This window comes from Nocardia sp. NPDC058114, from assembly GCF_042884695.1.
In the GTDB taxonomy this organism is placed as follows: domain Bacteria; phylum Actinomycetota; class Actinomycetes; order Mycobacteriales; family Mycobacteriaceae; genus Nocardia.
Genome location: NZ_JBHVTK010000001.1, coordinates 228467 through 285115 on the forward strand (window position 1 = coordinate 228467; position 56649 = coordinate 285115).

Consider the following 56649-nt stretch of genomic DNA (forward strand, 5'->3'; position numbering starts at 1 on the left):
ACCACTCGGAGCTTCTGGAGCGGCTCGATCACCTCGATCCGGTAGCCGCCGACGGCGGTGGTCAGATCGCGCGAGGTGAGCGCGTCGGAGAAGCGCACGCTGCGCTGGGCGTCACCGTGGCGCACCGTCGCGAACGCGTCGACCACCCCGAGGTTCGGGTACACGCCGAACCCGGTGATCAGCATCGCGTCGCCGGCCGGGTCGAAGGCGTTGAAGTAATAGCGGTCGTAGAAGTTCCGGTCGCTGGTGGCCACCCTGGCCAGCGACAGCGGGGTCTGATGGACCGGGTATTCGTCCAGGGGGACGGGCATGATCGCGCGCATAGTCAGTCCCATTCGTAGGTGCCGTCGAGCAACGCCTCGAGGGTGAGGCGGTGCATCACGTAGTCGTCGAGTTCGGCGGGCACGGTGTCCTCGCCGAAATGGATCATCCGGCACTTGATCCTGGCCATCACGATCGCGTGCCGCAGCGCGGCGTAGACGATGTAGAAGTCCAGATTCCGGACCGAATGCCCGGTCAGTTCCTCGTATTTCGCCACCACCGCGTCGCGGCGCAGGAAGTCCACCAGACCCGGCTGGTCGAAGCGGGTGGCGATGTCCTGGAAGAACCGGTGGATGAAGATGGTCCAGCCCAGGTCGAGTTCGCGTGGCGCGAACGTCGCCATCTCCCAGTCGAGCACGGCCGCCGGGGTGAACCCGTCGAACAGGATGTTGCCGGGACGAGCGTCGCCCCAGTTCAGCACTTCGGGACCGGGATCGGCCGGCCAGTTGGCCTCGAGCCAATCGAAGGTCCGCTCGATCAGCGGCACCTCGACACCGTGGTCGGTCAGTGCCCACCGGTACCAGGCGCGCTGGGCCTCGAAATGCCTGCGCAGCGCGGTGCCCGCACCGTCGAGCAGCGGGAAGCGCTCGGCCACCTTGTCGATGGCGTGCACCTGGGCGATCACCTCGACCGTCGCGTCCGCCACCAGCTCGCGCTCGGCGACCGTCGCGTCGAACAGCCAGCCGAAGAACACGTACGGCGGATTGTCCGACGGCGCCCTGCCCTCGACCCGCTCCATCACGATGAAGGGGGAGCCGAACACCGAATCGTCGAGTTCGAGCCAGCGCAGCGTCGGCACGGCGACCTCGGAGGACGCGGCGACGCCGGCCATCACCTGGTACTGCATCGCCAGGTCGTAGGACTCGAACACCGGGAACGAGCTGTCCTCGGGCGCCATCCGGATGACGAAGGACCCCTGTTCGGCGGCCCCGTCCGCCGGCCATTCGGCGTCGAACAGGATGGTGGTGCTCGACATGCCGCCGCTGGACGGTTTGTTCAGATTGCTGACCGTCACGTCGGCGCCGACCCTGTCGGTCAGCCAGCTCGCCAGCTTCCCGGCTAGCTCGTCCAGATCGCGCTCGCTGACGGTGAGCGACATCTGAGCGGCCGGATCCTGATCTTCGGACATCTACGGGGTACCCCTGTCGGCAAAACTGTAACGTGTGTCACTTCTGAGTACCGGACGGCCGACCGGAATGTAAGGGCGGCATCGCTGAGTGAGACTCAGGGTTGACAGCGCAAAGATCGGGGTTTTCCCCGACGCGCTCCACCGTATCTTCCGATTAGCTTCGGTAACAACCGAACTCGATGAGGAGGCGTGGGTGACCACAGGGACCATTGAGCGTGCGCGCGACGACATCGCGAGCCTGCCCTCACCGCCACCGATGTGGCATCCGATCACCCGGCTCGCCTTCCGGTTCAGTGTGGCGTACCTGGGCCTTTTCTGTCTGTGGATGGCTCAGATCACCTTCGTCTTCCTGGGTGTGCTCGCGCTGCGGTTGCCCGAGGAGGCCATGCTCTGGCAGATCATGGCCCTCGATCCGGTGAGTAGCTGGATCGGTGAGCACGTGTTCGGGGTGGGGGCCGAGCTGGCGATGAACGGCAGCGGCGACCAGGCCGCGATCTGGATCCAGTGCGGTCTGCTGCTGGTGGTCGCGGTGCTGATCACCCTGGTGTGGTCGGTGCTCGACCGGCGCAGGCTCGCGTATCCGCGACTGCTGAGCTGGTTTCTCACGGCGCTGCGGCTGTGTGTGGGCGGACAGATGCTGTTCTACGGATTCGCCAAGCTCATCCCGACGCAGATGCCCGAACCCGCGCTGACCACATTGCTCACCCGGGTCGGTGATCTGACGCCGATGGCGATGCTGTGGACCCAGGTCGGATCGTCACCCGCCTACGAGATCGCTTTGGGCGCAGCCGAAGTACTCGCCGGTCTGCTGCTGTTCTGGCCACGCACCGCGACGGTGGGCGCCATGCTGGGCGTGATCAGCATGGCGCAGGTGTTCCTGCTCAATCTGACTTTCGACGTGCCGGTGAAGATGCTGGCCGGGCACCTGCTGCTGATGGGGCTGGTGCTGCTCGCCCCGCAGGCGCGCAGGCTCGCGAATTTCCTCGTGCTGGAGCGTGATTCGGGCCCGGCCGTGCAGCCACCGCTGTTCTCCTCGTCGCGGGCCAACCGGTGGGCGGCGGTGGCGCAGGTCGTGGTCGGACTGTGGATCACGGCGGGCATGATCGACGCGGGAATGCAGAGCTGGCGCGAATACGGCGGCGGTGCACCGAAACCCGAGCTGTACGGCATCTGGGAGGTGCGCGAGTTCAGCGTCGAAGCGACCCCGATCCCGCCGCTGGCCACCGATCCGGTGCGCTGGCAACGCCTCGTGATCGACGTGGGCTCGGCGGGATACCAGCGGATGGACGATTCGGTGGTGCCGGTGTCGGCCACGACCGACCTGGCGGCCGCCACGATGACGCTCGTCGCCGCACCCACCGGCGCCGACGGAACCCCGGTGCCCTACGCCACCTTCACCGTCGAGCATCCCTCGGCCGACACGCTGACATTGCGTGGCGAACTGGACGGTCGGCCCGCCACGGTCACTCTCGACCGCCTCGACCTCGAGCGGTTCCCGTTGCGCAGCACAGACTTCCGCTGGGTGCAGAACCAGCCGTACTTCGAATGATCGCGCGCCCGGTGCGTCAGCCGATAGTGATGGCATCCAACCGGATACGGAGGAAATCGGCCGACACCACCGGCGGTCCCTGCGCCACCCGGCCGATCGGCGGTGCCAGCGGAGTCACCACCGCGTCGTGGTCGAGTTCGTAGAAGTAGATGAGCGAGACCAGGTCCTCCTCGGGGGCATCGGGCTGGGGTGGCAGCACCCGATGCCGACCCGACGGCCATCGCTCGCCGCTCCAATAGGCCAGCAGGTCACCGATGTTCACCGTCAGCGCCGCCGGGTCGTAGGGAGCGTCGGCCCACCCACCGGCCTCGGTGTAGACCTGTAACCCGCCCGCACCGGGTTCTCGGTCGAGCACCGTCACCGTGCCGAAGTCGGTATGCGGACCGATCCGGAACTGGCCGGGCTCCGGCTCACCGACGTCGGTCATCGGCGGATAGTGGTTGATATTGCAGGTCCAGGTCGGGCGTGCGGCCAGGTCGGCGAACGGGTTGACCGGCAGCGCGAGGGCCGCGGCGAACAGGGCGAGCAGTTCGTCGGACAGCGTGCGCACGGCGGCGGTGTACTCGGTCAGCAGCGCGCGCAGCTCCACGACCTCCGCGGGCCACACATTCGGCAGGAACCACATCTGATCGATCGCCGGATCACCGGTCGCGGTGTCGGCGCCGACGGCGAAGGTCTCCTTCAGATCCGGCGGGGTTTCGGTGCCCTCGGCATAGCCGTTGGCCTCGCGGCCGGGACCGATCCAGCCACGACCGCCGACGGCCACCGCGTACCGCTGCTTCACGTCGTCCGGCAGGGCGAAGAACCGGCGTGCGGCGGCCCGGACCGCGGCGGGCAACGCGGGGTCGATGCCGTGGCCGTGCACCAGGAGGAAGCCGGCCCGGCGCAGCCCTTCGTCGACCTCGCGTTCCACGGTGCGGGCCACCTCGCCGCCGGTGCGCCAGCGGGCCAGATCGACCGAGGCGATGCTGCTCATGCGGGTGTCTCCTTCGTCGGCGCGACGCCGATGTCCTCGAACCACAGGTCGGGGCGCTCGGCGATGAAGTCGGTCATCAGCGACACACAGCGCGGGTCGTCCAGCACGATCACCGTCACCCCGTGTTCGGCCAGCCAGTCGTGGCCGCCGTGGAAGGTCCGCGCCTCGCCGATGATCACGGTGCCGATCCCGAACTGGCGTACCAGGCCGCTGCAGTACCAGCACGGGGACAGCGTGGTGACCATGATCGTCGGCCCGTAGTCGCGGCGTCGGCCCGCGGCGCGGAAGGCGTCGGTTTCGGCGTGCACACTCGGATCGTCGTTCTGTACGCGGCGGTTGTGGCCGCGGCCCAGCAGAGTGCCGTCGGCGTCGAACAGGGCCGCACCGATGGGGACACCCCCTTCGGCCAGCCCGCGCAGGGCTTCGTCGTAGGCCACGTCCAGGAGTGCGTCCGGCGGTGTCATGGACTCCACTGTCCTGCCTGCTCGCCCGGTCGGCAACGTACATTTCGTCCATACCCGTGCGGTCGATCGATGACAGGATGACCGCATGTTGCCCACCGTCCGACAACTGCTCGCCGACCAGTTCCTGGCGGCCGACCCGCTGGTCCTGTCGGGGCGCTCGTCGCTGGACCGGGCTGTGCGGTGGGTGCACTCCAGCGAGATCTTCGAGATCAGCCCACTGCTCTCGGGCGGTGAGCTGCTGCTGACGACGGGGCTGGGGTTGGCGGGCGTCGATGCCGGAACCCGGCGTCACTACCTGCGCGAGATCGCCGATCGTGCGGTAGCCGGGGTGGCGGTCGAGCTGGGCCGCACGTTCGACACCGTCCCGCCGGACATGGTCGCGGAGGCCTCGCGGGCCGGGCTGCCGCTGATCGCCCTGCGCAGTGTGGTGCCGTTCATCGACCTGTGCCGCGCGGCCAACACGGTGATCGTCTCGCGCGAAGTGGGGATGCGGCGGGTGGTCGACGGGTTGACCCGCGAGCTGCTGGTCGAGCTCGGTGCCGGGCACGGCCCGGCGCGGCTGCTGTCGAAGGTCGGCGCGGTGACCGGGTGCCCGGTGGTGCTCACCGCGGGCAGTGGCGCGTTGGTCGCGGCGCACGGGGTCGACGATGATCGATCTGCCTGGGCCGCCGTGGAATCCGCCGGAGCTACCGCGAAGATCACGGTGCGCGACAGTTTCTGGGGCACTCTCACCGCCGGTCCCGGTTCACCGCTGGATCCGACGACGCTGGGTGAAGTCCTCGACCGTGCCGCCGCCGTGCTGGGACCGGCGCTCGCGCGATCCGCCGGCCCCAGCGGCCGGCCGCGCCGGGTGGCCACCCGGTTGCTCGCGGATCTGCTGGCGGACAAGCAGATCCGCCCCGCCGACCTCCGTGCGCGGCTGGCCGCGGCCGGTGCCGGTGCGACGGCCGGGCTACGTCTGGTCCCGGTGGCGGTCGACGCGCCGGACACGCGGATCGCCGCCAGGCTGCTCGACAGCGCGGTCAAGGAACTCGGGCGCCCCGGGGTGATCGGTGAGGTGCACGCGACGGTGTACGGGGTGCTCGCACCCGACCCCGCGGCGACCGATCCCGTCGCCGAGGTCGCGGACCTGATGCGAAAAGCGTGTGCCACCAACAGCATCGATGGCGTCACCCTGGTGGTCGGTGACCCGGCGGAGTCGACAGCGGCGAGTCTGTCCGCCGCACTCATTGCGACAGGCCCGGCACTACGACTGGCCGTCCGTCAGCGCCGCGACCGCGCCGGGCAGAGCGGCCCCGTCACCACCCGGCGCGCACTGGCCGGTGATCTGCTGGTCGACGCGCTGCCCGCCGCCGACCGAGCCCGCCTCGTCGAGACAACTCTCGCTCCGCTGATCGCCTGGGACACCGCCCATCACAGCGCTCTCACCCCCACGCTCGAAGCGTTCCTGCGTCACGGTGGCAGCGCCACCCGATGCGCCGCCGCCCTCCACATCGGCAGGCAATCGCTCTACCAACGCCTGGACCGGATCAAAGCGCTTCTCGGCTTCGATCCCGCCGCACCGGAACTCACCCCCACCTTGCTGCTGGCGCTCAGCGCGCACCGGGTGTCGAACTGACGCGGATCGCGAGCACGGGGCGGGAAGCCGGTCATCCGGCCGCTGACTGGTCCGAGTCGGCCGCCGGCTCGACGGGCCTCACGCCGCGACCACCGCCCGGTCGGCGCTGACACGTCCCCGGGTGAGGAAGAGGTACAACCCACCCGCCAGCGCGAATCCGACGAAGACGGTGATGTCGCCCAGATTCGGGAACTCCCGCACCAGGTAGCCGGTGAACTTCGCCTGGTTGGAGAACAACAGCACCGACACCACCAGGCCGGTCGCGAAGGCCACGACTCCACCCAGGTTGGTGGAGGCGCGGTCGTAGAGCAGTGGGCGGATGTCGGTGCCGCGGCGCAGGTACTGGTCGGCGAACACGACACCGAGCCACGGCCCGATCCAGTAGGCCACGATCAGCAAGAACGCCTCGTAGCCGGCCGCCGCGTCGGGCAGCGCCCACCACGCCACCAGGAAGCCGACCACGCCGAACACCGCCGAGACGAGCGCCCGCTGGGTGCGCACCGGCAGCTTCACCCCGATCGTCACGAACGCCATCGCCCCCGAGTACACATTGAGCGCGTTCGCCGCGATCGCGCCGAGGGTGATGGCCAGCAGCGTCAGATTCGCCAGTGCGCCGGGCAGATTGGCGGTGAACACGTCCGTGGGGCTCCCGGTCGCCGTGCTCACGATGGTCGCCGACGCGGCCCCGAGTGCCGACAACCACAGGCAGGAGACGAACAGCCCGGTCGCCGCGTATCCGCCGGTCGCGACCTTCGACACCGCGGTCGGCAGGTAGCGGGAGTAGTCCGCCGCGTACGGGTTCCAGCCGCCCGCGTAGCCGAAGGCGGTGCCGACGGTGAGCAGGAATCCGGCGATCCCACCCACACCGCCCGCGGGCGCGGCGCCGGTCAGCTCGGCCTTGCTGACGATCACGACGGTCACCAGCACGAAAACCACCGCCAGCAACGGGAAGACGAACCGCTCGAAGGCCTGCACCAGGTTGTGCCCGAAGACCGCGAAACCGGTCTGCAACACCACGATCAGCACCAGCGACGGAACCTTCGGCAGACCGGTCAGCGTGTTCAACGCGAACGCGCCCGACACACTGTTGGTGGCGAACCAGCCGACACCGCACATGATCGCCATGAACGTGGCGGGCAGCGCGTTCCCGCGGTACCCGAAAGCCGTGCGGCCCAGCACCATCTGCGGTACGCCGTACACCGGACCACGCGCGGACAACACGTAGTGCGCCCCGGCACCGAGACCGATACCGACCGCCAGCCCGAGCGCCGCCTGCCAGAAACTCATGCCGAAGACGGTCACCGACAGCACCCCGATGAAGATCGTGGCGAACTCGAGATTGGGCGAGGTCCACGTCCACAGCAGCCCGCGCGGACTGCCGTGCCGGGCGGATTCGGGGATGGTTTCGTTGCCGCCGGGCTCCACCGCGATCACGCGATCGGTGTAGTCCGCGGCGGGCGCGTTGTCTTCGGTCGTAGCCATTCTTGAACATTCGTCGGGTCCCGTGTCGTGGACAACCGACGGATCGTCCGTCAAGACGGGTCCGCCGACGGACAGATCGTCGATCGGCGCCGAGTCTGTCGGCGGGTGCGTTCGGGCCGCACCGAGCCAGGAACTAGGCTGGGACACTGTGCCGAACACCGCTGACACCGCATCGACCCCGCCCGCAGGCGACCCGAACTACCTGGTCGGGCTCGATCTGCGTGCACGCAGAGTAGTGGTGGTCGGCGGCGGAACCGTCGCCCAGCGCCGACTCGGCCTGCTCGTGGCCTCGGGTGCGGAGGTGCACGTGATCAGCCGGGCGGTCACCCCGGCGGTGGAGGGCATGGCTACGGCGGGACAACTCACGGTCGAACTGCGCGCTTACGCCGACGGCGATCTCGACGGCGCCTGGTACGCGATGGCCTGCACCGACGAACCGGAGACCAACGCCGCGGTGGTCGCCGAAGCCACCGCCAAGCGCATCTTCTGCGTCCGCGCCGACATCGCGCGCGACGGCACCGCGGTCACGCCCGCGACCGCTCGCTACGACGGACTCTCCCTCGGCGTACTCGCCGGTGGCGCGCACCGCCGCTCGGCCGCGGTGCGCAACGGCCTCCTCGAAGCGCTGCAATCGGGTGTGGTGACCGATGATTCGGAACCGGTGACTCCAGGCGTCGCGCTCGTCGGCGGCGGTCCCGGCGATCCCGACCTGATCACCGTGCGTGGTCGCAGGCTCCTCGCGCGCGCCGATCTGGTCGTCGCTGACCGGCTCGCCCCGCCGGAACTGCTCGCCGAACTGGGCCCGCACGTCGAGGTGATCGATGCCGCGAAGATCCCCTACGGCCGGTCGATGGCGCAGGAGGCGATCAACCTCGCGCTCGTCGAGGGCTTCAAAGCGGGCAAGTTCGTGGTCCGGCTCAAGGGCGGCGATCCGTACGTGTTCGGTCGCGGTTACGAGGAGCTCGAGGCGTGCACGGAGGCAGGCATCCCGGTGACGGTGGTGCCCGGTGTCACGAGCCCGATCTCGGTGCCCGGCGCGGCAGGCATCCCGGTGACCCATCGCGGGGTCACCCACGAGTTCGTGGTCGTGAGCGGACACGTGGCCCCCGAACATCCCGATTCGCTCGTCGACTGGTCGGCACTGGCCAAGCTGCGCGGCACCATCGTGCTGATGATGGCGGTCGAGCGGATCGACAAGTTCGCCGCGGCCCTGCTCGCCGGTGGTCGCCCGAGCGATACCCCGGCCGCGGTCATCCAGGAAGGCACGCTGCGCACGCAGCGGGTGGTGCGCGCCGACCTCGCCACGGTCGCCGACCGGGTCAAGGAAGAGGGCATCCGCCCGCCCGCGATCATCGTCATCGGCCCCACGGCCGGGTTCGGCCTCGACTAGCTTCACCGACGGCGCGCCCACTCGTTGCCGGTGCGCCAATTACACTGCCTCACTGTGCTCGATAAACCCGCTGCGACGATGCAGTATCCGGTGAAGCAGCGGGCGTTCGGCCTGGCCATCCTCGTGCTGAGCGGTCTGCAGTTCATGGTGGTGCTCGACGGCACCGTCGTGATCTTCGCCCTGCCGCGCCTGCAGCAGGACATGGGGCTGTCCAGTTCGGGCAGTGCGTGGACGGTGACCGCCTACGGGCTCACCTTCGCGGGGTTGATGCTGCTCGGTGGCAGGCTCGGCGACGCGTTCGGCCGCAAACGCATGCTGATCTACGGTGTCGGCCTGTTCACCGCCGCCTCGCTGGCGTGTGGTCTGGCCACCGGTGAGGCGATGCTGCTGATCTCGCGCGCCTTCCAGGGCGCGGGCGCCGCCATCGCGGCACCGACCGCGTTCGCACTGGTCGCGACCACCTTCGCACCCGGGCCGGCCAGGAACCAGGCGATCGCGATCGTGGGCTCGATGGCGGGCATCGGATCGGTCGGTGGTCTCATCGTCGGCGGTGCGCTGACCGAGGTCGGGTGGCGCTGGATCTTCCTGATCAACGTCCCGATCGGCGCGCTCATCGTGCTCGGCGCGGTCTACAAGCTCACCGACACCGAACACCACCGCACTCCGCTCGACATCAAGGGCGCGATCCTGGGCACCCTGGCCTGCGCGACGATCGTGTTCGGTGCCACCGAGGGCCCGGCGATGGGCTGGACGAGCCCGCTGATCCTCGGTTCGCTGATCGGCGGTTTCGTCCTGCTGGTGATCTTCGTTTTCGCCGAGCGACGCGAATCCGATCCGCTGCTGCCGTGGTCGCTGTTCGACAGCCGCGACCGGGTCGCCACCTTCGTTCTGATCTTCCTGGCCGGTGCGGTGCTCGGCGCGATGACATTCTTCGTCGCCCAGCTGCTGCAGAACGTGCTCGGCTACAGCCCGCTGCTGGCCGGTGTCGCCTCGATCCCGTTCACCATCGGCATCGGTGTCGGCGGTGCCGTGGCCTCCAAGGCCGCGTTGGTGATCGCGCCGCGCTGGTTGCTCGCCACCGCGGGTGTGGTGCTCGCCGTCGGCCTGTTCTTCGGGTCGACGCTGGACCGGCACGTGCAGTACCTGCCGACGCTGCTGGCCCTGCTGCTGGTGATCGGCTTCGGCGTCGGGATGGCGATCGTGCTCGCTCCGCTCTGCGTGCTGGTCGGGGTTCCGCCGTCGAACATCGGCCCGCTCTCGGCGGTCGGCCAGATGTTCATGAGCCTGGCGACACCGATCGCCATCGGTCTGCTCAGCCCGATCGCGGCGTCACGCACGCTGTCGCTCGGCGGCAGCGATACCCCCGGCGCGAACACGACGCCCGCCGAGATCGACGCGCTCAACAGCGGCTACACCCTGGTGCTGTTCATCTGCGCGATCATCGCCGCCGTCGCCGCGCTCGTCGCGCTGACCGTGCGCTACACCCCGCAACAGCTGGTGCAGGCGCAGCACGCGCAGGAAGAGGCCCAGCGGAGCTGACTCCGCCGGGCCCGCTGGTCAGAAGCGTCCGGCGACCTTGGTGGGGGTGACGCGGATGACGACGCGTTCGGCGTCGTCCACCGAGGCCGGGTTGAACTCGCGATACGGCTTGCCGGTGTATTTGAGCGACATCTCGTCCGGCAGCGCCCGCTCGGGATCCGGTGTGGTGGTGGCGGTTCCGCGTACCTCGGCGTACAGGAACGGCCGCTCCGGCGGGTTCACCATCACGGTGATCCGCGGGTCACGCACGAGATTCTTGGCCTGCTGCCGTGAGACGGTGGTGGAGAACAGCAGTTCGTCGCCCTCGCGTTTGATCCAGACCACGGTCAGATGCGGATGCCCGTTGGGCCCGACGGTGGCGACGGTCGCGTAGACCTTCTCCTCGTCGAGGTACGACTTCAGTTCATCGGAAAGCACTGCGGTATCGGTCACGCTCTTGGACAACGCATTGCCCGGCCGGGGAATTCCGGTCAGGATTCGATCGGTGGTCACAAGTAGCCGGAGCGCGTCGACCAGTCGCGCGGCGCGGAAACGCCGCCGCCGGGCGCGGTGTCGGTGTGTCCACGCGGGGGCGTGGTAGACGTTGCGGCCATGAGTCGCACGCTGGTGTGGGTACTGGAGCTCGGGCTGACCGTCCTCGGTGTGGTCTGGTTGTCGCTCTTCTCGTGGACAACCGGCGGGATCGGCCTGCTGCTGGTCTGGGATCTGCTGGCCGTCGCCTATGTCGCGTCGGGCTGGCTGCTGTTGCGCCGCGACCTGCCCGACGACTCCATCGACTGGATCGGTCCACGTTGGTACACCACCACTTTCGCGGTGGTGGCCAGTGGCGCCGGGCTGGCGGCCGGGATGATCATGATCGGTGCCCGCGACAGCGATGCCGACAATGCCGTCGCGGCGGCGACGGTGCTGATGTCGTGGTTGCTCCTGCACACCGCGTTCGCGCAGATCTACGCGCGGGCCCAGTTCGCCGACGGGGGACTGCGTTTCCCGGAGTGCCCGGTGCCGCAGCTGTCGGAGTTCGTGTACTTCTCGTTCACCATCGGTACGTCGTTCGCGGTATCGGATGTGAAGGTGGTGCACCGGTCGATGCGCCGGCGCGTCACTGCCCACAGTGTGCTGAGTTTCTTCTTCAACGCCGCCGTCGTCGCCATCGCGATCGACTGGATCAAGGGGTAGCGACGGTGTGCGCGTCGGCGACGGTGAGGGCTTGGTCGAGGATGGCGAGCCCCTCCTTGGCCTCGGCCTCGGTGATCACGCACGGCGGGACCACGTGCAAGCGGTTGAAATTGACGAACGGCAGCATCCCGCCTGCGCGGCAGGCGGCCACCAGTTCGTTCATCGCGGGGCTGGTGCCGCCGTAGGGGGCCAGTGGCTCGCGGGTGGCCCGGTTCCGGACCAGCTCGACGGCCCAGAAGACACCGAGCCCGCGGACTTCGCCGATGCTCGGATGCCGTTGCGCCAGTTCACGAAGGCCGGGCCCGATGACCTGCGCGCCGATGTCGGCGGCGTTCTCGACAATGCCTTCCTCGGCCATCGCGTTGATCGTCGCGACGGCAGCGGCGGTGGCCAGCGGATGACCGGAATAGGTGAGCCCGCCGGGATACGGGCGGTGGGCGAAGGTCGCCGCGATGGCCGCGTTGATCGCCACGCCGCCGAGCGGGACATACCCGGAGTTCACGCCCTTGGCGAAGGTGATCAGATCGGGCACGACATCGAAATTGTCGATGGCGAACCACTTTCCGGTCCGGCCGAAGCCTGCCATCACCTCGTCGGCGATGAAGACGATGCCGTGCTTGTCGCACAGCGCGCGCACTCCACGCATGTACTCCGTGGTCGGCACCATGATGCCCGCGGTGCCCGGGACCGACTCCAGGACGACCGCGGCGATGGTGGCCGGACCCTCCATCTCGATGGTGCGTTCCAGATGCGCCAGCGCGCGTTCGGTTTCCTGCGCCTCGTCGGTGGCGTGGAACTCCGAGCGATACAGGAACGGGCCGAAGAAGTGCACGGTGCCGGTGTTGCCGTGGTCGTTGGGCCAGCGGCGCGGGTCGCCGGTGAGGTTCACCGCGGTCTCGGTGCCGCCGTGGTAGGAGCGGTAGCGCGAGAGCACCTTGTAGCGGCCGGTGTGCAGTCGCGCCATCCGGACGGCGTGCTCGACGGCGTCGGCGCCGCCGTTGGTGAAGAAGATCGTGTCGAGGTCACCGGGCGTGCGTTCGCTGATCAGGCGGGCCGCTTCCGAGCGGGCATCGTTGACGAACGAGGGTGCGACAGTGCACAGCTTGGCCGCCTGCTCCTGGATCGCGGCCACGACCTTCGGATGCTGGTGACCGATATTGGTGTTCACCATCATCGAGGAGAAGTCGAGCAGGCGGTTGCCCTCGCCGTCCCACACGTAGCACCCCTCGGCGGCGGTGAGCACCGTCGGCGTGAGAGTCGCCTGTGCGGACCAGGAATGGAAGACGTGGCGGCAGTCGAGCTCGTAGGCGCGAGCGGCCTCTTCGGAAAGCGTCATGGCGAAGTCTCCTGAAGTCACTTGTTCTGTGGGAAACCGAGTTCCAGCCCACCGTGGCTCGGGTCGAGCCAGCGGGTGGTGACCGCTTTGGTGCGGGTGAAGAAGTGCACGCCGTCGGTGCCGTGCGCGTGCGAGTCACCGAACAGGGAATTCTTCCAGCCGCCGAAGCTGAAATAGGCCATCGGCACGGGGATCGGGACGTTGATGCCGACCATACCCACCTCCACCTCGTGCTGGAACCGTCGTCCCGCGCCGCCGTCGTTGGTGAAGATGGCGGTGCCGTTGCCGTAGCGGTTCGCGTTGATCAGCGCCACCGCCTCCTCATAGGTGCCGACCCGCACGACCGACAGCACCGGGCCGAAGATCTCGTCGGTGTAGACGCTCATGGTCGGGGTGACCTCGTCGAGAATCGTGGGGCCCAGCCAGAATCCGTCCGGTGCGCCGTCGACGGTGAGATTGCGCCCGTCGAGCACCACCCGGGCACCGGCCGTCTCGCCCGCGTCGATGTACTCGGCCACCCGGTCGCGGTGCGCCCGGGTGATCAGCGGGCCCATCTCGGCGCCACCGGTGCCGTCACCGGTGACGATGTTCGCGGCTCGTGCACTGATCTTGGTGACCAGATCGTCGGCCACCCCGCCGACGGCGACGACCACGCTGATCGCCATGCACCGCTCACCCGCCGACCCGAAACCGGCGTTCACGGCGGCATCGGCGGCCAGGTCGAGATCGGCGTCGGGCAGTACCACCATGTGGTTCTTCGCGCCGCCGAGCGCCTGCACCCGCTTGCCCGCCGCGGTGCCGCGCTGGTACACGTACTTGGCGATCGGGGTCGAGCCGACGAACGAGACGGCCTTGACGGCCGGGTTGTCCAGGAGCTCGTCGACGGCGACCTTGTCGCCCTGCACGACATTGAACACACCGTCGGGCAGGCCTGCCTCCTGCCACAGTCGCGCCAGCCACAGCGCCGCCGACGGGTCCTTCTCGCTCGGCTTGAGCACCACCGTGTTGCCCGCGCCGATCGCCAGCGGGAAGAACCACATCGGCACCATGGCGGGGAAGTTGAACGGTGCGATGATCGCGACCGGACCCAGCGGCTGCCGGATCGAGTAGATGTCGACATCGGTCGAGGCGTTCTCGGTGAAGCCGCCTTTGAGCAGATGCGGGACACCACAGGCGAATTCGACGACTTCGAGCCCACGGGTCACCTCGCCGAGCGCGTCGGCGGCCACCTTGCCGTGTTCGGCGGTGATCACCGCGGCCAGTTCGGTCTTCCGCTCGGCCAGGAGTTCGCGGAAGCGGAACAGCACCTGGGTGCGGCGGGTGAGCGAGGCGTCACGCCAGGAGGCGAAGGCCATCGTCGCGGCGTCGATCGCGGCGCGGGTGTCGGCCACATTGGCCAGCGCCAGCTCCCCGGTGACGGCGCCGGTGGCGGGATTGGTCACCGGCGCGGTGGTCTCGCTGCTGCCGCTGACCGATTTGCCGTCGATCCAGTGCCCGATGGACTGCATGAATGCCTCGTTTCGCCGGTGGTGTGGTGCTTCCACCCTGGTCCATCCTGAGCCGTCGGCGGGCCGACGATATGTACACAATCGCGGCATTCATATTACGATTCGTCAATGCTGATGACCGTGGCCGATGTGCTCGCGACGCCGGTGATGCAGGCCGGGCAACCCGAGGTCGTCTGTGCCGCGAACCTGGACCGGGCGGTGCGCTGGGTGCATGTCAGCGACCAGGCCGAGGTGGCCGACCTCCTGGTCGGCTCGGAGTTGATCCTGACCACCGGGCAGGCGCTCGCCGCTCCCGAGCAGGCGCGGATCGTCTACCTGAGATCGCTGTCCGCCGCCGGCGTCGCGGGACTGGTCGTGGAGCTGGGCAGCTACGTGAGCGAGCTGGGTCCCGTCGTTGCCGCCACGGCCGCCGAACTCGGGTTGCCGGTGATCGTGCTGCACCGGGTGACCCGCTTCGTGGAGATCACCGAAGCCGTCCATCGGGCGATCGTCGCCGACCAATACGCCGAACTCGAATTCGCGCGCACCGTGCACGAGACCTTCACCGAGCTGAGCGTGCGCCGCGCCGCGCTCGCCGAGATCGTGCACACGGCCGCGAGCATGCTCGACGCGTCGGTGGTGCTGGAAGACCTGTCGCATCGGGTGCTGGCGGCTACCGCCCGCCACACCAGTTCGGCCGCGCTGCTCGATGATTGGGAATCGGTGTCGCGGATGCTGCCCGACGGGTCCGGTGTGGTCGGCGTCGGACCGCACACACAGCGCTGGGGCAGGCTGATCCTGCGCACCGACCATGCCCACACCGCGCGGGTGGGCATGGTCCTCGAGCGCGCCGCGCAGACCATCACCCTGCACCGGATGATCGACAAGGACCGTTTCGGCTTGCACCGCCAGGCCCAGACCGGCCTGATCGCCGATTTGGTGGAGGGCCGGGTGATCGACGAGCGCGACGCGCAGGCGCGCGCGGCCGCCCTCGGTCTGCACCGCCGGGCTCGTTATGTGCCGCTGGCGATCGAGATCGATACCGAGCCGGCACCGGATCCGGTGGCGGCGCAACGACGCAGCGAGGCCATCGTCGAAGCGGTGACGCATGCGCTCGGCCTGGTCGACGCGTCGGCGCTCAGCGCGGCGGAACATCGGCGAACCCGCGGTGGCTCCGATGGGGAGCAGGTCACCGCGATCCTCGCGGTGCCGCGGGGCGGCGACGTCGACGGTCGGCTGGCGACGGTGTGTTCGGCGGTGCTGGCCGAGGTCGGCCGGGTCGACAACGTGCGTCGTGCGGTCGTCGGCGTCGGCGCCGACTCCGATTCCCTCCTCGACACCGCGGGCAGGCTCGCGCATGCCGCGGGTGTCGCCGAGGTAGCCCTGTCGATGACCGCGGCGGCGAATCGCGCGTTCTTCCGCAGCGCGGATATTCGTCTGCGCGGTCTGCTGTCGCTGATCCGCGACGAGCCCGGCGTGCAGAGTTTCGCCGAGGCCGAACTCGGGGCACTGCTGCGCTACGACATCCGCCACACCGCCGACCTCACCGGTACGCTGCGCCGCTTCCTCGACCTGGCGGGCAACAAGACCGAGCTCGCCAAGGCGCTCGCGATCAGCCGGCCCACCCTCTACGACCGTCTCGCCCGCATCGAACGCGTCCTCGCCGTCGACCTCGACGACGGTGAATCGCGCACCTCCCTGCACGCCGCGCTGCTCGTGCGCGACCTCACCGCGGGTGGCGCGAAGCTCTAGACCGCAGGGGTCAGCGGGAAAGGACTCCGGTCGACTCGACGGCGGCGACGATCAGGTCCGCGACGCCCCGTTGGCCCGCGAGGGTGGGGTGATAGGGGAGCAGGGTCTGATCGGCGAGAATCGGATCGAACCAGCGGACGCCGGGGTCGGCACACATCCCGAATTCGCGGGAGGCGGTGACGGTATCGATGTACACGGCGCCGTGGTCGGCGGCCGCCCGCGCGACGACGGTGTTGAGGCGTTCGAACTTGGACTGGATGTAGGCGGCGTCGGCGGGAAGCAGGCCGAGCATGGCCGGGCAACTGGTGTTCGTGAGATAGGTGGGCCACCCGTCGACGAAAACGGTCGCCTCGGGTGCGCGCCGGGTGATGTCGGCCAGCGCGGCGGCGTAGGCGGGCGCGATCGCGTCTATCCTGTTGTCCCACTCCGGATCTGCCTCGGCGGCACAACCACCGCTGAGTGCTCCGGCGTGACAGTGGCCGAGGATGAACTCGGTCATGCCGGCGTCGTTGGCGCCCATGTGCAGGGTGACGATCCGGGTGGCGGGACCGAGTGCGTCGAACTGGGGGTCGATCCCGGCGCCTTGCGACCCGTACAGATCCGGGATCTTCGCCGAGCTGCAGGTCCGGTCGTCCAGCGCCAGCCCGAGTTTTTCGGCGACCAGCTTCGGCGCGTTGGCGGTGGACCGCACACAGCGCAGCGGAGCCGTCACGTCGAGATCGACCGCACCGGTGGTGGCTGCCCCGGAATCACCGAGCGCGACGTAGGTGGCGCCCGGCCCCACCTCGGCCTGTGCCATCGCGTGCGTCGACACCGAGACCATCAGCGCCACAGCGCCGGTGAGCAGCAAGCTCTTCATCGAAGATCCTGACGGTTGTGGTTCAGTCTTTGCGACCGGTGAGAGCGAGTGACGTGCCGAGCCCGATCATCACCAGGCCACTGGTACCGCCGATGGCGGCGAGACGGCGTGGCGACCGCGCGAACCAGGACCGTGCCGACCCGGCCGCGAACGCCCAGAGCGAGTCGAAGATCAGGCCGAACACGGGGATGCAGAGCCCGAGGATCAACATCTGCCGAGGGACCGCACCGTGCGTGGTATCCACGAACTGTGGCAGCAGCGCCGCCAGGAAGACGATGGTCTTCGGGTTGGCGGCCCCGACGATCACGCCGTCGCGCAACGCCGCCATCGGACTGTGCGCGGCCACGTCCTGCTCGGCGTGAAAGGCGGTCCGTAGCGCGTCACGATGGCGAATCGCCTGCACGCCGAGATAGACCAGATAGGCGGCGCCGACCAGTTTGATCGCGGTGAACACCGCCGCCGACGCCGCCACCACCGCGCCCAACCCGAACGCGACTGCCACGACTTGGCCGTACACCCCGACCGCATTGCCCAGCACGGTCATCAGCGCCGATCGTCGCCCGACGGTGAGTGCCCGGCCGATCGTGAACAAGACGCTGGGTCCGGGCACGATCACCAGCAGAAACGCCAAACCCGCGAACGAGACCAGATGAGCCGACGACACCATCGCCCCACGCTATCCGGCGGTGGGCGCGGTGACAACGGCCGCGGTACGCGGGAACAACCATGCGGTGGTGGCGGTTGTGCTGCGCATGACGACACTCGGATTGATCGGTAGCGGACATATCGGATCCACCGTCGCGCGGCTGGCGGTGGACGCGGGTTATGACGTGGTGCTCAGCAACTCACGCGGACCGCAGACCCTGGCGGATCTGGTCGCCGAGCTGGGTCCGCGGGCTCGGGCGGGTACCCCGGCCGAAGCGGCCGAAGCGGGCGACTATGTGGTGGTCACGGTGCCGTTGAAGGCGTATCGGGACGTACCGGTCGCACCGCTCGCGGGCAAGGTCGTGTTCGACACCAACAACTACTATCCCGACCGCGACGGCGCCTTCCCCGAACTCGACGCCGACCAGACCACCACCAGCGAACTGCTGCAACGCCACCTGCCGGAATCGAAGGTGGTCAAGGCGTTCAACAACATCGCCTACGCCAACCTCGCCGAACTCGCGCGCCCGGTCGGTGCCGCGGACCGGTCTGCCCTGCCCGTGTTCGGCGACGACCCCGACGCCAAGAAGCTCGCCACCGACCTCATCGACGCCATCGGCTATGACGTGGTCGACGGTGGGTCCCTCGCCGAAAGCCGCCGCTCCCAACGGGATACCCCGGTTTACGTACGCCCCTATGCCGCCGACGATAACTGGCCGCCCGCCTCGAAGCCCGCGGGCGCCGAGGAGGTGCGTGCGGCCCTCGCCGCCGCCGAGGTCTGAGCGCTGAGCGTCGTCCGGCCGGCCGCGACCGGCCGGACGACCAGTTTCGGGGGGTTGTGGGTGTCGGTACCGACGACGAAACTTGGTGTATGAGTGCGTTGTCACAGAACCTGATGGACCGGTGGATCGCATTGGCCGGGATCGGGGCCGAACAGATCGGTGCCGGAGTAGTGGGGCGCTACAGCGAACCGCACCGCCGCTACCACACCGGCACGCACCTGGCGGTGATGCTCGCGGCCATCGACGAATTGGCCGATGCCGCAACCGATATCGACGCCGTGCGCTACGCGGCGTTCTTCCACGACGCGATCTACGCCGTCGCCCGGGCCGACAACGAGGAGCGCAGCGCCGACCTGGGCCGTGACATCCTCGAATCACTCGGTGCCGCACCGGAATTGGTCGAGGAGGTAGTGCGGCTCGTGGTTGTGACCCGTGGGCACCGTCCACAGCCCGGTGACGCGAACGGCGCGGTGCTCTGTGATGCCGACCTCGTTGTGCTCGGCGGTAGTCCGCAGGAATACGCCGCCTACACCACCGCGATCCGCGCCGAATACGCCCACGTGCCCGACGATCTGTTCCGGGCCGGGCGCGCCTCGGTGCTGCGCAATCTGGCCGACCAGCCTCGCCTTTTCCGCACCGACCTCGCCCACGACCGGTACGAGGCGATCGCCCGCGCCAACCTCGCCGCGGAACTCGCCGAACTCACCGCGGAGATCGGCTGACCGGCCGACTGCCCCTGTCTCGGTGGCTCCGGTGGTCCCGGGTTACCGGCCAAGGCGGCACCGGTCGTCGACGGCCGCAGCCGGTCGATACGGCGCTGTCTGTCAGAGGGCGGTGAGCATTTCGGCGGCCAGCGGGCCCGCGGAGGCGGGGTTCTGGCCGGTGTAGAGATTGCGGTCCACCTCGATGTGCGGGGCCCACGGGTCGCCTTCGCGGTAGTCGGCACCGAGTGCGACCAGGCGATCCTGGAGCAGCCACTTCGCCTTGTCGGCGAAGCCCGCCTGGGTTTCCTCGGCATTGCTGAACGCGGTGAGGCGGTAGCCCGCGAAGGGGGAGTTGCCCGACTCGGCGGTGGCGAGTAGCGCGGCGGGGGCGTGGCAGACGATGCCGAGCGGTTTGCCGGAGGCAAGGGCGTTGACGAGCAGCGTGCCCGAGACCGGGTCGACGGCGAGATCTTGCATCGGTCCGTGTCCGCCGGGGTAGAAGACGGCGTCGTAGTCGGCGAGGTCGACCTTGTCGAGAGCGAGCGGATTCCGCAATGCGTCGGCGCCGGACAGGATTTCGGCGACCGCCGCCGCACCGTCGGCGCCACCGTTGACCTCGGGGGCCAGGCTGGCCTGGTCGACGGTCGCGACAACGCCGTCCGGGGTCGCCACGGTAACGGTGTGGCCCGCGGCGGTGAAGGCCGCATAGGGCGCCGTGAATTCCTCGGCCCAGTAGCCGGTGGGATGTTCGGTGCCGTCGGCCAGTGTCCAATGATCAGTGCCGGTGAGAACGAAGAGGATGTGTGCCATGGGAACAACGCTAGGGTTGATGGCATCTCCTGACCAATAGGATTGCCTATATGAGACATAGGTCAGCCGATGGGTCGATGGATCTGGTGCAGCTGCGGACCTTCCTTGCCGTGTTCCGCACCGGCTCGCTCACCGCGGGCGCCGCCCAGGTCGGGCTGTCCCAGCCGACCGTGACCACGCAGATCCAGGCGCTCGAACGGCACCTCGGCAGGCCGCTGTTCGAACGCCTGCCTCGCGGGGTGACGCCGACCGCCGCCGGTCACGAGCTCGCGGCGCGGGTGGGCGGTCCACTCGAGGAGCTGGAGGCGGTCGTCAGCGGTGCGGCGACCGCCCGGGCGGCCCCGCCCGAGCCGCCGGTGCTGCTCGGTGGACCGGCGGAGATGCTCGCCGCCAAGATCGTGCCCGCGTTGTCGCCGTTGGTCGCCGACGGTGTGCGGCTCACGGTCAGTACCGGCCTGACCGACGAGTTGCTCGCTCGATTGCATTCGGGGGCGCTGGACCTGGTCTTCGCCACCACCCGCCCACGCGGTCGGACCGTGCTGGCGGAACCGCTCGTCGACGAGGAATTCCTGCTCGTCGCAGCCCCGTCGATCGCCGACCGGATCGACGCCGACCGTCTGCGGGCCGAGGGCCCGATCGCGCTCGACGGCATCCCGCTCGTCAGCTACGCCGCCGATCTGCCGATCCTGCGTCGCTACTGGCGCCATGTCTTCGAGACCCGCCTGGAAACCGAGCCCGCCCTGATCGTCGGCGATCTGCGCGCGGTACTGGCCGCTGTCACCTCGGGGGCGGGGATCAGCGTGCTTCCGCACTACCTGTGCGGCCGGGAACGGGCCGACGGAACGCTGGTCACGCTGCTCGATCCCGCCGACCCGCCGATCAACACCGGCTTCCTGGCCCGCCGGATCGGCGCACCGTCGCGACCGCACGTCGACGTGGTTCGCGCCCGGTTGGTGGAGGCGGCGCGAGGTTGGCGGGCGGGGTGCGGCGCTTGACAGGCAAGCGCACACTTGCCTATGGTTCGAGGGGAGTGAACGGAGCGTGCGGAGTGACCGATATCTTCACCGCGTTGGCGGATTCGACACGACGCGCGCTGCTCGACGAACTGGCTGATCGCGACGGGCAAACCCTGTTCGAATTGTGCGCCCGCCTCGTGAACAAGCACGGCATCAGCTCGTCACGTCAGGCGATCACCCAGCACCTGGGCGTGCTCGAGGAAGTCGGTCTCGTCCATACCCGCCGGCAAGGCCGATACAAGTTCCATCACGCCGATTTCACGCCGCTACAGGCGATTTCGGTGCGTTGGCCCATCCCTCAGGAGGACACATGATCCGCATCGGAGTGACCAGCGTTTTCGTCGACGACCAGGCCAAGGCCGAGGCCTTCTACACGGACGTGCTCGGCTTCCAGGTCAAAGACAAGGTCTCGCTCGGCGAATTCGACTGGCTCACCCTCGTCTCACCCGCCGATGTCGACGGCATCCAGCTGCTGCTCGAGCCCGACCAGCATCCGGCCGCCAAGGCCTACAAAACGGCACTGAGCGCCGAAGGTATCCCCGTCATCGTCTTCACCGTCGACGATCTCGACGCCGAATACCGCCGCCTGCTCGACCGCGATGTCTTCTTCACGCAGGCCCCCGCCCCGATGGGCGCGTTCGCCACCGCGGTGTTCGACGACACCTGCGGCAACCTCATCCAGCTGATGGCGCCCGTCACCGAGTGATGATCAGAAGTTCGGTGGGGGAGGCGATTTCGGCGCGCAGGCCTGCCTTGGTGGCTACCCGGGCAACGGCGCGGATGTCGGTGGGGTCGGCGCGGGTGAGGACCAACGCGCGGGCGAGCAGACCCTTGTGATGTTTGTTGAAGTGGCTGACCACCGTGCGTGAGCCGTCCGGGTGCTCGGTGAGCACATTGGCGGTGATGGCGCCGGGGACTCGGCCGAGTTGCTGGTAGGTACCCGACCGCAGGTCGATGACGAGCTCGCCCGCGGCCTCCGCGTAGAGAGCGTCGGGCAGCACGTCGCGCCAGAGGGCCGAAAGTGTCGGCAGCCCTGGCAGTTTGGTGCCGCCGGAGAGGCGGTAGGCGGGGATGGGGTCGGCCGCGCGAACTGCGCCGAACAGGGCCGATCCGATCCCCAGGCGGGCGAATGCCTTGGCCCGCTGCACCGTGGTGAACGACTTCGCGTCCAAGGCGTCGTAGAGGACCCCGGTGTAGCGCTCGAGGGCGGGGCGGGTCGCCGACGTGCGCAGGCTCGCGTTGCGGGCGATCTCCGCGTCGGCGCCTTTACCCAGGCCGAGCACCGCGGCCGAGGCAGCGGGGTCGGCCGCCAGCTGGACGACCTCGGTGATCAACTTGTCGCGAATCGCGCTGAGCTGCGGCATCGCGAGATCGGCGAGTTCCAGCGGCACGCCCGATCCGCCGTCGGACTTGGTTTCGGAGGGAGGCAGCAGCACCAGCACGATCGACAACGGTAATCGTCGCCGCAACCACCACCGCGCCCCGCCCCGCCGCGGACCGGTCGTCCGGCGGTCAGCGGCCTTGCTGGACCCGCCCCGATCCGCTGTCCGCGTGGTTCAGCGCACGGCTTCGAGGAACTTGCGCGTGCGCTCGTTGGTCGGTGCTTCGAAGATCTGCTCCGGCGGGCCCTGTTCGACGATGCGACCGGAGTCGAACATCAGGACCCGATCCGAGACCTCGCGCGCGAAACGCATCTCGTGGGTGACGATCAGCATGGTGATGTCGGTGGTTTCGGCGATGGTGCGCAGCACGTCGAGGACGTCGCCGACCAGTTCCGGATCCAAGGCCGACGTCACCTCGTCGAGCAGCATGACCTTCGGATCCATCGCGCAGCACCGGGCGATCGCGACCCGCTGTTGCTGCCCGCCCGACAGCTGCGAGGGATGCGCGCCGGCCTTGTCCGACAGGCCGACGACGTCGAGCAGATGGCGGGCACGTTCGCGCGCTGCGTCTTTCGACTTGCCGAGCACATGGATCGGCGCCTCGGTGATGTTCTCCAGCACCGTCATGTTCGGGAACAGATTGAACTGCTGGAACACCATGCCGATCTTGGTCCGCACCGCGCGCAGGTGTTTCTCCTTGGCGGGCACCAGCTTTCCGCCGCGCTCGGTGTGGGTGAGTGGTTCACCGTCGACCCAGATCACGCCGTCGCTGATCGTCTCCAGGGTCATCAGCAGCCGCAGAATGGTGGTCTTGCCCGACCCCGACGGCCCGATCAGGGTGACCTTCTCCCCGCGGCGCACGCTGAAATCGAGGTGATCGAGCACGGTGAGGTCGCCGAAGCGTTTGACCACCTGATCGAATCGGATCATCTCGTCAGTAGTAGGCAAGTCGCTTCTCCAGTCTTCTGATCAGCACAGACGTCGGGTAGCTGGCGACGAGGAAGAACACCCCGGCCATCGTGATCGACTCCAGGTACGCGAAATTGCGTGCCCCGAATTGCTGTGCGGCGGTCACCAATTCGACGACCGAGATGGCGAACAGGAACGGTGTGTCCTTGAACATCGAGACGGCGTTGGTGCCGAGCGCGGGCAGGCTCGCCCGGATCGCCTGCGGCAGCACCACCGCACCCCAGGTGCGGGCAGGCGGCAACGACAGGGCGCGCGCTGCCTCCCACTGTCCCTTCGGCACCGCCTCGATCCCGGCCCGGTACACCTCGGCCAGGTAACTCGAATAGTGGATGCCCAGCACCACGATGCCGATCTGCAACGCCGAGAACTGCGTGAACAGTGTGTAGGCGAACAGCAGCTGCACGACCAGCGGGGTGAGCCGGACGAACTCGCTCACCGCGTGCACCGGCGCGGCGATCGGGCGCGGCATCGTGCGACGGATGATCGCGATCGCCAGCCCGAGCACCGCGGCCAGGGCGAAGCCGAGCACCGTGGCCAGCAGTGTGATCTGGAAGCCGTCCCACAGCACCGGCAGCGCCTCGCGGGCGCGCTCCCAACTCCATTCGGCTCTCATGGCGCCACCTTCGTGTCGTCGGGCGCCAGGCTGAGGACCTCCTTGAGCGACGCGCCGCGACCCAGCTTGGTCTTGGCGCGGGTTTCGAGCAGGTTCATGCCCAGGGTGAGCAGGTAGCCCAGGACGAAGTAGATGACCAGGCCGACACCGAAGGAGAACAGCGTGTCGCTGGTGGTCTTGCGCAGGTCACCGATCTCGTAGGTCAGGTCGTGCAGGGTGATGTAGGACGCCACGGCGGTGCCTTTGAGCAGGTGGACCAGCAGATTGGTCAGCGAGGGCAGCATCAGCGCCCATGCTTGCGGGAACAGCACCCTGCGCATCCTTTGCCACGGACTGAAGTTCAGCGCGACCGCCGCCTCGAACTGCGCGCGCGGCACCGCGTTGAGCGCGCCGCGCACCACCTCGGCGCCGTAGGCGCCGTAGTTGAGGCCGAGCGCCAGGATGCCGCAGAACAGCGGGTCGAGCTTGTAGCCAAGCAACGGCAGTACATAGAACAACCAGAAGATCTGCACCAGCAGTGAGGTGCCGCGGAAGAATTCGATCATGACCCTGGCACTGCCGCGTGCCGCGGGATTGCGCACGCGGGCGGTGGTGCCGAGGGCGAGGGCGAGGGCGAACGCGAGCAGCGCGCCGCCGATGGTCAGCTCCAGCGTGACCGCGATGCCCTGCCACAACGAGGGCAGGGCATCGCGGACCGCATCGACATTGCTCATGCGTGGATCAGATTTCGCCCTTGCACAGCGCGGCCGTCGTGTACTTCGGATCGGGCAGCTCGCGCTCGGTGAACCCGAATTTCCCGACGATCGACAAGTACTTGTCCTTGTCGCCGGTGATCTTGGCCAGCTCGGCGTTGTAGGCGGCGAGCAGATCGGGATCGGTGGTGCGGAACACGGTGCCACCGGCGCCGACCTGCGGTTTGCCGTCGATGACGGCCACGAACGACGGTGTCACGTCGACCGCGGCGTTGGGGGTGTGGCTCTTGAGCCAGTTCAGCGAGATCGCGGTGAGTGCGAACACGTCGGCGCGCCCGGAGGTGACCGCGTCCATGCCGTCCTGCGGGGTGCCGACCTGGGTGGCGTCGATGCCCAGCGAGCTGGCGTAATCGGATTCGATGGCGCCGGTCATCGCGGCCATCTTCGCGCCACCGGCCTTGATCGACTGCATATCCGTCAAATTCATCGGATTACCGGGTTTCACCATCAGCGCGGTGGTGTACATGAATTCCGGTTCGCTGAAAGATGCCTGTTCACAGCGTTTCGGCAAGATCGACATCCCGGCGCTGACCGCGTCGAAGCGATTGGCCTGCAGACCGGGGATCAGTGCGCCGAACTCGGTCTGCACACCGTCGACGGTCTTGATGCCGAGGTTGGCGAAGATCTCCTTGTGCAGGGCCACCGTGGCACCGGTGAGCTGGCCTCCCTCTTCGAACGAATAGGGCGCCTCACCGGCGAAACCCACGGTGATCGTGCCCTTGTCCTTCAGCGACTGCAGGAGCTGACCGCTCTCGGTGGTCTCGGTCTTGGTGCATCCGGCGAGGGCCGCGGCCACCAACGCGGCTCCGGTGAACACCGCTGTACAGCGCTTCGACATGGATTTCGTCTCAGCCATTGTGACCTCTCGCAAGGGCAGCGTCACCGCCGCCAATTTTCTGTTGTAAGTGCGTAATTGACTTATAGAGAAAATCTAGTCACGTAAGAATTGTCAGATGCGGTTACGTTATCAGGTTGTTATCTGATGATTGAAATAGATTTGTAGTGGGTAACCTGGTATGCGCTCTTTTGTCGGAACCGGTTTTCGGGGGCCTGCGGGCGCCCAGGTGGTAATCGGCTGTCGCCCCGCGCGGACCAGGGACTACCCTGTGCATCCGTGATCACCCGCCTCTCCCGCCTGTTCCTGCGCACCCTGCGAGACGATCCCGCCGACGCCGAGGTGCCCAGCCACAAACTGCTCGTTCGCGCCGGCTACGTCCGCCGGGTCGCCCCCGGCGTGTACTCGTGGCTGCCGCTCGGTCTGCGCACGCTGCGCAAGATCGAGGACGTGGTGCGCCAGGAGATGGACGCCACCGGCGCCCAGGAGATCTCGCTGCCCGCGCTCCTGCCGCGCGAGCCCTACGAGACCACCAACCGGTGGACCGAGTACGGGCCAGGACTGTTCCGGCTCAAGGACCGCAAGGGCGGCGACTACCTGCTCGGGCCCACCCACGAGGAGTTGTTCGCGCTCACCGTCAAGGGTGAGTACAACTCCTACAAGGATCTGCCGGTCACGCTCTACCAGATCCAGACCAAGTACCGCGACGAGGAACGTCCCCGCGCGGGCATCCTGCGCGGGCGCGAGTTCGTGATGAAGGACTCCTACTCCTTCGACATCGACGACGACGGTCTCACCAACAGCTACGCCACCCACCGCAAGGCCTACCAGGCCATCTTCGACCGGCTCGACGTCGAGTACGTGATCGTGGCCGCCACCTCCGGCGCCATGGGCGGCAGCGCGTCCGAGGAGTTCCTCGCCGCCAGCCCCGTCGGTGAGGACACCTACGTGCGCTGCGTCGAGTCCGGCTACGCGGCGAACGTGGAAGCCGTGGTCACGCCCGCGCCTGCGCCGCTGCCCATCGAGGGCCAGGCCGCCGCGGTCGAATACGACACCCCGAACACCCCCACCATCGCGACGCTGGTCGACTGGGCCAACGAGGCGAAGGTCCTCGACCGCACGGTGACCGCCGCCGACACGTTGAAGAACGTGATGGTGAAGCTGCGCCACCCCGACGGCAAGACCGAGATCCTCGGCATCGGCGTCCCCGGTGACCGCGAGGTCGACGACAAGCGTCTGGGCGCCGCCGTCGAACCCGCCGAGGTGGAACTGCTCACCGAGGCCGACTTCGCCGCCAACCCGTTCCTGGTGAAGGGCTACATCGGCCCGAAGGGCCTGGCCGCCAACGGTGTTCGTTACCTCGTCGACCCCCGCGTCGTCGACGGCACCGCCTGGATCACCGGTGCCGACGTGGCGGGCAAGCACGTTGTCGGCCTGGTCGCCGGCCGCGACTTCACCCCCGACGGCACCATCGAGGCCGCCGAGGTCCGCGACGGCGATCCCTCGCCCGACGGCGCGGGCCCGCTGGTGTCCGCCCGTGGCATCGAGATCGGTCACATCTTCCAGCTCGGCCGTAAGTACACCGACGCCTTCGATGTCGACGTGCTCGGCGAGAACGGCAAGCCGGTGCGCCTCACCATGGGTTCCTACGGCATCGGTGTCTCCCGCATGGTCGCGGTGATCGCCGAACAGCAGCACGACGAGAAGGGCCTGCGCTGGCCCGCCGAGGTCGCCCCGTACGACGTGCACGTCGTCATCGCCAACAAGGACGCCGCCGCCCGCGACGGCGCCGAACACGTCGTCGCGGGCCTGGACGCCGAGGGCCTCGAGGTCCTCTTCGACGACCGCACCGCCTCACCCGGCGTGAAGTTCAAGGACGCCGAACTGCTCGGCATGCCCTGGATCCTGGTCATCGGCCGCGGCTGGGCCGAGGGCAAGGTGGAGCTGCGCAACCGCTTCACCGGCGAAGCCGAGGAGATCCCGGCCGAAGACGCCGTCAGCGCGGTCACCGCCAAGGTTCGCGGCTGAGTTCATCGCACGAATCGCGCTGTCCCACTTGATGTGGGGCAGCGCGATTGCTGTCTGTTGGACCGCGCCGCGGACCGGTTCGTACGCCCTGGCATCTTCTCGGCGAGAGTTGCTCGACATCTGGGCGAGGCCGGAAATCTGGTTCTTGTTCGATCGGGGGGAACAGTGAGTTGTTCGAACTTACGGCTACGTAGGCGAAAGTGCTGGTAGAGGGTGTGAGGGTCGGCGTGGCGTGTGGGCGGCGCTGATAAGTTAACGGCATGACGAGTTCGCCCAGCCTGCTTTTCAACCCGGCCACCTACGACCCGCAGCACTTCGACGTCGAGACGCGGCGGCTGTTGAAGGCCACCATCGAGTGGTTCGAGTCCAAGGGCAAGGCGCAGCTGCTGGTCGAGGATCGCGACGCGGTGTGGACCTCGGAGTTCCTCGAGTTCGTCGGCAAGGAGAAGCTGTTCGCGACCTTCCTGACCCCGGCCGCCTACGCCGACGGCGACCCGAACAAGCGCTGGGACGCGGCACGCAACGCGGCGCTGGCGGAGATCTTCGGGTTCTACGGACTGGCGTACTGGTACGCCGAGCAGGTCACCATCCTCGGCCTCGGCCCGATCTGGCAGAGCGATAACGAGGTCGCCAAGCGCAAGGCCGCCGCCGATCTCGACGACGGTCAGGTGATGGCGTTCGCGCTGTCCGAGCGCGACCACGGCGCCGACATCTACAACACCGACCTGATCCTCACCCCGAGCGAGCCGGGCAGCGCCGACGCCGAGGCGGGCATCCTGTTCCGGGCGAGCGGCGAGAAGTACTACATCGGCAACGGCAACGTCGCCTCGATGGTGTCGGTGTTCTCGCGCCGCGCCGACGTCGAGGGTCCGGCGGGCTACATCTGGTTCGCCGCCGACAGCCGCCACGACGACTACCACCTGATCGAGAGCGTCATCCACGGTCAGATGTATGTCAGCCACTTCCGGCTGGAGAACTACCCGGTGACCGCCGCCGACCTGCTGCACGAGGGGCCGGAGGCCTTCTCGGCCGCGCTCAACACCGTCAACGTCGGCAAGTTCAACCTCTGCCACGGCGGCATCGGCATGGTCGAGCACTCGTTCTTCGAGGCCATCACCCACGCCAACAACCGCATCCTCTACGGCAACCCCGTCACCGACTTCGCCCACGTGCGCGGCAACTTCGTCGACGCCTACGCGCGGTTGATCGCGATGAAGCTGTTCAGCGACCGCGCCGTCGACTACTTCCGCAGCGCCTCGCTCGAGGACCGCCGCTACCTGCTGTTCAACCCGATGACCAAGTCCAAGGTCACCTCCGAGGCCGAGGTCGCGATGACCCTGCTGCTGGATGTGCTGGCGGCCAAGGGATTCGAGAAGGCCACCTACTTCGCGCAGGCCTCGCGCTACATCAACCACCTGCCGCGCCTCGAGGGCACCGTGCACGTGAACGTGGGGCAGATCCTGAAGTTCATGCCGAACTACCTGCTCAACCCGAAGGAATACCCGGCGATCGGCACCGACCTCGCCCCCGGCGACCAGCCGTTCTTCTGGCAGCAGGGTCCGGCGCGCGGCGCGGGCAAGGTGCAGTTCGCCGACTGGACCCCCGCCTATGAGCAGGCATCCGCGGTCCCGAATGTCGGTAGGTTCTACGAGCAGGCCCAAGCGCTGCGCAGCCTGCTGCTCACCGCGGCACCCGATGCGGACCAGCAGAAGGACCTGGACTTCATGCTGACCATCGGCCACCTGTTCTCCACGGTGGTCTACGGGCAGCTGATTCTCGAGCAGGCCGAGCTCACCGGGCTCGACCGCGATGTGCTCGATCAGATCTTCGACTTCCAGATCCGCGACTTCAACACCCAGGCGGCGGCGCTGCTCGGCAAGCCGTCGGTCACCGAGGCTCAGCGTGCCTGGGCGATCGGGGCCCTGCGCAGCCCGGTTGCCGACGCCGAGCGTTTCGGCCGGGTGTGGCAGCAGGTCGAGGCCTACGACGGCGCGTACGCGATGCGCCCGTAGTCGGGACCTCGGTTGCGGGCAGATCGCCGATCTGCCCGCAACCGCCGACTCGGTTCGCTACGCCCGTCCCGGGAAGGTGACGGTGACCGGGACCGATCCCAGAATCGTCTGCCAGCGAGCGCGGCGAACGGCGGCCTCGGTGAGGGCTTCCGTCGCGGTGGCGCGCACCACTTCGTCGGTCGCGTTCTCCACGACCGCGTACCACGCTGCCGCGCAATCGGTTTCGACGCTCACCGCGAGATGCGCCGCGGGGATCGGGTCGTCGACCGGGGCGGGTGGGGTGTAGGCGGCGCGGGGAGCGTCGGGTGCCGTGCCCTCCGCTTCGAGCAGTTCGACCGTGCTGTCGCGACGTGCTCGATGCGCGGCGCTGAACTCGGCGACCAGCCGGGACCGGTCGGCATTGGCGTACGCGGCGATCAGGCCGTAGGAGTAGACGGCCGCGTACTCGGCATCGAGTGCGCTCTGCAATGCCGTTCGCTGTTCGGTCATGTCAGCAGGACTCCTGCCTGGGTGGCGCAGGCCGCGCTGATCGACGCGAGAAGACCTGCGCGATAGCCGGTTTCGGTGCGGGCCAGGGCGGCGGCGGACTGTTGGGACCGGACCAGCTGATCACGCACTTGCGCGAGGGTGGCCGGCTGCGCGGACGCGGTCTCGACCTCCGAGGCCGAAACCGGCGATCCGCCGGGGCCGGGCACGGTCACGGCGCCCGTGCGATGAACGGGCGTGGTGCCGTCGCCGTACACGCCGATCACCCGGTCGATTTCGGTGCGGAGCGCGTCGGCGTGCGCGGTGCGCTCGGTGGCGATCGTGCTCAGCGCGGCATTCGACTGGGGTGCCAGCGCGATCGCCGCGGTCGCGGCCGCGGCATCGGCGCGAGCCAGAACTTCTTGCGCGGCAAGAGGATCCGGCGCGTGGACGGTATCGTCCTCGGTGCAGGCGGCCAGCGTGGCCACCACGGGAAGGCCGATCGCGCTCGCGCCGACGAGTCGGAGCACGGTGCGGCGGCGCCAGGCAGGCCGGGTGTCGACCCGTCCGGTCGCCGACGGTGAAAGCTGCTGCACCGGTGTGGGATGCGGCACTACGGCGGGCGGCGGCGACGCGGTCGCGCCGGTAGGAGCCGGCGTCGGCCCGGCGAGGTGCGCGGCGGCGGGCTCGACCCGTAACCGAGAGGGTTCGTGCCGGTCGGAACGCATGCCGGAAGGTCGCCCGGCTCTCGGCGGGACGGAATGGCGGTGGGGCACGTTGACCATCGTGCCAGATCTCACGCGGGCGGCACGCATGCGTGCTGACAGGCCTCGGGCACGCCGAGTCGGACCGGTGCGTGGCGCTCAGCGCCTGGTCCTTTACACTCTCTGAGCGCGTTACGCTAGACCTTCGGCGTAGATATTTCCGATCGCGTCACAACTGAACCAGGAGCCGCCCATATGCCGATGCCCACCGAGGAAAGGGTGAGCCAGCTAGTCGCTGAGCTCGTCGCACGCCGGGGATTCGACCTCGAGGGCGTCGCGATCGCCGCCGCGGGCAATGGCGAGCTGGCTCCGGTTCGAGTGAAGGTCACCGTCGACAGCGACGGCCCCGCCGACCTGGACGCCATCGCCGCGCTCAGCCGCGAGATGTCCGAACTTCTCGATGCCGCAGGCGATTTCGGCGAAGCCGCCTATCTGCTCGAAGTGACGACTCCCGGCGTGGAGCGCCCGCTCACCACCGAACGGCATTGGCGGCGCGCACAGGGCCGCAAGGTCCGCGTGAAGCTGGCCGACGGCGCCGAGCGGATCGAGGGCAAGGCTCGTTTCGACGCGCGCGTCGGCCAGTTCACCGACGACGCCACCGCCATCGCGCTCGTCATCGGCGGCAAAGTGAAGCCACACCGCGTACACGTTCCGGTCGTCGATATCGCCGAGGCTGTCGTCCAGGTCGAGTTCAACGCACCGGGCGCCGCCGAACTCGAGCTCGCGGGCGGTATCGCACCGGGCCGCCCGGTACCGGGCGAAGAACCCGCCGACCTCGCCGCACCAGGACAACACAGTGACACTCCCACCGAAGGGGTTGCGGAATGAATATTGAAATCGAAGCCTTGCGGGCGATCGTCGCCGACAAAGGTATCTCGATCGAGACCGTGATCTCGGCGATCGAGTCGGCACTGCTCACCGCCTACCGGCACACCGACGGCCACGAGGCCAACGCGCGCATCGACATCAACCAGAAGACCGGTGTGGTGCGGGTGATGGCGCGTGAGCTCGACGCCGACGGCAACCTCGTCTCCGAATGGGACGACACCCCGGAGGGTTTCGGCCGCATCGCCGCGACCACCGCCCGCCAGGTGGTGCTGCAGCGGCTGCGTGACGCCGAGAACGAGAAGTCCTTCGGCGACTTCGCCACCCACGAGGGTGAGATCGTCGGCGGTGTGGTCCAGCGCGACGCCAGGGCCAACGCCCGCGGCATCGTGGTGGTACGCATCGGCAGCGAGGCCAACGGCGCCGAGGGACTGATCCCGCCCGCCGAGCAGGTGCCGGGCGAGACCTACGAGCACGGCGACCGGATCAAGTGCTACGTCTACGGTGTCTCGCGTGGCCCGCGTGGCCCGCAGATCCAGCTCTCGCGCACCCACCCGAACCTGGTGCGGCGGCTGTTCTCGCTCGAGGTGCCCGAGATCGCCGACGGCTCCGTCGAGATCGTCGCGGTGGCGCGCGAGTCGGGACACCGGTCCAAGATCGCCGTGCAGTCCACCGTGCCGGGCGTGAACGCCAAGGGCGCGTGCATCGGCCCGATGGGTCAGCGCGTGCGCAACGTGATGAGTGAACTGGCGGGCGAGAAGATCGATATCATCGACTACGCCGAGGATCCGGCGACGTTCGTCGGCAATGCGCTCTCGCCGTCGAAGGTGGTTTCGGTCACCGTCGTCGATCCCGACGCCAGGGCGGCACGCGTGATCGTGCCGGACTTCCAGCTCTCCCTCGCCATCGGCAAGGAGGGCCAGAATGCCCGCCTGGCTGCCCGTCTGACGGGCTGGCGCATCGATATCCGCAGCGACGCGGCTCCGCAACCGGACGACTCCGCCCGGCCGGAAGCGCACCGTAGCTGATCCGAACACGTCGAATCCCGACCGGCGGATGACATGTTCGTAACTTCCGGAGGGGAGGGGTTCGTCGTTATGACCGGGTCACCGGTAGAGTGGGTACAGGACCGGCCCGCGCAATCCGTTCGCACCTGTATCGGATGCCGTCAGCGCGAGCCGTCTGCCGACCTGTTGCGGATCGTGGCGCAGCATCGGAACACCGATGTCGCGATTGTTCCCGATCCGCGGCGCAGACAGCCCGGACGGGGTGCATGGCTGCACCCCGTTTCAGTTTGTTTGCGTTCCGCAGAGCGGCGCCGAGCATTCGGCAGAGCCCTACGAGTGTCCGGAAATCTGGATATCTCAGCCCTGGAGCAGTACCTCGAGAACAGGCACGAGCACTCATGAGCACACCGTGAAGCACCAACGATGAACGTCCGTCGGAGATAACCCGAGGTCGTGCGGGCCCGCCTTACCTAGGCGGCGTCACTGCTCGGCCTCTCAGTGAGGAGAGCAGTGGCAGGCAAGGCCCGCGTGCACGAGTTGGCTAAAGAGCTCGGTGTCACAAGCAAGGAACTACTCGCGAAGCTCAAGGAGCAAGGCGAGTTCGTGAAGTCGGCGTCCTCGACGGTGGAAGCACCCGTCGCACGTCGTCTGCGCGAATCACTGGCGTCGAAGTCCGCTCCGGCGGCCGATGCCAAGTCGGCGGCCCGTCCCGGCCCGTCGTCGGCAGCAGCAGCCCGTCCGGCTGCCAAGCCCACCCCCGGTGGCCCTCGCCCCGGTCCGCGTCCGGCTCCGGCCGCTCCCGCCCCGGCAGCCGCTGCCGCGCCGGCTGCGCCGAAGCCCGAACAGGCCGCTCCGGTCGAGGCCAAGCCCGCTACTCCGGCACCCGCGAGCCCCGCTCCGGCCGCCGCGCAGTCGGCTCCGGCCACCAAGCCCGCAGGCGCCCCCGCGCCCGGCCCGCGTCCGGCTCCCGCCGCGCCGCGTCCGGCACAGGCGCCCGCCGCAGGTCAGACCCGTCCGGGTCAGGCGACGCCGGGTGCTGCCGCGCCCGGTCCGCGTCCGGCCGGTCCCGGCCCGAAGCCGGGGCCGAAGGCTCCGCGCGTCGGCAACAACCCGTTCAGCTCGGCGCCCGATCGTGAGCGTCCGGCACCGCGTCCCGCTCCGCAGGGTGGCCCGCGGCCCACTCCGGGTCAGGGCGGTCCCCGTCCGGCTCCCGGTCAGGGTGGCCCGCGTCCCGCTCCCGGTCAGGGCGGTCCCCGCCCCGGTCAGGGTGGTCAGGGTCAGCGTCCGGCCGCCGCGCAGGGCGGTGCCCCGCGTCCCGGTGGTCCCCGTCCCAACCCGGGTTCGATGCCTCCGCGTCCGAACCCCGGCGCCATGCCCGCACGCTCCGCACGTCCCGGCCCCGCGGCCGGTGGCCGTCCGGGTCGTCCGGGTGGCGCTCCCGGCGGTGGCGGCGCAGGCCGTCCCGGTGGTGGCGGCGGCGGTGGCGGTTACCGCGGTGGCGGTGGCGGTACCCCCGGCGCTCCCGGTGCCGGCGCTCCCGCGGCCGGTGGTTTCCGTGGTCGTCCCGGTGGCGGTGGCGGTCGTCCCGGTGGTCCCGGTGGCCGTGGTGGTGCCGCAGGCGCCTTCGGTCGTCCCGGTGGCGCGGTTCGCCGTGGCCGTAAGTCGAAGCGGGCGAAGCGCGCCGAGTACGAGAACATGCAGGCTCCCGCCGTCGGTGGCGTGCGTCTGCCCCGCGGCAACGGCGAGATCATCCGTCTCGCCCGTGGCGCATCGCTGTCGGACTTCGCCGAGAAGATCGACGCGAACCCCGCAGCTCTCGTGCAGGCACTGTTCAACCTCGGCGAGATGGTCACCGCGACCCAGTCGGTGAACGACGAGACCCTCGAGCTGCTCGGCGGCGAGATGAACTACGTCGTCCACGTGGTCAGCCCCGAGGACGAAGATCGCGAACTGCTGCAGTCGTTCGACCTCACCTACGGCGAAGACGCCGGCGGCGAGGACGACCTCGAGCACCGTCCGCCAGTCGTGACCGTCATGGGTCACGTCGACCACGGTAAGACCCGACTGCTCGACACGATCCGTAAGGCCAACGTCGCTGAGGGCGAGGCCGGTGGCATCACCCAGCACATCGGTGCCTACCAGGTGCTCACCAACCTCAACGAGGAAGAGCGTCTGATCACCTTCATCGACACCCCGGGTCACGAGGCGTTCACCGCCATGCGTGCTCGTGGTGCGAAGGCCACCGATATCGCGATCCTCGTGGTCGCGGCCGACGACGGCGTCATGCCGCAGACGGTGGAAGCGATCAACCACGCCCAAGCCGCTGATGTACCGATCGTCGTCGCGATCAACAAGATCGACAAAGAGGGTGCGAACCCGGACAAGATCAAGCAGCAGCTCACCGAGTACGGCCTGGTCACCGAGGAGTACGGCGGCGACACCATGTTCGTCAACATCTCGGCCAAGCAGGGCACCAACATCGATCAGCTGCTCGAAGCCGTGCTGCTGACCGCGGATGCCTCGCTCGACCTGCGGGCCAACCCGGACATGGACGCCCAGGGTGTCGCCATCGAGGCGCACCTCGACCGCGGCCGTGGCCCCGTGGCCACCGTGCTCATCCAGCGCGGCACGCTGCACGTCGGCGACTCGATCGTGGCGGGCGACGCCTACGGTCGCGTCCGTCGCATGGTCGACGAGCACGGCGAGGACGTCCACGCGGCGACCCCGTCGCGCCCGGTCCAGGTCATCGGTTTCACCTCGGTGCCCGGCGCCGGTGACAACCTGATCGTGGTCGAGGAAGACCGCATCGCCCGGCAGATCGCCGATCGCCGCAACGCACGCAAGCGCAACGCGCTGGCCGCTCGCAGCCGCAAGCGGATCAGCCTGGAAGATCTGGATGCCGCGCTGAAGGAGACTTCGGAGCTCAACCTGATCCTCAAGGGCGACAACTCCGGTACCGTCGAGGCCCTCGAAGAGGCCCTGCTCGGCATCGAGATCGACGACGAGGTGCGTCTGCGCGTCATCGACCGCGGTGTCGGTGGCGTCACCGAGACCAACGTCAACCTGGCGTCGGCCTCGAACGCGATCATCATCGGCTTCAACGTCCGCGCGGAGGGCAAGGCCACTGAGCTGGCCAACCGCGAAGGCGTCGACATCCGGTACTACTCGGTGATCTACCAGGCGATCGACGAGATCGAGAAGGCCCTCAAGGGCATGCTCAAGCCGATCTACGAAGAGGTCGAGCTGGGCCGCGCCGAGATCCGCGCGATCTTCCGTTCGTCCAAGATCGGCAACATCGCCGGTTGCATGGTCACCTCGGGCTCGGTCAAGCGCAACGCCAAGGCGCGCCTGATCCGTGACGGTCGAGTGATCGCGGAGACGATGACCATCTCCTCGCTCAAGCGGGAGAAGGACGACGCTCCTGAGGTTCGCGAAGGTTTCGAGTGCGGTATGACCGTCACCTACAGCGACATCAAGGACGGCGACATCATCGAGGCTTACGAGCTTCGTGAAAAGCCGCGCGACTGATCAACGCAATACCGCTCGATCCACGCCGCATCCGATTCTTCGGGTGCGGCGTGGAGTCTTGCGGGAACCCCATCTACCAGGAGGTGAGCACCGCTGTTCATCGGTGCGCTCGAATTCGATCTACTGCTCGGTGACGTGCATTCGCTCAAGGAGAAGCGGTCGGTGATCCGGCCGATCCTCGCCGAGCTGGGAAAGCGCTTCGGCGTGAATGCCGCCGAAGCCGGAGATCAGGACCTGCACCGCCGGGCACTGCTCGGGGTTGCCATGGTCAGTGCGGAAACGGGACACCTGAACGAGGTGCTCGACAAGTGTGAGCGGCACGTTGCCGCGCGTCCGGAGATAGAGTTGCTGGCAGTACGCCGCCGGATCTTCGGACCCGAAGACTAGGGAGGTTCAGCCATGGTTGATCAAGCCAGGGCACGCCGGCTCGCCAAGCGGATTTCCGCGATCGTGGCCACCGCGATCGAATACGAGATCAAGGATCCGCGGCTGCGGTTCGTCACCGTCACCGATGCCAAGGTGTCCGGCGATCTGCGCGAGGCGAACGTCTATTACACGGTGATGGGCGAGACCATCGACGCCGAACCCGACTACGCCGAGGCCGCCGCCGGGCTCGACGCGGCCAAGGGTGTGTTGCGGTCCAAGGTGGGCGCGGGTACCGGAGTGAAGTTCACCCCGATCCTGTCTTTCACTCTCGATAAGGTGCCCGAGGTGGCCCGCGAGATGGAAGAGTTGCTCGCGAGAGCTCGCGCCATCGACGACGAGGTGGCCAAGGTCGCCGCCAACGCCAAGCACGCGGGCGAGGCCGACCCGTACAAGGCCGATCGCGACGACGAAGACGAGTAGGCAGGCATGTCCGGTCAGCGCCCGCAGGCGGTAGCCCGAGTGACCACGCAGGGTACGTCATCCTGCCCGGTGGCCACCGCCTTGTCGGGCCGACGACCGGTGCCCGTCGTGGACGCCGGATGACCAGCGTCCGCGACGGGACCGAACTGGGCACTGCCGTCGCCGCCTTGGCGGCGGCGCGCTCGGTGACGATCCTGTGCCACGTGCAGCCCGATGCCGACACCGTGGGGAGCGGGCTGGCGCTGGCGCTGGCGCTGCACCGGCGCGAGGTACCGGTGTGTGTGTCCTTCGCCGAGCCCGCTGAGCTGCCCGCTTCGTTGCGCACGCTGCCCGGTGTGCAGCTGGTGGTGCCGCCCGCGCAGGTGCCGGCCGAGGTGGACCTGTTGATCGTCGTCGACTGCGGCGCGCGCAGCCGTCTCGGCGCTCTCGCCGACCGATTACCCGGTGCGACCATGACATTGGTGATCGATCATCATCGGGCCAACGACGGCTTCGGCACCGTCGACCTGATCGACGAATCCGCGGCCTCGACCACCGAATTGGTGACCCGGCTCCTCGATGCGTGGGGCGTGGAGATCGACGCCCCCATCGCGCACTGCCTGTTCGCGGGCCTGGTCACCGATACCGGCTCGTTCCGCTGGGCCCGGTCCGGCAGCCACGCGATGGCCGAGCGCCTGCTCGCCACCGGCATCGACGGCACCGAGATCACCCGTGTCCTGCTCGACACCCACCCCTACGCCTGGCTCCCGATGTTGTCGAAGGTGCTGTCCACCGCCGTGGTCGTGCCCGCCGCCGCCGGTGTCGGCCTGGTCTACGCGCTCGTGCGCGCCGCCGACACCCACGACGTGGGGCCCGAAGAGGTCGAGAGCGTCATCGACGTCATCCGGACCACTGCCGAAGCGGGCATCGCCGCCGTCTTCAAGGAAGCCCGCGGCCAGAACGACCGCTGGACGGTCTCCCTGCGCTCCCGCGACTCTGCCCCAGGCCGCACCGACGGCGTCGATGTCGCCGCGGTCGCGGGCGTTTTCGGCGGCGGCGGCCACCGTTTCGCCGCCGGCTACACCACCTACGGCAACGCCGAGGATGTCGTGCGCGCCCTGATCGCCGCACTGGGCTGACCGCCTAGGTCGCGGCGACGGCCTTCTCGCGGCGCAGGCGCAGGGCCAGGGGGACGCCGAGGACGGTGGTGGTGGCGCAGAGGGTGAAGGCCAGGGCGGGCTGGTCTACGAGGAGGCCGGTCAGGCCCGCGACGACGAGACCGCCGAGATTGCCGGTCATCCAGATGAGGCCCGCGGCGGTGCCGTCCGCGGCGCCGGTGTGGCGTTCGGCCATGGCCAGCACGATCGGGAGGGCGGGGAGCAGGGTCAGGCCGATGAGGACGAAGGCCAGGAAGCCGGTGGCGAGGCCGGGGGCGAGGGCGACGAGCAGACAGGCGGCGGCGCTGGCGGTGAGACCGACCATCACGGCGGGGAGTTCGATACCGCGGCGCAGAACCGCGACCGGAATCACCGCGCAGCCGACGACACCGGCGAGGACGTTCACCAGCAGCACGATGCTGGCCGCGTCCGCGCTCACGCCGGACGGTTCCAGCAGCGCCTGGCCATAGGTCGCCAGCGCGACGAACGTGCCGAAGGGGAAGAACACGGTGACGCAGAGTCGGCGCACATACCGGTCCCCGAGGGTCGCTCGGAGCGCGACGAACGAGGTCGATGTGCTCGCGGCAGGTCCGGTGCCCGCGCGCATCAGTTCGACGGTGAGTGCGACCGCGGCCAGGGCGGCGAAGATCGTGCCGATCGCGGTGAGGGCGGTGAGCTGGCTTTCCGCAGGCAGCGCCGCGCCGAGTACGAACGCGGCGGCCATCCCGGCGAAGGTGCTCGCGGTGCCCACCGCGATACCGGTCGGCCGGTCCTTCTCGTCGAGATAATGCCCCGCGATGCCGGTGATGGCGTTGAGCACCAGCGGTTGCGCGATGGCGACGACGGTCTGACCGATGAGCACGATCGCGAAACCGCCGTCGAGCAGGCGCAGCGCCGCACCGATCGCGGTGAGAACCGCGCCGGCGATCAGGCTGGGACGGAACCAGCGATCGAGTGCGATTCCGGCGGGCACGGCGAGCACGACGTAGAGCAGCGGGAACATGTTCGCCAGCCACCCGATCGCGGACTCGGACACACCGAAGTGCTCCGCCGCCACGGTCGTCACCGGCGCGTAGGTGAGCCACACCAGCTGGGTGGCCGCGCCGACCAGGGCGAACGCCGTGATCACCCGCCATCGCTGCACAAACACCATGGTCGATCCTGAGTTGTCCGGGCGAACCAGGCGTCCGCGGTATGTCATCGTCCCACCCGAGCTGGGCAGGCGACCAGTATCGTCGCTCATCCTGCCTGCCGTCCACACTTCGTACTCGCGGTTTCGTGCTGATCGGGAGGTGTGTCCGCGATCGGCGGGCGTGATCGGCGATATGGGTGGCGGCGTCGGTGCGCCACCACCGCGAACATGATCATGCCCGGCGATCGGCGAGATCGCTCCGGTGGCGCTGCGCGGTGGGCGATGGTGTCGGTGGCGTGTGCCACCATCGGCAGGTCGGCAGCGCGTCCGATGAGTTCGTGGTGACCGTGGGAGGTCGGTGTGGGGTCCGCTGAACCGAGGGACGAAGCCGTGACCGGCGATGAGGCCGACCAGGTCGGGCCGCGGCGAATTCTCGGCATCGCCGTGCCCACCCTGGGTGTGTTGGTCGCCGAGCCGCTGTATCTGCTCTTCGATATCGCGGTGGTCGGCAGGCTGGGGGCGCTGGCACTGGCCGGGCTGGCCGTCGGCGCCGTGATCCTCGGGTCGGTGAGCACCCAGCTGACGTTCCTGTCCTATGGGACGACCGCGCGTGCGGCCCGTAGACACGGTGCGGGGGATCGGACAGGTGCTGTCGAGGAGGGCGTGCAGGCCAGCTGGGTGGGTGCGGCGATCGGTCTGGTGATCGTCGCGGTGATCCAGTTGTTCGCGGTGCCACTGTGTTCGGTGCTCTCCGGCGGTGGGGAGATCGCCGACGAGGCGCTGATCTGGGTGCGGATCGCGCTGTTCGGCGTGCCGTTGATCCTGCTGTCGATGGCGGGCAACGGGTGGATGCGCGGTGTGCAGGATGTGCGACGACCACTGACCTACGTGGTGGTGGGCCTGGCGTTGTCGGCGGTGCTGTGTCCGGTTCTGGTGTACGGACTGCTCGGCGCACCGCGGATGGAACTGGCCGGCTCGGCGGTGGCGAACCTCGTCGGCCAATCGGTCTCCGGCGTCCTGTTCGCCTATGCCCTGCTGCGCGAACGTGTTTCGCTGCGCCCGCGCGTCGAGGTGATGCGCGCTCAACTCGTCCTCGGGCGCGACCTCATCATCCGCAGTCTGTCGTTCCAGCTCTGCTTCGTCTCCGCCGCCGCGGTGGCCGCCCGTTTCGGCGCCGCGTCCGTGGCCGCCCACCAGGTGGTCCTGCAACTCTGGAATTTCCTCGCCCTGACCTTGGACTCGCTCGCCATCGCCGCCCAGACCCTGGTCGGCGCGGCTCTCGGTGCCGGTAATGCCCACGGCGCCAAGGCGATCGCGCGCCGGGTGACGGTCTGGTCCGAGATCTTCGCGCTGCTCCTTGCCGCCGTCTTCGCCGCGGGCGTGACCGCGATCCCGCTGCTGTTCACCGACGACCCCCAGGTCCTCGAACGCATCCATGTCATCTGGTGGTTCTTCGTCGCCATGATCCCGGTGGCCGGCGCGGTGTTCGCCCTCGACGGCGTCCTGCTCGGCGCGGGCGACGCCGCCTTCCTTCGCACCGCGACCCTCGTCGCCGCCCTGACCGGCTTCCTGCCGCTGATCTGGCTGTCGCTGATCTTCGACTGGGGCGTGGCGGGAATCTGGACCGGTTTGGTCGTCTTCATGTTGGCTCGACTGCTGGCCGTCATCGCCCGCGCACGATCCGGTCGCTGGGCCAAGGTGGGCGCCGAAATCCCGCACGGCGCCGCATAGTGCTGTGGAAACCTTTGCGACGCAGCAGATTCGATTCTGGTGACGGGCACGAAGGTGCTTCTCGGCAGTAGATCGCCTACCGTCGCAAGTGCGGACAGTGGGATCGACGATGGAGGCGCAATGGCCGTGCACGATGTGATTGCCCAGGCCGGCCGGGTGGCGGTGGCCGCGGCGCTGGTGCTGATCGGCGCGGTGGGCGCGGGGCCCGCGGCGCAGGCGGCGCCCGTCGCGCCGGGGCAGCTGATTGCCCACACCGCGCAGCCTGCCGGCTGGGGTGAATGGTCGCGGGCAGCCATCGTCGAATATCGCACGGAGGGTGCGACGCACGGCATCGCGAACGCGGCAGGGCTGGTGCTGCTCCCGGATTCGCCTGCCCCGGAAGGTGGTTATCCGGTGGTGGCGTGGGATCACGGGACCAGCGGGCTCGGGCCCGACTGCGGCCTCACCACCGACAAGGCGCGGCATGAACGCCCGCTGCTGCAAGCGTTCCTCGATCGCGGCTGGGCGGTGGTCGCACCGGATTATCTCGGCCTGTCGCCCGGCTCCGACACCGTGCACCCGTACCTGCACACTCGCACCGAGGCCACGGCCACGATCGACCTGGTTCGTGCCGCGCGGGCCGCGGAGCCGAGTCTGGCGCCGACGTGGGCCGTGGTCGGCGGTTCGCAGGGGGGACATGCCGCACTGGGGACCGGCAACCTCGCCGGCGACTACGCGCCCGAACTGGACTTCCGCGGCACCGTGGCACTGGCGCCGGCATCCAACTACGAGCAGATTCTGACCCAGCTCGGTCCCGAGGTCCCGAACCTCCCCGTGGTGGACCGGCTCGTCGGCCCGTTCGCGGGCATGCTCGCCGGGCTTCGCGCCACCCGTCCCGATCTGGATGTGAACGGTCTGCTCAGCGCGCGTGGCCGCGAAGTGGTCGACGCGATCGCCACCAGTTGTGTCGACGATTTCGACCGGGCCGTCGGCAATGCGTCGATCGGCGCGCTCCTGGCGAAGCCCGTGTCCGCCGACGGCATCGGCGCGGCCCTGCGCGACTACATGGTGGTCCCCACCGTCGGCTATCGCCAACCGGTGCTGATCGCCCACGGCGCGGCCGACACGGTGGTTCCGCTGCCGCTGACCTTCGCGCTGCTCGCGCAGATGCGATCGGCGGGCACCCAGGTCGAGTTCGCGCAGTACCCGGGCGGACACGAACAGGTCGGCGTCGAATCGCGGGAACGGGTCCTGGCTTTCGTCGACGGTTTACTCGCCACCGCCTGACCCGGGAGCGGGACGGCTCAGCGGGGATAGGGGCTGAGCATGTCGATCCAGCGGATGTCCAGGTCGCGGGTCAGGTAGTCCAGGCGCGAATTCCAGAAGTCCTGCATGTGCGGCAGGGCGAGGTGGCGGTCGAGGTCGGCTTTGCTGCGCCATACCTCGTAGAAGACGAAGACCGAGGGGTCGTCGCTGTCGACGTGGAAGTGGTATTCGAGGCAGCCTTCTTCGGCGCGGGTCGGTTCGACGAACGAGAGCAGCAGCTCACGCAGGTCGTCGCGGCGTTCGGGTTTCGGGTGGGCGAACCCCACCAGCGCGTAGGTGCTCGACATGATGCTCCTTAGGTACGATGTTCTACGTACCTAAGGACGCTAGGCGGCAGTTAGGTATGACGCAAGCCGTACCTATGTGGAGGTGGTGGGTGGACCAGGAACTGGAGCTGGGAGCGGTACTCGGCGCGCTGGCCGATCCGCTGCGGCGTCGCGTGATCACCCTGCTCGCGCTGGATCCCGCCGATGGCGACCGCAGCTGCTCGTCGTTCGACCTACCGGTGACGAAGGCGACCCGCACCCACCACTTCCGGGTGCTGCGCGAGGCGGGGCTGGTCCGGCAGGTGAATTACGGCAATCGCAGCACCGTCGTCCTGCGGCGGGCCGACCTCGACGCGCGGTTTCCCGGGCTGCTCGATCTGCTGGTGGCCGAGGCCTCCGACGCGCAGGGGTGAACCCGCCGGTGCCGCGCACCCGGGGTGTGCCACTGTGGACAGGTGATTCCGAAGTTGATGGCGGTCAGCGATGTGCACGTGGGGCATCAGGGCAACAAGCCTGTGGTGGAGCAGATCGTTCCCGATTCGCCCGAGGACTGGCTGATCGTCGCCGGTGACGTGGGGGAGAAGGCCGAGGAGGTGCGGTGGGCGCTGGAGTTGCTGCGCGGCCGCTTCGCCAAGGTGATCTGGGTACCGGGCAACCACGAGCTGTGGACCACGCCGAAGGATCCGGTGCAGATGCACGGCGCCGCCCGCTACGACTATCTCGTCGCGATGTGCCGTGACCTCGATGTCGTCACCCCCGAGGACCCGTTCCCGGTGTGGACGGGTCCGGGCGCCGAGAAGTACGGCGGCCGGGTCACCCTGGCGCCGATGTTCCTGCTCTACGACTACTCGTGGCGACCGGCGGGGACGAAGACCAAGGCGGAGGGTCTGGCGCTGGCGCGCGAACGCAATGTGGTGGCGACCGACGAGTTCCTGCTGACTCCCGACCCGTACCTCACCCGCGACGCCTGGTGCCACGCCCGTGTCCAGTACACCCAGCGCCGCCTCGACGCGCTGCCCACCGACACTCCGTTGGTGATGATCAACCACTTCCCCCTGGTCCGCCAGCCCACCGACATCCTGTTCTACCCGGAGTTCTCGCTGTGGTGCGGCACCGACCTGACCGCCGACTGGCACACCAGCTACAACGTGGTCTGCTCGGTCTACGGACACCTCCACATCCCGCGCACCACCTACTACGACGGCGTCCGCTTCGAAGAGGTCTCCCTCGGCTATCCCCGCGAATGGAAACGCCGAGGCATGCCGGAACCGCTGCTCCGCCAGATCCTTCCCGACCCGGTCTACGCCGAAGGCGATCTGAACTCCTGGGGCGGCCATTTCAAGGTCACCCCGGAGATGGAAGCCGCGGCCGCCGAGATGCGCGAGAAGGCCGAGCGCAGGCGAGGCATCTGACAGCGAATTTGCACGAGAACCCCACGCCTGATTTCGTAAGAGCATCGGCAACTCACCGGGCACGAGCAAACCCGCCCACCCGGTACCGCCAGACGCCAGCGCTGACCCAACCAGCGCCGAGGTCTGGCCACACGACGCGGAGAGGCGGACAAGCCAGTGCTGGAGAGGATTTTGCCGAGGAGTGTGGCTTCGGCGGAGTTGCTGGTTTTCCCGGAGGATCTCACGGCGCATCCCGCCGAGGAGCACCTCATCGCCAAGTCCGTGGAGAAGCGGCGCCGGGATTTCATCGGCGCCCGGCACTGTGCTCGCCTCGCCCTCGAACAGCTCGGTGAGCAGCCTGTCGCGATCGGCAAGGGCGAACGCGGCATGCCGCTGTTCCCGCGCGGCATCGTCGGCAGCCTCACCCATTGCGACGGCTACCGTGCCGCCGCGATGGCGCACTCGCTGCGTTTCCGTTCGGTCGGTATCGACGCCGAACCGCACGACACCCTGCCCGAGGGAGTGCTCGATTCGGTCAGTCTGCCCGCCGAACGCGAATGGCTGTCGGATACGCCCGGCGAGGGCCTGCATCTGGATCGGCTGCTGTTCTGTGCCAAGGAGGCCACCTACAAAGCCTGGTTCCCGCTCACGCTGCGGTGGCTCGGTTTCGAGGACGCGCACATCACCTTCGAGATCGACTCCCGCACAGACAATGCGGGCTCGGGCACTTTTCATACGAAGCTGCTCGTGCCCGGCCTGACGAACGACGGCGGCGCCGCGCTGACCGAGTTCGACGGCCTCTGGTTGATCGCCGACGGGCTGATCCTGACCGCGATCGCACACGGCTGATGGCCGCGCGAGTGTCGCGGGTGGGCGAGCTGGGCGGTCTCGTGATCGTCGACAAGGACAGCGGCCTCACCAGCCACGACGTGGTGGCGCGCAGCCGAAAGCTGTTGCAGACCAAGAAGGTCGGCCACGCGGGCACCCTCGACCCGATGGCCACCGGGGTGCTGGTGCTCGGGGTGGAGCGGGCCACGAAACTCCTCGGCCAGCTGCTGCTCACCACCAAGGCCTACACCGCGACGATCCGCCTCGGTCAGGCCACGAACACCGACGACGCCGAGGGTGAGGTCACCGCGACCACACCCGCGCTGCACGTCACCGACGACGAGATCGCGGCCGGCGTCGCGGCCCTGACCGGCGACATCGAGCAGGTCCCCGCCACGGTGAGCGCCATCAAGGTCGACGGCGAACGGGCCTACGCGCGCGTGCGCGCCGGCGAGGAGGTGCAACTGGCCGCCCGGCCGGTCACGGTGTCGCGCTTCGACATCCTGGCCCGTCGCGATGTCGCCGACGGTGAATTCGTGGATCTCGACGTCGCGGTCGAATGCACCTCCGGTACCTACATTCGCGCCCTGGCCCGCGACCTCGGCGCGGCCCTCGATGTGGGCGGACATCTGACAGCCTTGCGCCGCACCAGGGTCGGTCCCTTCACACTCGAACACGCCCGCACCCTCGAACAACTCGCGACCGCGGTCGAAGCCGAGCAGCCTCTGCTCAGCCTCGATATCGACGCCGCCGTCCGCACCGCCTTCCCGCTCCGTGACATCGACGAATCGCAAGCCACCGACCTGCGGACCGGTCGCTGGCTCGAGCCCGTCGGCATCAAGGGCGTCTACGCCGCGATCGACCCACGGGGCCGGGCCATCGCACTCCTGGAGGAGAGCGGCAAACGCGCGGGCTCGGTGATGGTGGTGCGTCCGAGGGGAATCGGCGACTGACGAGCTCGTTGTCGTTCGATGCCCGCCTCGTGGCCGGGTGAGGCGGGCGCCCGAGCCCGAAACCGCCTCGCTGGGCAGGGGTCAGCTGTTCACGGGCAGTGTCTCGTGCCGGAATTCCGGTAGCCCGGATTCCTTCGTCAGGTGCTCGGCCAGCTGTGCCGCTTCCGCGGCGAGGCCGGGTGGGTTGGTGGCGATGAACATCGAATCCGCCGCCAGGTTGCCGAGGACGTGCCAGGTGCCGGCACGCAGCGCACGGGTGCGTGGTTCGGCGCGGAGACCACCGGTGGGCGCGACTTGCGCTGTGCCGCTGTCTAGCAGGTGTGTCATCAGCGTCTCGGTGTCCTGCGGGGTGACGTAGGCAGGTGGGTTGACGGCGTTGATCACGATGTCGGCCGTCCCGGTGGATTCACCGGTCAGCGTGAACCCGGTGTCGTCCGCCGCGATCGCGGTGAGTCCGGTGCGCAACCGCACCTGACCCGAATCCAGCAGGCGCAGCAGGATTTCCGCGTTGTGCGGGACCATCGGCGAGCTGAGGCTGCTGATCGTGCGGTAGTGATCGGTCCGCAACCTCATCCGGTCGGCGTCGGTCAGGGCAGGCCACAGGATCGGGCCCATCGTGCGGATCGCCATCGTGAGCAGGCGTCGACCCAGCAGGGTGGAGTCGACATCGGCGAGCTGGCGGCGCAGGCGAAGCACCGGGTCCTCGGCGCCGGTGGCGCGGATCTCGGCGGCGAACTCGTCGAAATCCTCACCCAGGCCGGCCAATTCGGCACGCAGGAGCGCGACCACCGCGGTGAACTCGACCGCCCCGCCCGCCGCGAGGTCCAGTGCGGCGGCCGGGGTGAGGTGGCGCGGTGACAGTGGTCGTGGACGTTGCTGGACGAACGGCAGGATCCCGCTGCGCGACAGCAGGGTGATCGGACCTCGATGACCGTTCTCGGTCAACGCGGCCGTGATGTCGACGGCGGTCAGGCCGCTACCGATCACGGCTACCCGAGCCTCGGGATCCACCTCGGTGAGCGTGCGCGCCAGCGGATACGGCTCGTCGACATAGCCGGGGGCCCCGGTCAGTCCGTACTGGTCGCGGGGACGGCCACTGCCGACGCAGAGCACCACGCGATCCACCGGATACCCGACACCGCCCTCGGTGCGCAGTACCACCGGCTGTTGCTGCGCGACGCCGGTGACCCGGTCGTTCACCACATCGACCCGCCATCCGTCGTGACGCAACCGGTCGATCGACGCCCGCGCCGACTGTTCCAGGTACTCGCCGTACATCGCGCGCGGCACGATCGGCTGTCCCAACCCGGGGTCGAGGAAGCGCACCGCGTCCGGTCGCCGGGCGAGCCAGTCCTGGAAATGCCCACGATCGCTCGCCCGCGCGGACATCAACGCGGGCGGGGCGTTCACGCGCACCGCGGGCACATCGCGCTGATAGGCCCGTCCACGCCACAGCGCCGCGGATCCCTCGAACACGGTGATCGTGCCCGGTGCCCCGTCGGCACCCGCGAGCGCGTCGAGCAACCCGACCGCGGCCATTCCCGCACCGATGATCCCGATTCGCATGTCGACTCCTGTCGTCGGAGGGCGTTGCCGCGCACTCGCATTTGATGGCGAGCACGACGTCGTGCCCGCCCTCCGATCAGCGTGCTCGCGCCGGTGCCGCCGCGAAATCCCGCATGTGCGGGATACGGCTCACCGGGTGACGCGGGGCCGCGGCGGTGCGCGATCGACGGGCACCCCCTCGATCGCGGGATGGTCCCGAACATTGACCGCGACGACAATGGGCACATGACCGCCCCGGCTTCGCCTGCCATGACCGCCTTGCTCCGCGGGATCGACGCGGCGCCGGATGCGCACGAGCTGTTCGAGCGGACTTCCACCCGGTTGCGCCGGTCCGTGGGGTTCGATGCGGCGGTGTGGGTGGCCACCGATCCGGTCAACGGCCTGACGACCGCGCCGGTGCGGGTGGAGAACCTGCACGAAGGCGGCTGCGGGACCTACTGGGAGTCAGAGCTTTTCGCCGAGCACGTCAACCTGTTCCGCGATCTGGCCGTGGCGCAGGTGCCGGTGGCCGGTTTGCGCGCGGTGACGGGCGACCGGCCGACACTGAGCCCGCTGTATCGAAGCTTCATGCAGCCCCGCGGATTCGGTGACGAACTGCGGGCCGTGCTGCGCGTGGACGGTCAGGGTTGGGGGCAGGTGAGCTTGTTCCGGGAACGCGGCAGACAGGCCTTCGCCGCCGCCGATGTGGCGGTACTGCACGCGTTGTCGGCCCCGATGGCGCGGCGCCTGCGCGGCTTCGCCCGACCGGCGACCACGGGTTCGAGCGGCGTCCACGCACCCGGCCTGCTGCTGTTCGGCGCAGACGGCGCGCTGCTCTCGGTGAACGACGAGGCCCGCGAGCTGCTCGCGCTGATGCCGCCTGGCCCGTCTACCACGACCGGCGCCGGACTCGAATTGCCCTTGCCGGTCTGGATTCTCAGCACCGCGGGGCGTGCGCGGCTCACCGGAGACAGCGCTCGCATCCGCATTCGCACCCTGACCGGGCAGTGGCTCGTCTGCCACGCCTCGTGTCTGCGTGACGCGAACGGCGAACCGACTACGACGGCGCTGGTGATCGAACACGCGACGCCCTCGGACGTCGCGGCGCTCATCGTCGCCGCCTATGAACTGACCCGCCGCGAACTGGAGGTCACCGAACTCATCGCGGCGGGACTGTCCACCGCCGCCATCGCCCGGCAGCTGCTCGTCTCCGCCCACACCGTGCGCGACCACGTGAAGTCCGTCTTCGACAAGACGGGTGTCACCAGCCGTGGCGAGCTCGTCGCGGCCCTGTTCACCGAATACCGGCAACCGGCGGCCGAATCGGTCACACTGCGGGTCCTCGACGGACGCGCCGGCTGAGCGGCGATCTCGCGGACCGCGGGGCCGACTCCCTGTGCGCCGCACCCACTCCGGCGAATCCGTAGAGTGGCGTAAACCGGCCGGTGGCCGGGGTGGAAGAGGGATCGTGAGATGAGTGCAGAGTCGGTCGACACGTTCACACTGTGGGATCGCGACGGTGACGGACTGGTGTCGGTGGGCGATATCGCCGACGGAATTCGTTCGGCGGGAATCGAAGTCGACCGGGAGGCCGTCGAGCGGATGGTCGCCGCCGCGGATACCAACGGTGATTTTCTCGTCTCCCGTGCCGAATTCGACGCCGCCGTCGTCGCGGGGCGGATCGAGGTCACCGACGCCGATGCGGCGTTCCGGGTCTTCGACACCAACGGTGACGGCCGGATCTCGGTGGCCGAGCTGGAATCGTTGATCCGCCACGTGGGTGCGGGGCGCATCGACGAACCGGCCGCCGACCTGCTCGCGGCCGCCGATCAAGACGGCGACGGCTACCTCTCGCTGCCCGAATTCCGGGTGCTGCTGGATTTCCTGTCGCGCTGAAGGTGCCGCCTTCCCCGGTCGGCGGCCGCACCGGTAGTCAGGGGTACTGGACGGCGGATAACACCCTGCTCGGAACGTGCGATAGCGAGGATGTATAGCTTTCGCGTCGGAGGGGTAGACCATGGCTGCGATCAGGAAGATCTGGATCGGTGCCGTCGCCGGGGTGACGATGGTGCTCGCGGGCTGTGGCGGCGTCGATCCGCAGGCACCGGGATCGAGCTCGGCGCGTCCGACCACCACTCGCACTGCGCCGATCTCGGTCGCCACGCCCAACCCCGCTCCCGCAGTCACGCCCGCCGACCGCCCTGGCGCGGGCTCCTCGAATTCCGTGGGTGCCTCCACTGCCCCGGCGAAGACCGCGAGACCGCCCGAACTCGCGACCGGCACCGTGGTGCTGCGCACCGTGACACTGTCCGGGATCCCCGTTCCCGGTGTGCCGGTGTACCTGTCGCTGCAGCAGCCGTGTGATCCGGCGAGCAACGACATCCCCGTCGGCGAGACGGTGGAAACGCTGCGCCGCGACGGTGTCACCGACGAGCAGGGCCGGGCGGCCTTCGCCACCGAAATCGGTTGCTACCGCTTCGGGATGACCGCGCCCGCCGGCACGAACCCGGTCCCCGAGGGTATGCACTCGCTGTTCCTGGTCACCCCCGGCGGCACGGCCACCGGTCAGCTGCGCTTCCAGGACACCCCACCCGAACCCGCCCCGGCCTGCGCCGAATCCACCATCGAAACCGAACTCGGTGTCGATCCGGGACCCGTCGCCACCATTGCCGACTGCGACGGGCAGTGGGGTGTCATCCGCTGGGAGACACCCGGCGACAACCAGCGCGTCATCACCCGCACGTCGGGAACCTGGTCCACCTATGTCCGGTTCCCCCACGACATCTGTTGGTCCAGCGCCGTCGCCGATGGCGTTCCGGACCGCCTCCGTACCTACTTCAACTGCTGATCCAGGACTATGTGGTGAGCCAAATCGCTTCGGCGGCAAGAGTTCCCAGTTCGGTGGGGGCCTCGGCCGAGGCGATGCGGACGGCGATGGTGCCGGCGAAATCGCGGCGTTCGGCGACTTCGATGGTGGTGTCGAGCGCGATCCCGACCGAGTCGAAATAGCGCAGCATCGCGGGGTCGGAGTCGGAGATGCGGGCCACCCGGCCGGATTCGCCCGCGGCGAAGTCGCTGAGCTGACGGGCGGGGGGAGTGGGGACGGCGCCGTCGGTGGAGGGGATGGGGTCGCCGTGCGGGTCGCGGTCGGGGTGGCCGAGTTTCGCGTCGATGCGGGACATGAGCAGGTCGGAGACGGCGTGTTCGAGTACCTCGGCCTCGTCGTGCACTTCGTCCCAGCCGTAGCCGAGTTCGTTCACCAGGAAGGTCTCGATCAGCCGGTGACGGCGCACCATCGCGACCGCGGCGCGACGGCCGTGTTCGGTCAGGGTGATCGCGCCGTAGCGGGCGTGCTCGACCAGGCCCTGATCGGTGAGCTTGCGCACCGCCTCCGACACCGTCGAGGCCGACACGCCGATCCGCTCGGCCAGTAACTTGGTCGACACCTTCTCTTGCGACCACTCCTGAGCGGTCCAGATGACCTTCAGATAATCCTGTGCCACCGCCGACAGTTCGGGCGCGATCGTGGCGGCGAGTTCGGCCTGCTCGGCGGGTTGCGTCAGCGCGCTGCGGGTCGCGACATCTCGTTTAGCTGGCACATCACCAATGTTAGGCATCCCTGGCCCGAATGACACATCGGCGAACCGGCACGCCGCGCACCGGCGATCCGCCGCACACCGGAATTCTGTTCGGGCACCGCTTTGCGTAGGCTTCGCTCTGTGCAGAGATGGCGAAGTCTCGACGACGTGCCCGCGGACTGGGGGCGTTGCGTTCTCACGATCGGCGTGTTCGACGGGGTACATCGGGGGCACGCGCAGCTGATCAGCCGCGCGGTGGCCGCGGCGGAGAAGCGTGGCGTGCGCTCGGTTCTGATGACCTTCGATCCGCACCCGATGGAGGTGGTGCGACCCGGTTCGCACCCCGCGCAGCTGACCACGCTGACCCGCCGCGCGGAGCTGGCCGAGGAGCTCGGGATCGACGTGTTCTGCGTGATGCCGTTCACCCAGGATTTCATGAAGCTCACCCCGTCGGAATACGTACACGACCTGCTGGTCGAACGTCTGCACGTCACCGAGGTCGTGGTCGGCGACAATTTCACCTTCGGTAAGAAGGCCGCGGGCACCGTCGACACGATGCGCGAACTCGGCGAGCGGTTCGGCTTCGAGGTCGACGGGGTGACCCTGCTGGGCGAACACGCTGTCACTTTCTCCTCCACCTACATCCGGGCCTGTGTCGACGCGGGCGACATGGCCGCGGCCGCCGAGGCGCTGGGGCGGCCACATCGCGTCGAGGGCGTCGTCGTGCACGGCGACGGGCGCGGGCGCGGGCTGGGTTTCCCGACCGCCAACGTCGCCCCGCCGATGCACGCCGCGATCCCGGCCGACGGGGTGTACGCGGGGTGGTTCACCGTGCTCGGGGCGGGCCCGGCCATCGGTGACGCCGCACCCGGCGAGCGCGCGATGGCCGCGATCTCGGTCGGCACCAACCCCACGTTCTCGGGTCGCTCACGGACCGTCGAGGCATTCGTCCTCGACGGCGAGGCCGATCTCTACGGCCAGCACGTCGGTGTCGATTTCGTCGAACAACTACGCGGAATGCGCAAGTTCGACTCCATCGACGATCTGGTCGAGGCCATGGGCCGCGACGTCGAGGCCGCGCGCAAGGTCCTCACCGCCGCCGACGCCTGAGCCCGAATTACCCCGGCCGTTACGTGTCGAGTAGAGTGGCTCCTCGGGTTTGCTGCGGTCCGCGGTGGCGCCCATCCCGGGTAACCGGACCTTCGAGCGCGGAACTGAAAAATAGGAGTCGAGCCACATGGCACTGACCACTGAGCAGAAGTCGGCAATTCTCGCCGAATACGGCCTGCACCCCACCGACACCGGCTCGCCGGAGGCGCAGATCGCGCTGCTGTCGAAGCGGATCTCGGACCTGACCGAGCACCTGAAGCAGCACAAGCACGATCACCACACCCGGCACGGCCTGCTGGCCCTGATCGGTCGTCGTCGCCGCCTGTCGAAGTACCTGCAGGCCAACGACATCAACCGCTACCGTTCGCTCATCGAGCGCCTGGGTCTGCGTCGCTGATCTGAATCGGACACGCCTCCTTGTCGAGGCGGTCGACACCTGGCCAACGGGAAGAAGTACACTTCTTCTCGTTGGCTATTCGTGTATTCGGGGACCATCGGGTTCCCGGCTGCACTACAACATGTGACAGCCGTATGTACCCGTCCGCGTGGCGTCGGTCTTCGGTAGTGGCCTTTCGGCAGGCGTTTCCCGCCGCCGTCGGGCTTCGATCGATGACCGCCTCCGCGTCGCCGCTTCCAAGGGGATCCGGCCGGGTGCTGCGCGTGGCAGCCAGGAGGGTTTCCACGTGTCCGTGTCCGGTACGGCTGACGAATAGCTGGTTCGCGCCCACATGGTGCTGCGCTCCAGCGAGACGAGAGGTCGAGAGAAGAGAATATGACGCAGACAACTGAACGCCCTTCGACTGCGGTCGAGGTCGAGCCCGGAGTTTTCGAGTCGGTCGCGCTGATCGACAACGGTAGCTTCGGCACCCGCACCATCCGCTTCGAGACCGGCCGTCTGGCCAAGCAGGCCGCGGGTTCCGTCGCCGCCTACCTGGACGACGAGACCATGCTGCTGTCGGCGACCACCGCCGGTAAGTACCCCAAGGACCAGTTCGACTTCTTCCCGCTGACGGTCGATGTCGAAGAGCGCATGTACGCCGCGGGTCGTATCCCCGGCTCGTTCTTCCGTCGCGAGGGCCGCCCCTCCACCGACGCGATCCTGACCTGCCGCCTGATCGACCGGCCGCTGCGCCCGACCTTCATCGACGGTCTGCGCAACGAGATCCAGGTCGTCGTCACGGTCCTGAGCCTCAACCCGGCCGACCTCTACGACGTGGTGGCCATCAACGCCGCCTCGGCGTCGACTCAGCTCTCGGGCATCCCGTTCTCCGGCCCGATCGGTGGCGTCCGCGTCGCCCTCATCGGTGGCCAGTGGGTCGCGTTCCCGACCGTCGAGCAGCTCGAAGGCGCCGTGTTCGACATGGTCGTCGCGGGCCGCGTCACCGACACCGGCGACGTCGCCATCATGATGGTCGAGGCCGAGGCCACCGACAAGGTCATCGCACTGATCGAAGACGGTGCGCAGGCCCCGACCGAGGCCGTGGTGGCCGAGGGTCTGGAAGCCGCCAAGCCGTTCATCGCGCGCCTGGTCCGCGCCCAGGCCGACCTGGCCGCGCTGGCTGCCAAGCCGACCCAGGAGTTCCCGCTCTTCCCGCCGTACGGCCCGGACGTGTTCGAGGCTGTCGAGGGCACCTCGAAGGTCGAGCTGAACGAGGCGCTGAGCATCGCCGACAAGCAGGCCCGCGAAGCCAAGATCGACGAGATCAAGGCCGAGGTGCTGTCCCGCCTGGGTGACGACTTCGTCGGTCGCGAGAAGGAACTGGGTGCCGCGTTCCGCTCGGTCACCAAGAAGCTGGTCCGCCAGCGCATCCTCACCGACGGTTTCCGCATCGACGGCCGCGGCCTGGCCGACATCCGTCAGCTCTCCGCCGAGGTCGACGTGATCCCGCGCGCCCACGGTTCGGCGATCTTCGAGCGTGGCGAGACCCAGATCATGGGCGTCACCACCCTCGACATGGTGAAGATGGCGCAGCAGGTCGACTCGCTCGGCCCGGAGACCTCCAAGCGCTACATGCACCACTACAACTTCCCGCCGTTCTCCACCGGCGAGACCGGTCGCGTCGGTTCGCCGAAGCGTCGCGAGATCGGCCACGGCGCGCTCGCCGAGCGTGCGCTGATGCCGGTGCTGCCCTCGCAGGAGGAGTTCCCCTACGCCATCCGTCAGGTCTCGGAGGCGCTGAGCTCCAACGGCTCCACCTCGATGGGTTCGGTCTGTGCCTCGACCCTGTCGCTGCTCAACGCCGGTGTGCCGCTGAAGGCGCCGGTCGCGGGTATCGCCATGGGCCTGGTCTCCGACACCATCACCAACGACAAGGGTGAGGACGAGGTCCGCTACGTCGCGCTTACCGACATCCTCGGCGCCGAGGATGCCTTCGGCGACATGGACTTCAAGGTTGCCGGTACCCGTGACTTCGTCACCGCCCTGCAGCTGGACACCAAGCTCGACGGCATCCCCTCGCAGGTGCTGGCCGGTGCGCTGAACCAGGCGCACGACGCCCGCACCACCATCCTGGACGTGATGGCCGAGGCCATCACCGACCCCGACGAGATGAGCCCCTACGCCCCGCGCGTGACGGCCATCAAGATCCCGGTCGACAAGATCGGCGAGGTCATCGGGCCCAAGGGCAAGATGATCAACCAGATCACCGAGGAAACCGGCGCCAACATCTCCATCGAAGATGACGGCACCGTGTTCGTCGGTGCGACCGATGGGCCGTCGGCCCAGGCCGCGATCGACCTGATCAACGCCATCGCCAACCCGCAGCTGCCCAAGGTCGGCGAGCGTTTCCTGGGCACGGTCGTCAAGACCACCGCCTTCGGTGCGTTCGTGTCGCTCCTGCCGGGCCGCGACGGTCTGGTGCACATCTCCAAGCTAGGCAACGGCAAGCGCGTGGCCAAGGTCGAAGACGTGGTCAACGTCGGCGACAAGCTGCGTGTGGAGATCGCCGATATCGACAACCGCGGCAAGATCTCGCTCGTCCCGGTCGAGGACGAGGCCGCTGCCGCTGAGCCGGCCGCCGTCGAGGAGAACACCGACGCCGAGTAGGCGTTACTGCTGCTGACTGCCGAAACCCCCGCCGTTGCACGGCGGGGGTTTTGTCGTTTCCGGGCTCTGGCAGGTTCGTGACCTGGGTCACGAAGATGCAACGGTGATGCAACGTTGCGTCGCCTAGTGTGGCTGGACACAGTAAGAATCTGTGCCGACAGCCGTGCTGCCGCCCACTCGGAGCGCAGTGCCGACCGCTGTCGGCTCGGCGTACGCGGTCGGATCGCTGGACCGTTTCTCAGCGCCGGAAAGTGTGTCGCCCCGCCGTGATTTTGACTGAATCTGGTCCGGTTTATTATTGAAACGAATACGCTTCTCCTCGTGTTCGGACGCGTGTTTCAGGTGTCGGGGTTGACGATGGAGGTCGGGAGATAGCCGAGTCATTGCTGGTTGCGTGGCGGCGAGCCGGATTGCCGCGATCGTGTCATAGCCGATCGCACTGAATTCGGTGTGCGCGGGCGGATTTCGGGCAGGGTGCCCGAGGTTGGCCGCCCCCGCGCCGATCCACCCCACCCCGGTTCGAGCCGGGGAGTTCCGAGAGTTTGTGCGGCCGCGTGGCGTTACCCGCGGCCGGTAATGGAAGGCAGTGTGCGATGACCAACCCCACTCCGGCGCGCGCGGAAACAGAACAGCTGGCGGCGCTGGTGGCGACGGTCGCGGCGATGGATCCGGCGCGGATCGCGGTCGAGTTCGACAGCACCGCGGTGTCCTATGCCGATCTCGACGCCCAGCTCACGCTGATGGCCGAGCTCACCGGTGGGGCGCTGGACGCGGAGACGCTCGTGCAGGTGGTGCTCGCCGAGCTGTTCCCCGGCGTGGTCGATGCCGCCGAGGGGACGTTCGGTGTGCTGCTGGATTCGCTCGCGGGCGATGTGATGGCGGCGCTGGGGCTGGAGGCGGTGGCCGCGGCGACGCTGGTCGATCGGTTCGCCGCGCAGGTGGCGCGGACGCCGGATGCTGTCGCGGTGCAGTGCGGTGACGTCACGCTGACCTACGCGGAATTCGATGCCAGAGTGCGGGTGCTGGCGGCGCGATTGGTCGAGGCGGGCGTCGGGCCGGAGACGCTGGTCGGGTTGGCGATGCGGCGCAGTGTCGAGCTGATCGTCGCGGTGCACGCGATCGTGCGTGCGGGCGGTGCGTATGTGCCGCTCGACCCCGATCATCCGGTGGACCGGCTGCACTATGTGCTCGAGGTGGCGCGGCCGGTGGTGGTCGTGACACGGGCAGGCGACGAGCCGGATCTGAACGGCGCGCCGGTGCTGCGCACCGATGACATCGACTGGGACGCGGCGCCCGGCGAGGTGGTGTCCGGGGTACGGGCGGGCAACACGGCCTACGTCATCTTCACGTCCGGCTCCACGGGCAGGCCGAAGGGCGTGGCGGTCACCCACGGGGCGATCGTGGCGAACCTGGATTGGCGGCAGCGCCGCTACGCCATGACCGAGGCCGATGTGGTGGTGCAGAAGACGCCTTACACCTTCGATGTGTCGGTGTGGGAGTTGTTCTGGCCCTTGCAGATCGGCGCTCGGCTGGTGGTCGCCGAGGCGGGGCGCCACGGTGATCCCGC

General features: G+C 68.6%; 55 protein-coding genes (2 of these 55 only partly in view). 33 read left to right on the forward strand and 22 right to left on the reverse strand.

Translation table 11 applies throughout. The annotated features are described in order from the left end of the window. Both ACFVVI_RS01075 and ACFVVI_RS01080 read right to left on the reverse strand, forming a co-directional pair. A protein-coding gene (locus ACFVVI_RS01075; RefSeq protein WP_378992295.1) for a hypothetical protein crosses the window boundary here: on the reverse strand, positions 1-311 show its 5' end (the start). 781 nt of this gene lie to the left of the window's left edge; the window shows 311 of its 1092 coding nt (coding positions 1-311); its start codon is at positions 309-311; the stop codon falls past the left edge of the window. A gap of 14 nt (positions 312-325) precedes the next feature. Beyond that, positions 326-1450, reverse strand: a complete 1125-nt coding sequence (locus tag ACFVVI_RS01080; RefSeq protein ID WP_387442269.1) for a phosphotransferase family protein — start codon at positions 1448-1450, stop codon at positions 326-328. Between the two features lie 193 nt (positions 1451-1643). Here ACFVVI_RS01080 and ACFVVI_RS01085 point away from each other — a divergent pair, with 193 nt between their 5' ends. Continuing rightward, positions 1644-2999 (forward strand): DoxX family protein, encoded by a 1356-nt coding sequence (locus tag ACFVVI_RS01085; RefSeq protein WP_387442272.1) that lies wholly within the window; start codon positions 1644-1646, stop codon positions 2997-2999. A 16-nt stretch (positions 3000-3015) separates the two neighbouring features. On the opposite strand, the gene ACFVVI_RS01090 is transcribed toward ACFVVI_RS01085, so the two are convergent. Then, positions 3016-3975 (reverse strand): isopenicillin N synthase family dioxygenase, encoded by a 960-nt coding sequence (locus tag ACFVVI_RS01090; RefSeq protein ID WP_378992297.1) that lies wholly within the window; start codon positions 3973-3975, stop codon positions 3016-3018. After that, positions 3972-4439, reverse strand: coding sequence for a nucleoside deaminase (locus ACFVVI_RS01095; RefSeq protein WP_378992299.1), 468 nt, complete (start codon positions 4437-4439; stop codon positions 3972-3974). The genes ACFVVI_RS01090 and ACFVVI_RS01095 overlap by 4 nt, the downstream gene beginning before the upstream one ends. Before the next feature lie 85 nt (positions 4440-4524). Here ACFVVI_RS01095 and ACFVVI_RS01100 point away from each other — a divergent pair, with 85 nt between their 5' ends. Further along, positions 4525-6057: a PucR family transcriptional regulator gene (locus tag ACFVVI_RS01100; RefSeq protein WP_387442275.1), complete on the forward strand. Its 1533-nt coding sequence runs from the start codon at positions 4525-4527 to the stop codon at positions 6055-6057. Between the two features lie 78 nt (positions 6058-6135). Here the strand turns inward: ACFVVI_RS01100 and ACFVVI_RS01105 are convergent, their stop codons facing one another. After that, positions 6136-7539 carry a purine-cytosine permease family protein gene (locus ACFVVI_RS01105; RefSeq protein WP_387442278.1) on the reverse strand — a complete coding sequence of 468 codons (1404 nt, stop codon included), beginning with the start codon at positions 7537-7539 and terminating at the stop codon, positions 6136-6138. Between the two features lie 148 nt (positions 7540-7687). Here ACFVVI_RS01105 and cobA point away from each other — a divergent pair, with 148 nt between their 5' ends. Together cobA and ACFVVI_RS01115 are read left to right on the forward strand one after the other, a co-directional pair. Beyond that, positions 7688-8929 (forward strand): uroporphyrinogen-III C-methyltransferase, encoded by a 1242-nt coding sequence (gene cobA / locus ACFVVI_RS01110; protein WP_378992303.1) that lies wholly within the window; start codon positions 7688-7690, stop codon positions 8927-8929. 78 nt (positions 8930-9007) lie between these two features. Further along, the gene (locus ACFVVI_RS01115; RefSeq protein WP_378628251.1) at positions 9008-10468 is read left to right on the forward strand and encodes an MFS transporter; all 1461 of its coding nucleotides are present in this window, start codon (positions 9008-9010) and stop codon (positions 10466-10468) included. A gap of 18 nt (positions 10469-10486) precedes the next feature. Here the strand turns inward: ACFVVI_RS01115 and ACFVVI_RS01120 are convergent, their stop codons facing one another. Continuing rightward, entirely contained in the window at positions 10487-10960 is a 474-nt protein-coding gene (locus ACFVVI_RS01120) for a PPOX class F420-dependent oxidoreductase (RefSeq protein WP_378992304.1), read from the reverse strand. Between the two features lie 99 nt (positions 10961-11059). Here ACFVVI_RS01120 and ACFVVI_RS01125 point away from each other — a divergent pair, with 99 nt between their 5' ends. Further along, the gene (locus ACFVVI_RS01125) at positions 11060-11644 is read left to right on the forward strand and encodes a DUF1345 domain-containing protein (RefSeq protein ID WP_378992306.1); all 585 of its coding nucleotides are present in this window, start codon (positions 11060-11062) and stop codon (positions 11642-11644) included. Here the strand turns inward: ACFVVI_RS01125 and ACFVVI_RS01130 are convergent. Continuing rightward, positions 11634-12980 carry an aspartate aminotransferase family protein gene (locus tag ACFVVI_RS01130; RefSeq protein WP_387442283.1) on the reverse strand — a complete coding sequence of 449 codons (1347 nt, stop codon included), beginning with the start codon at positions 12978-12980 and terminating at the stop codon, positions 11634-11636. The genes ACFVVI_RS01125 and ACFVVI_RS01130 overlap by 11 nt on opposite strands. Before the next feature lie 17 nt (positions 12981-12997). Continuing rightward, positions 12998-14488: a CoA-acylating methylmalonate-semialdehyde dehydrogenase gene (locus tag ACFVVI_RS01135; RefSeq protein WP_378992310.1), complete on the reverse strand. Its 1491-nt coding sequence runs from the start codon at positions 14486-14488 to the stop codon at positions 12998-13000. Between the two features lie 108 nt (positions 14489-14596). Here ACFVVI_RS01135 and ACFVVI_RS01140 point away from each other — a divergent pair, with 108 nt between their 5' ends. Beyond that, on the forward strand, positions 14597-16219 hold the full coding sequence (locus ACFVVI_RS01140) for a PucR family transcriptional regulator (RefSeq protein ID WP_387442286.1): 1623 nt from the start codon (positions 14597-14599) through the stop codon (positions 16217-16219). Between the two features lie 10 nt (positions 16220-16229). On the opposite strand, the gene ACFVVI_RS01145 is transcribed toward ACFVVI_RS01140, so the two are convergent. Then, a complete protein-coding gene (locus ACFVVI_RS01145; RefSeq protein ID WP_387442289.1) occupies positions 16230-17078 on the reverse strand; it encodes an SGNH/GDSL hydrolase family protein in 849 nt (282 codons plus the stop codon). A 22-nt stretch (positions 17079-17100) separates the two neighbouring features. Beyond that, complete coding sequence (locus tag ACFVVI_RS01150; RefSeq protein ID WP_387442292.1) at positions 17101-17745, reverse strand: LysE family translocator; 645 nt, start codon at positions 17743-17745, stop codon at positions 17101-17103. 28 nt (positions 17746-17773) lie between these two features. Here ACFVVI_RS01150 and ACFVVI_RS01155 point away from each other — a divergent pair, with 28 nt between their 5' ends. Beyond that, a complete protein-coding gene (locus ACFVVI_RS01155; protein ID WP_387442295.1) occupies positions 17774-18505 on the forward strand; it encodes an NADPH-dependent F420 reductase in 732 nt (243 codons plus the stop codon). An 89-nt stretch (positions 18506-18594) separates the two neighbouring features. After that, positions 18595-19227, forward strand: a complete 633-nt coding sequence (locus ACFVVI_RS01160; RefSeq protein WP_387442298.1) for a metal-dependent phosphohydrolase — start codon at positions 18595-18597, stop codon at positions 19225-19227. A gap of 102 nt (positions 19228-19329) precedes the next feature. Here ACFVVI_RS01160 and ACFVVI_RS01165 read toward each other — a convergent pair whose 3' ends face one another. After that, on the reverse strand, positions 19330-20019 hold the full coding sequence (locus ACFVVI_RS01165; RefSeq protein ID WP_387442301.1) for a type 1 glutamine amidotransferase domain-containing protein: 690 nt from the start codon (positions 20017-20019) through the stop codon (positions 19330-19332). Between the two features lie 50 nt (positions 20020-20069). Between ACFVVI_RS01165 and ACFVVI_RS01170 the strand changes: the two genes are divergently transcribed. The 3 genes from ACFVVI_RS01170 to ACFVVI_RS01180 are packed head-to-tail and all read left to right on the forward strand — an operon-like array spanning position 20070 to position 21741. Next, positions 20070-21014, forward strand: a complete 945-nt coding sequence (locus tag ACFVVI_RS01170; protein WP_387442303.1) for a LysR family transcriptional regulator — start codon at positions 20070-20072, stop codon at positions 21012-21014. Positions 21015-21067: 53 nt separating this feature from the next. After that, positions 21068-21349, forward strand: coding sequence for an ArsR/SmtB family transcription factor (locus ACFVVI_RS01175; RefSeq protein ID WP_378992324.1), 282 nt, complete (start codon positions 21068-21070; stop codon positions 21347-21349). Then, positions 21349-21741, forward strand: a complete 393-nt coding sequence (locus tag ACFVVI_RS01180) for a VOC family protein (protein ID WP_378992404.1) — start codon at positions 21349-21351, stop codon at positions 21739-21741. The genes ACFVVI_RS01175 and ACFVVI_RS01180 overlap by 1 nt, the downstream gene beginning before the upstream one ends. Here ACFVVI_RS01180 and yaaA read toward each other — a convergent pair. The 5 genes from yaaA to ehuB form a co-directional block, all read right to left on the reverse strand. Beyond that, a complete protein-coding gene (yaaA, locus tag ACFVVI_RS01185) occupies positions 21731-22477 on the reverse strand; it encodes a peroxide stress protein YaaA (protein WP_387442306.1) in 747 nt (248 codons plus the stop codon). The two genes, ACFVVI_RS01180 and yaaA, sit on opposite strands and share 11 nt — an antisense overlap. 114 nt (positions 22478-22591) lie before the next feature. Continuing rightward, positions 22592-23347: an ectoine/hydroxyectoine ABC transporter ATP-binding protein EhuA gene (ehuA, locus tag ACFVVI_RS01190; protein ID WP_378992326.1), complete on the reverse strand. Its 756-nt coding sequence runs from the start codon at positions 23345-23347 to the stop codon at positions 22592-22594. A gap of 4 nt (positions 23348-23351) precedes the next feature. Continuing rightward, positions 23352-23999 (reverse strand): ectoine/hydroxyectoine ABC transporter permease subunit EhuD, encoded by a 648-nt coding sequence (gene ehuD / locus ACFVVI_RS01195; RefSeq protein ID WP_378992328.1) that lies wholly within the window; start codon positions 23997-23999, stop codon positions 23352-23354. Beyond that, positions 23996-24712 carry an ectoine/hydroxyectoine ABC transporter permease subunit EhuC gene (ehuC, locus tag ACFVVI_RS01200; RefSeq protein WP_387442310.1) on the reverse strand — a complete coding sequence of 239 codons (717 nt, stop codon included), beginning with the start codon at positions 24710-24712 and terminating at the stop codon, positions 23996-23998. Before ehuC ends, ehuD begins: the two co-directional genes overlap by 4 nt. Positions 24713-24719: 7 nt before the next feature. Then, a complete protein-coding gene (gene ehuB, locus ACFVVI_RS01205) occupies positions 24720-25589 on the reverse strand; it encodes an ectoine/hydroxyectoine ABC transporter substrate-binding protein EhuB (RefSeq protein ID WP_378992405.1) in 870 nt (289 codons plus the stop codon). A gap of 276 nt (positions 25590-25865) precedes the next feature. Here ehuB and ACFVVI_RS01210 point away from each other — a divergent pair, with 276 nt between their 5' ends. Beyond that, positions 25866-27614, forward strand: a complete 1749-nt coding sequence (locus ACFVVI_RS01210) for a proline--tRNA ligase (RefSeq protein WP_378992330.1) — start codon at positions 25866-25868, stop codon at positions 27612-27614. Positions 27615-27874: 260 nt separating this feature from the next. Further along, entirely contained in the window at positions 27875-29626 is a 1752-nt protein-coding gene (locus ACFVVI_RS01215) for an acyl-CoA dehydrogenase family protein (protein ID WP_387442312.1), read from the forward strand. A 57-nt stretch (positions 29627-29683) separates the two neighbouring features. Here ACFVVI_RS01215 and ACFVVI_RS01220 read toward each other — a convergent pair whose 3' ends face one another. Together ACFVVI_RS01220 and ACFVVI_RS01225 are read right to left on the reverse strand one after the other, a co-directional pair. Then, positions 29684-30115 (reverse strand): ferritin-like domain-containing protein, encoded by a 432-nt coding sequence (locus ACFVVI_RS01220; RefSeq protein ID WP_378992332.1) that lies wholly within the window; start codon positions 30113-30115, stop codon positions 29684-29686. Beyond that, positions 30112-30594 carry a hypothetical protein gene (locus ACFVVI_RS01225; RefSeq protein ID WP_387444412.1) on the reverse strand — a complete coding sequence of 161 codons (483 nt, stop codon included), beginning with the start codon at positions 30592-30594 and terminating at the stop codon, positions 30112-30114. The genes ACFVVI_RS01220 and ACFVVI_RS01225 overlap by 4 nt, the downstream gene beginning before the upstream one ends. A 456-nt stretch (positions 30595-31050) precedes the next feature. On the opposite strand from ACFVVI_RS01225, the gene rimP reads away from it, so the two are divergent. The 7 genes from rimP to ACFVVI_RS01260 all read left to right on the forward strand — a co-directional run bounded on the left by rimP (position 31051) and on the right by ACFVVI_RS01260 (position 38179). Then, positions 31051-31683 carry a ribosome maturation factor RimP gene (gene rimP / locus ACFVVI_RS01230; protein ID WP_378992335.1) on the forward strand — a complete coding sequence of 211 codons (633 nt, stop codon included), beginning with the start codon at positions 31051-31053 and terminating at the stop codon, positions 31681-31683. Next, positions 31680-32708 (forward strand): transcription termination factor NusA, encoded by a 1029-nt coding sequence (nusA, locus tag ACFVVI_RS01235; protein ID WP_378626517.1) that lies wholly within the window; start codon positions 31680-31682, stop codon positions 32706-32708. Before rimP ends, nusA begins: the two co-directional genes overlap by 4 nt. Positions 32709-32777: 69 nt before the next feature. After that, complete coding sequence (locus ACFVVI_RS01240; protein ID WP_101468594.1) at positions 32778-33089, forward strand: YlxR family protein; 312 nt, start codon at positions 32778-32780, stop codon at positions 33087-33089. 108 nt (positions 33090-33197) lie between these two features. Further along, entirely contained in the window at positions 33198-36215 is a 3018-nt protein-coding gene (gene infB / locus ACFVVI_RS01245) for a translation initiation factor IF-2 (protein ID WP_378992336.1), read from the forward strand. A 93-nt stretch (positions 36216-36308) separates the two neighbouring features. Then, a complete protein-coding gene (locus ACFVVI_RS01250) occupies positions 36309-36602 on the forward strand; it encodes a DUF503 domain-containing protein (protein WP_378628258.1) in 294 nt (97 codons plus the stop codon). 12 nt (positions 36603-36614) lie between these two features. Next, positions 36615-37061 (forward strand): 30S ribosome-binding factor RbfA, encoded by a 447-nt coding sequence (rbfA, locus tag ACFVVI_RS01255; RefSeq protein ID WP_378626520.1) that lies wholly within the window; start codon positions 36615-36617, stop codon positions 37059-37061. A 119-nt stretch (positions 37062-37180) separates the two neighbouring features. Then, positions 37181-38179: a bifunctional oligoribonuclease/PAP phosphatase NrnA gene (locus tag ACFVVI_RS01260; RefSeq protein WP_378992337.1), complete on the forward strand. Its 999-nt coding sequence runs from the start codon at positions 37181-37183 to the stop codon at positions 38177-38179. Positions 38180-38183: 4 nt separating this feature from the next. Here ACFVVI_RS01260 and ACFVVI_RS01265 read toward each other — a convergent pair whose 3' ends face one another. Further along, positions 38184-39350, reverse strand: a complete 1167-nt coding sequence (locus ACFVVI_RS01265) for an MFS transporter (protein WP_387442320.1) — start codon at positions 39348-39350, stop codon at positions 38184-38186. A 369-nt stretch (positions 39351-39719) separates the two neighbouring features. On the opposite strand from ACFVVI_RS01265, the gene ACFVVI_RS01270 reads away from it, so the two are divergent. Further along, complete coding sequence (locus tag ACFVVI_RS01270; RefSeq protein WP_387442323.1) at positions 39720-41060, forward strand: MATE family efflux transporter; 1341 nt, start codon at positions 39720-39722, stop codon at positions 41058-41060. Positions 41061-41180: 120 nt separating this feature from the next. Beyond that, a complete protein-coding gene (locus ACFVVI_RS01275) occupies positions 41181-42326 on the forward strand; it encodes a lipase family protein (RefSeq protein WP_387442324.1) in 1146 nt (381 codons plus the stop codon). A gap of 17 nt (positions 42327-42343) precedes the next feature. On the opposite strand, the gene ACFVVI_RS01280 is transcribed toward ACFVVI_RS01275, so the two are convergent. Further along, a complete protein-coding gene (locus tag ACFVVI_RS01280) occupies positions 42344-42652 on the reverse strand; it encodes a putative quinol monooxygenase (protein ID WP_378992342.1) in 309 nt (102 codons plus the stop codon). 89 nt (positions 42653-42741) lie between these two features. Here ACFVVI_RS01280 and ACFVVI_RS01285 point away from each other — a divergent pair, with 89 nt between their 5' ends. The 4 genes from ACFVVI_RS01285 (at position 42742) to truB (ending at position 45803) form a co-directional block, all read left to right on the forward strand. After that, entirely contained in the window at positions 42742-43044 is a 303-nt protein-coding gene (locus ACFVVI_RS01285; RefSeq protein ID WP_387442327.1) for an ArsR/SmtB family transcription factor, read from the forward strand. 42 nt (positions 43045-43086) lie between these two features. Continuing rightward, positions 43087-44043 (forward strand): metallophosphoesterase, encoded by a 957-nt coding sequence (locus ACFVVI_RS01290; protein WP_358062466.1) that lies wholly within the window; start codon positions 43087-43089, stop codon positions 44041-44043. A gap of 156 nt (positions 44044-44199) precedes the next feature. Next, positions 44200-44871 carry a 4'-phosphopantetheinyl transferase Npt gene (gene npt / locus ACFVVI_RS01295; RefSeq protein ID WP_378992346.1) on the forward strand — a complete coding sequence of 224 codons (672 nt, stop codon included), beginning with the start codon at positions 44200-44202 and terminating at the stop codon, positions 44869-44871. Continuing rightward, entirely contained in the window at positions 44871-45803 is a 933-nt protein-coding gene (truB, locus tag ACFVVI_RS01300) for a tRNA pseudouridine(55) synthase TruB (protein WP_387442330.1), read from the forward strand. The genes npt and truB overlap by 1 nt, the downstream gene beginning before the upstream one ends. A gap of 81 nt (positions 45804-45884) precedes the next feature. On the opposite strand, the gene ACFVVI_RS01305 is transcribed toward truB, so the two are convergent. After that, positions 45885-47369 carry an FAD/NAD(P)-binding protein gene (locus tag ACFVVI_RS01305; protein ID WP_387442333.1) on the reverse strand — a complete coding sequence of 495 codons (1485 nt, stop codon included), beginning with the start codon at positions 47367-47369 and terminating at the stop codon, positions 45885-45887. Between the two features lie 225 nt (positions 47370-47594). Between ACFVVI_RS01305 and ACFVVI_RS01310 the strand changes: the two genes are divergently transcribed. From ACFVVI_RS01310 to ACFVVI_RS01320, 3 genes are all read left to right on the forward strand, one after another. After that, entirely contained in the window at positions 47595-48710 is a 1116-nt protein-coding gene (locus ACFVVI_RS01310; protein ID WP_387442336.1) for a LuxR C-terminal-related transcriptional regulator, read from the forward strand. 111 nt (positions 48711-48821) lie between these two features. Then, entirely contained in the window at positions 48822-49244 is a 423-nt protein-coding gene (locus ACFVVI_RS01315) for an EF-hand domain-containing protein (protein ID WP_387442339.1), read from the forward strand. Between the two features lie 121 nt (positions 49245-49365). Beyond that, complete coding sequence (locus tag ACFVVI_RS01320; protein WP_387442341.1) at positions 49366-50196, forward strand: hypothetical protein; 831 nt, start codon at positions 49366-49368, stop codon at positions 50194-50196. Between the two features lie 7 nt (positions 50197-50203). On the opposite strand, the gene ACFVVI_RS01325 is transcribed toward ACFVVI_RS01320, so the two are convergent. Further along, positions 50204-50965 (reverse strand): metal-dependent transcriptional regulator, encoded by a 762-nt coding sequence (locus ACFVVI_RS01325; protein ID WP_379317214.1) that lies wholly within the window; start codon positions 50963-50965, stop codon positions 50204-50206. A 102-nt stretch (positions 50966-51067) separates the two neighbouring features. Here ACFVVI_RS01325 and ACFVVI_RS01330 point away from each other — a divergent pair, with 102 nt between their 5' ends. The 4 genes from ACFVVI_RS01330 to ACFVVI_RS01345 form a co-directional block, all read left to right on the forward strand. Further along, entirely contained in the window at positions 51068-52036 is a 969-nt protein-coding gene (locus ACFVVI_RS01330; protein WP_378992358.1) for a bifunctional riboflavin kinase/FAD synthetase, read from the forward strand. 127 nt (positions 52037-52163) lie between these two features. Then, entirely contained in the window at positions 52164-52433 is a 270-nt protein-coding gene (gene rpsO / locus ACFVVI_RS01335) for a 30S ribosomal protein S15 (RefSeq protein WP_056811493.1), read from the forward strand. A gap of 375 nt (positions 52434-52808) precedes the next feature. Next, positions 52809-55082 (forward strand): polyribonucleotide nucleotidyltransferase, encoded by a 2274-nt coding sequence (locus ACFVVI_RS01340; protein ID WP_378992359.1) that lies wholly within the window; start codon positions 52809-52811, stop codon positions 55080-55082. 593 nt (positions 55083-55675) lie between these two features. Next, a protein-coding gene (locus ACFVVI_RS01345; protein WP_387442345.1) for a non-ribosomal peptide synthase/polyketide synthase crosses the window boundary here: on the forward strand, positions 55676-56649 show its beginning. 22135 nt of this gene lie beyond the right edge of the window; 974 of the gene's 23109 nt are visible here — the first part of the coding sequence; its start codon is at positions 55676-55678; the stop codon falls past the right edge of the window.

Bases quoted from the DNA above. Each gene is read 5' to 3' on its own strand.
- ACFVVI_RS01080 (WP_387442269.1), bottom strand. From the start codon at position 1,450: ATGTCCGAAGATCAGGATCCGGCCGCTCAGATGTCGCTCACCGTCAGC.
- ACFVVI_RS01090 (WP_378992297.1), bottom strand. From the start codon at position 3,975: ATGAGCAGCATCGCCTCGGTCGATCTGGCCCGCTGGCGCACCGGCGGC.
- ACFVVI_RS01095 (WP_378992299.1), bottom strand. From the start codon at position 4,439: ATGACACCGCCGGACGCACTCCTGGACGTGGCCTACGACGAAGCCCTG.
- ACFVVI_RS01100 (WP_387442275.1), top strand. From the start codon at position 4,525: ATGTTGCCCACCGTCCGACAACTGCTCGCCGACCAGTTCCTGGCGGCC.
- ACFVVI_RS01105 (WP_387442278.1), bottom strand. From the start codon at position 7,539: ATGGCTACGACCGAAGACAACGCGCCCGCCGCGGACTACACCGATCGC.
- ACFVVI_RS01115 (WP_378628251.1), top strand. From the start codon at position 9,008: ATGCAGTATCCGGTGAAGCAGCGGGCGTTCGGCCTGGCCATCCTCGTG.
- ACFVVI_RS01125 (WP_378992306.1), top strand. From the start codon at position 11,060: ATGAGTCGCACGCTGGTGTGGGTACTGGAGCTCGGGCTGACCGTCCTC.
- ACFVVI_RS01130 (WP_387442283.1), bottom strand. From the start codon at position 12,980: ATGACGCTTTCCGAAGAGGCCGCTCGCGCCTACGAGCTCGACTGCCGC.
- ACFVVI_RS01135 (WP_378992310.1), bottom strand. From the start codon at position 14,488: ATGCAGTCCATCGGGCACTGGATCGACGGCAAATCGGTCAGCGGCAGC.
- ACFVVI_RS01140 (WP_387442286.1), top strand. From the start codon at position 14,597: ATGCTGATGACCGTGGCCGATGTGCTCGCGACGCCGGTGATGCAGGCC.
- ACFVVI_RS01145 (WP_387442289.1), bottom strand. From the start codon at position 17,078: ATGAAGAGCTTGCTGCTCACCGGCGCTGTGGCGCTGATGGTCTCGGTG.
- ACFVVI_RS01150 (WP_387442292.1), bottom strand. From the start codon at position 17,745: ATGGTGTCGTCGGCTCATCTGGTCTCGTTCGCGGGTTTGGCGTTTCTG.
- ACFVVI_RS01160 (WP_387442298.1), top strand. From the start codon at position 18,595: ATGAGTGCGTTGTCACAGAACCTGATGGACCGGTGGATCGCATTGGCC.
- ACFVVI_RS01165 (WP_387442301.1), bottom strand. From the start codon at position 20,019: ATGGCACACATCCTCTTCGTTCTCACCGGCACTGATCATTGGACACTG.
- ACFVVI_RS01170 (WP_387442303.1), top strand. From the start codon at position 20,070: ATGAGACATAGGTCAGCCGATGGGTCGATGGATCTGGTGCAGCTGCGG.
- ehuA (WP_378992326.1), bottom strand. From the start codon at position 23,347: ATGATCCGATTCGATCAGGTGGTCAAACGCTTCGGCGACCTCACCGTG.
- ehuD (WP_378992328.1), bottom strand. From the start codon at position 23,999: ATGAGAGCCGAATGGAGTTGGGAGCGCGCCCGCGAGGCGCTGCCGGTG.
- ehuC (WP_387442310.1), bottom strand. From the start codon at position 24,712: ATGAGCAATGTCGATGCGGTCCGCGATGCCCTGCCCTCGTTGTGGCAG.
- ehuB (WP_378992405.1), bottom strand. From the start codon at position 25,589: ATGTCGAAGCGCTGTACAGCGGTGTTCACCGGAGCCGCGTTGGTGGCC.
- ACFVVI_RS01215 (WP_387442312.1), top strand. From the start codon at position 27,875: ATGACGAGTTCGCCCAGCCTGCTTTTCAACCCGGCCACCTACGACCCG.
- ACFVVI_RS01220 (WP_378992332.1), bottom strand. From the start codon at position 30,115: ATGACCGAACAGCGAACGGCATTGCAGAGCGCACTCGATGCCGAGTAC.
- rimP (WP_378992335.1), top strand. From the start codon at position 31,051: ATGCCGATGCCCACCGAGGAAAGGGTGAGCCAGCTAGTCGCTGAGCTC.
- nusA (WP_378626517.1), top strand. From the start codon at position 31,680: ATGAATATTGAAATCGAAGCCTTGCGGGCGATCGTCGCCGACAAAGGT.
- ACFVVI_RS01240 (WP_101468594.1), top strand. From the start codon at position 32,778: ATGACCGGGTCACCGGTAGAGTGGGTACAGGACCGGCCCGCGCAATCC.
- rbfA (WP_378626520.1), top strand. From the start codon at position 36,615: ATGGTTGATCAAGCCAGGGCACGCCGGCTCGCCAAGCGGATTTCCGCG.
- ACFVVI_RS01260 (WP_378992337.1), top strand. From the start codon at position 37,181: ATGACCAGCGTCCGCGACGGGACCGAACTGGGCACTGCCGTCGCCGCC.
- ACFVVI_RS01265 (WP_387442320.1), bottom strand. From the start codon at position 39,350: ATGGTGTTTGTGCAGCGATGGCGGGTGATCACGGCGTTCGCCCTGGTC.
- ACFVVI_RS01275 (WP_387442324.1), top strand. From the start codon at position 41,181: ATGGCCGTGCACGATGTGATTGCCCAGGCCGGCCGGGTGGCGGTGGCC.
- ACFVVI_RS01280 (WP_378992342.1), bottom strand. From the start codon at position 42,652: ATGTCGAGCACCTACGCGCTGGTGGGGTTCGCCCACCCGAAACCCGAA.
- truB (WP_387442330.1), top strand. From the start codon at position 44,871: ATGGCCGCGCGAGTGTCGCGGGTGGGCGAGCTGGGCGGTCTCGTGATC.
- ACFVVI_RS01305 (WP_387442333.1), bottom strand. From the start codon at position 47,369: ATGCGAATCGGGATCATCGGTGCGGGAATGGCCGCGGTCGGGTTGCTC.
- ACFVVI_RS01310 (WP_387442336.1), top strand. From the start codon at position 47,595: ATGACCGCCCCGGCTTCGCCTGCCATGACCGCCTTGCTCCGCGGGATC.
- ACFVVI_RS01315 (WP_387442339.1), top strand. From the start codon at position 48,822: ATGAGTGCAGAGTCGGTCGACACGTTCACACTGTGGGATCGCGACGGT.
- ACFVVI_RS01320 (WP_387442341.1), top strand. From the start codon at position 49,366: ATGGCTGCGATCAGGAAGATCTGGATCGGTGCCGTCGCCGGGGTGACG.
- ACFVVI_RS01325 (WP_379317214.1), bottom strand. From the start codon at position 50,965: ATGCCTAACATTGGTGATGTGCCAGCTAAACGAGATGTCGCGACCCGC.
- rpsO (WP_056811493.1), top strand. From the start codon at position 52,164: ATGGCACTGACCACTGAGCAGAAGTCGGCAATTCTCGCCGAATACGGC.
- ACFVVI_RS01340 (WP_378992359.1), top strand. From the start codon at position 52,809: ATGACGCAGACAACTGAACGCCCTTCGACTGCGGTCGAGGTCGAGCCC.